Genomic DNA, 47,542 nt, shown 5'->3' with positions numbered 1-47,542 from the left:
GCTGCCCGGCGGCGGCGGCGCCCGGCGCCAGCAGCGGCGGCAGCAGCAGGGCGGCGGCCAGCGGCAGCGCCACCAGCGCCGCCAGGGCGGGGTCGATCGCGCCCAGCAGCAGCGCGATCGCCAGCACCGCCGCCGCCCCTGCCGCACCGGGCACCAGCGCGCCGAGATAGACGCGATCCAGCGCATCAATGTCGGAGACCAGCCGGCCCAGCAGGTCGCCGGCGCGGCGGAAGCCGAGGCCCGCCGGCAGGCGCTCCGCCAGGCGGCGGAAGAACCAGATGCGGGTATCGGCCAGGGCGCGGAAGGTGGCGGCATGCGTCACCAGCCGTTCCAGGTAGCGGAACACCGGCCGCAGCACGACCACGGGGCGCAGCCACAGCAGGGCCAGGCTGCCGGTGAAGAGGGTGGCGGCGGTGACGCCTTCCGCCACCGCGCGCCCCGCCAGGCCCAGCAGCGCCAGCCCGGCCAGCACCGCGGCCACCGCCATGGCGATGCCGGCCAGTAGCCAGGGCAGGCGGGACCGCCACAGGCCCAGCACGCGCAGCAGGTCCGTCCTCATTCCCCGGCCATCCGTGGGCCTGGCGCGCGCCCGGCCTCGATCGCCAGCACCCTTCCCAGGGCGCGCTGCGCGGCGCGGGAATGGCTGGCGACGATGGCCGTCCGCCCGGTGCAGAGGCGCCGCAGGCTGTCCAGCACCTCCGCCTCCGTTCCCGGGTCCAGATGCGCCGTGGGTTCGTCGAGCAGCACCAGCGGCGTGTCGCGCAGGAAGGCGCGGGCGATGGCCACCCGCTGTGCCTGGCCGCCCGAGAGCCCGTACCCGCCCTCCCCCACCAGGGTTTCCAGTCCCAGCGGCAGGCCCTTGGCGAAATCCGTCACCCGGGCGGCGGCGGCCGCGGCCTCCACCTGCGCGGCGGTGGCCTCGGGCCGGGCCAGGGCGATGTTCTCCCGGATCGTGGCGCGGAACAGATGCGCGCGCTGGCCGACATAGGCGGACAGGCGACGCAGCTCCGCCGGGGCCAGCTTCGTCGCATCCTGCCCGTTCAGCGAGATGCGCCCCGAATCCGGCCGCCGGAATCCCATCAGCAGCCGCAGGACGGAGGATTTGCCGGCGCCCGAAGGCCCGGCCAGCACCAGCGTCTCCCCCGGCAGGACACGGAAGGACAGGCCATCCAGCGCCGGCGGACGCGTCGGGTCGTAGGTCAGGCGCACATCCTGGAAGCTGACCACCAGGCGGCGCGGCATCTCCTCCAGCACCAGGCCGCCTTCCGCCGGCACCGCCAGCAGCGGCGCCAGTTCCGCCGCGGCGCCGCGCGCGCCCAGCCTTTCGTGATAGGCCTGGGAGAAGGCGCGCAGCGGGGTGAACAGGGCCGGCACCAGCAGCAGGCAGAACAGCGCGCCGGCCGGGTCCGGGTGGTTCTGGCCGAGGATGGCGGCGTGGCGGATGGCGAGGCAGGCGATGGCGCCGGCGGCCAGCGCCTCCATGGAGGCGGAGGACAGGAAGGCCACGCGCAGCACGCGCATGGTGCGCTGGCGCAATTCCTCCGCCGCACGGCCCAGCGCCTGGGCCTCCGCCTCCTGCCGCCGGAACAGCACCAGGGTGGGCAGGCCGCGCATGCGGTCGAGGAAGCGACCCGAAAGCAGGTCCAGCGCGGCGAATTGCCGGCGGCTGGCCTGGGCGGCGCCGATGCCGGTCAGCGCCATGGCCACCGGCACCAGCAGGGCGGCGACCAGCAGGATGGCGCCGCTGGTGGCATCCACCGCGAAGCCGGCCCCGGCCACCAGGATCGGCCCGGCAATGGCCAGCGCCGCGGCCGGCAGCCAGCGGGTGAGAAAGCCCTCCAGCGCCTCGATCCGGTCCACCACCAGCGCCGCGCGTTCCCCCACCGGCCGCGGGTCCGCGGCGCCGAGCGCCAGCAGACGGTCGAAGGCCTGGGCGCGGAGGCGGGCCTTCGCGGCCTCCCCGGCCGCCAGCAGCGCCCGTTCCTGCGCCACGCCGAGCCCGGCGGAGACCAGCGCCAGCGCCGCGGCGGCGCCCAGCGCCGGCCAGCCCGCGGCGCCATGGCCGAGCAGCCCGGCGATCAGCCCGGCGATGACCCAGGCCTGGGCGATGCCGAGGACAATCTGCGCCACGCCCAGCGCCAGCGGCAGGCCCAGCCGCCCACGCGCCGCCCGCGCCTCGCGCTGCAGCAGCGCGGACGCCGCATCCCCCCCCTGTTTCGACCGTGCCATGACCGCCGCAGGATAGGGCAGCGGGGCGCGGTGGTCATCACCCCCCCGTTAACGGCGGACGCGGTTAAGGCTTGCCCGGCGCCGGGAAATCCCCAAGCTCCCGCCCATTGCGCCGGAGGCCCGCCATGCTGCCCACCCATGGACGCTACGAATACGCCGCCTGGCGCGGCCGCACGCCCTATGCCTGGCCGGGCGGCGCGCTGCTGGCCGTGTATCTGGGCGTGAACCTGGAGCATTTCGCCTTCGGCGAGGGGCTGGGGGCGGAGCTGGCACCGGGCGGGCCGCAGCCGGACGTGCTGAACTACGCCTGGCGCGACTATGGCAACCGCGTTGGTGCCTGGCGGCTGCTGGACCTTCTCGAGTCGCTGGACCTGCCGGCGACGGTGCTGCTGAACAGCGCGCTTTATGAACACGCGCCGGAGCTGGTTGCCGCCCACCGCGCCCGCGGCGACGAGATTGCCGGCCATGGCCGCACCAATGCCGAGCGCCAGTCGGTGCTGACCGAGGCCGAGGAGGCGAAGCTGATCGCCGAGGCGACGGCGGCGATCCGCCGGCACGAGGGCAAGGCGCCCTGCGGCTGGCTCAGCCCGTGGATCGCGGAAAGCCGCGCGACGCCGGACCTGCTGGCGGAAGCCGGCTATGGCTACACGATGAACTGGTGCGCCGACGACGCGCCCTTCTGGATGACCACCCGCGCCGGGCGGCTGCTGGCCATGCCCTACCCGCAGGAGGTCAACGACATCCCCGCCATCGTCGCCCGCAAGGATGGCGCGGCGGCCTTCGCCGACATGATCCTGGACGATTTCCACGAGAGGCTGGCGCAGACGGCGGATGGGCTGCCGCAGGTGATGGGCATCGCGCTGCACCCCTATATCATCGGCCAGCCGCACCGGATGCGGCACCTGCGCCGCGCGCTGGCGGAGATCGCCTCCCACCGCGCTGCCGTCTGCATCACCACGGCCGGCGCGATCTGCGAGCATATCTCCGCCCTGCCGCCCGGCGTGGTGCCGGGTTCGGAGTGGGTGCGATGAGGCGCGCGCTGTTCCTGCTGCTGCTGCTGGGCGCCTGCGCCGGCGCGCCGCGGCAGCCGCCGGTGGAAACGGTGGCGCAGGTGGACCTGGCCCGCTATGCCGGCACCTGGTTCGAGATCGCGCGGTTTCCGAACAGCTTCCAGGACGGAAGCGGTCGCGTCTGCACCCACACCACGGCGACCTACACGCCAAAGCCGGACGGCACGATCGGCGTGACGAACCGCTGCCGCGGCGCCGACGGCGCGCCGCGCGTGGCGGAGGGCAGCGCCTATGCGGTGCCGGGCAGCGGCAATGCGAGGCTGCGGGTGAGCTTCTTCTGGCCCTTCTACGGCGATTACTGGGTGGTGGGGCTGGACCCGGCCTATCGCTGGGCGGTGGTGGGGGCGCCGGGGCGCGACTACTTGTGGGTGTTGTCCCGCACGCCGAGCCTGGCGCCGGGGGATTATGCGGAGGCGGTGATCACCGCGGCGCAGCAGGGGTTTGAAGTGACGCGGCTGGTGGCGACGCCGCAGGAGTAGGGGGGGGGTTGGGGCCGGGCTGCGGGGCACGGCTTGGTCGGCCATCCTTGTGCCTGTTGCGTGAAGCAGCGTGGTGCATGCTGGCTTGATCCGCCTGCTGGTCATTTTCCTGCCTGTACCCAATTACGGGCACATTTGTCGCGTGCAGCATCGGGCACACCGAATCCACAGGCCGAGCCAACGAGGAGGCGAGCGGAACGAGTGCGAGAGTGTTAGTCGCCCGCTATCGCCAACCCTTCGCCAACAACCTCAACGCATTATTTCCTTCTCATTCTGCAACGCACTCACCTAAGCTGTCGGGGTGGCGGCAGCTTTTGGCATAGCCCATGATCGAAGCTTGACCTTTTGGGGGGCGCGCATGAGCATATCTTTGCGAAAGATGTTCGTGCGCGATGTTGCTATCGCTGGGGTGCTACTCGGCGGCATGACTGGCGCACTAATCGGTCTGTCGGAGAGCCCTGTAGCCGGCGTTGCCGTGACCGCTACTTTAGCTTTGGCAGGCGCATTGGCAGGGAGCGCCGCCGCATCGAACCGTCTACTATTTATGCGGTGGCGGATTTTTGTGCTCTTTGTCACGCCCTTCGTGCTTGGACTTCTTCCATCAATGGCTGGGGGGCTGGTTTGGCGAAGCACGCAGCCGAGCCCTGGAGAGCAGTTGATCGCCAGCTTACGCGGCCTGGGAATGAACAACAGGGAGATAGCCGATCAACTCGGTAAGGCTGCTGCAGCAGGTGGTGGAGCAGCTGTTATTTTTCCGCCGTTGTCGCCTCTTCGCAGCGCTTCTGGTACGGCGGGAGCGGAAACGCCCTCTGCAACAGTCTCAATACCGCAATGCAGCAATTCGCTGCTTCGCCCCCCGGCCGGCCAAACTTTGCTGAGCGATCCCGTGTTCATCGAGCGGTTTGATCGTCAACCGGGGCGGTTTGCCGACATGGCAGCCTGGGTGCGCAGGCAACCATTGCCCCCAAATATGCAGGAAAGCACCTTCCGCCTTGCACTGCTCTCAGCGGCTCGGTTTGGGGCGTGCGGATCGTGAGTCGGCTCGTGATCTGGGCAGTAGTGGTCACGCTGCTGAGCTGGACAGCGGCCAAGGCCCAGCCACCGGCGTGGATCGAGCAGCATGCTCGATCAATCGTGCAGGTCACATTCCTGCCCTGCCACATCCGACCCTGCGAGGAAGGCAGGACGACTGGTACGCCACGCTTGGCCTCCGGCTTTCTGTTTCGACTTCCAAACGGTACCGTCGGCATTCTGACTGCGCTGCACGCCGTGTGTGGAGACGGCCTGAAGCGCTACCGGTTCGGCTCGATTTCTGGCGATGGGCTCGGGACCGCCCTCCAGGAAACTTCGGTGGAACTGGCGCATGCAGGTCACGACCTAGCACTCCTCCGCATTACAGCGACACTTCCGCCGGGGGTTGTGCCGCTCGAGGCGGAGTACCGCGCAGATCCGCGTGGACTCCAAGCCACCATCCTTGGGCACGCAGAGCGCGCGCCGAAGGTCTTGGATTCCAGAGCTGATATCCGCAGCCTTGCGCGCCAGTTAAACGCCATTCTGGCGGAGGACCTGCAGATCCGGCTGGCCCGGCTCGGCTTCCCTGATCTTTCGCAGGCGGTTATCGGGGTGCAGAATGCGATTGCACCTGGTGATTCTGGTGCCCCGCTCATCGCCCCATCCGGTCGGGTCGTCGGTGTCGCCAATGGCGGCGTGCCAGCCGCAGGTACTTATATTTCCTGGGCGATCCCGATCGACGCCGTGCATGCCCTGCGACCAGCTTCGGAGGTCTTGCCACAGGTTTCCTGCGCGGGTCTCGACTCAGCCCAACGCAGCGCGGAGGTCGACCAGATCTTCTACCTCGATCAGCTTATGGCGGGCGACCGACCTTTGCGCGGTGGCGTGTTGCAGGCGCATTTGGTCTTGCGCCTTGCAACAGCGGTCGGGCCGCTGCGCGCTTATGCCAACTGGCTGCGCGAGAAGGTTGGCTTCACCCTTCCACGGGAAAGTGGCGCAGCTTTTGGAGCCGCTCCAATCGCGTGGAACGCCCCACTGTCGCCGCGCAATCTGCCGAGCCCGGACGGCGCCGCATTACTCGACACTTTCGCCCGGCTTCGAGTTCGGCTTGCTTGTTTCGATGCTGCCAGCGCGCGGCGGGTGCAGGCGGCGACGCAGCCGACGACCGAGGGCGCGCTGCTCGTCGTGGAGATCCCGATTGGTCCGCTTGAGCCCGGGTTCAACCACGCTGGCGTTCTTCTTTCGCTCAGCGATCACTTCAACCGGCGCCTCGTCAATCTTCACCGCGCATCGTGGATCATGGTCGATCCCTATGTTCCTGGCACACGGCTGCAGCGGCGGTTTACCCGCGCTGCGGATCTGCTGGGCGGTTCCTGCCGCGTCGATCTTGACGACCAGCCAGGGCGTCTGTCCTGGCAGGAAGCAGCAATGCTCGACGGGATGCTGCGCCTTACGCTAATGGTGAGCGAGACGGTGACACTCACAATGCTGCATCCGGCACTCATACCAGCCGGCACACATGGCGAGCGTTGGGAGATCTGGGGCCAGCTACCCTTAAGGCCTGACCCGCTCGGAGTCGATCCAATGGCTTTCGCGATGTGGCGTTAACCATGCGAACATTCACAGTCTTCCTTGTACTGCTGAGCCTGGCGGCTGCGCCTTCTACAGCACAACCATCGTGTCGTGTAGAAAGACTCGATTACATTGACACATCGGCCAATCTGGCCGAGAAGATAGAGCGATGCGTTTTGATGCGCCGGGTTATCGAAGTGGATGAGCTTCGCGGCTTTGCGAGGAGTTTCGATCCGACTGGTGCGGCACTTTCCATTGGACAGGTGCTGGCCATACGGCCTCTTTCCGCCGGTGGTGATGTCGATCTGGCAGGCTTGGCTGTGCCGTGGTTCAGCCGAAGTGGCTTTCACGTCGTATGTGAGCGGCTCAATCGGGCCTTCAGCGCCCTCAACGAACGCTGCCCGCTTGCCGGGATTTTTAGCGTCGATATTGGAACGATCCTGAACACCATCTTCACATCCGACCCGAGGAGTCTTGGAGCAGCGCCAATGCTGTTGCATCCGCTGCGTATTGAGCGTGCGGCGTTCGTAGGCTCACACCTCCGTCTGGAAGGGCGAGCGACGTCGCCCATTGTGGTCCAGTCTCTTCGGATCGAAGACAGCCGGCTGGAATACCTTGCCTTGCGACATCTTGTGGTACTCGGGAATCTCGAAGTGGCGGGATCGTCAGCATCGGTCTCAATCGAGAATGTCATGGTGCTGGGCGACGTCGATTTTCGTGGCAGCAGGCTCGAAAGCCTTTTCGTCCGCGGTCTGCGTGGGGCAGGTACGCTGCGGCTCTCGGATTTTCCTGTTTCGCAATGGTCTGTGCGTGGCGCCGTGTTCCGGAGCGTCGTCGGCGATGTTGAGAAAGTGTGTGCCGGCAGTAGCGAACAGTGCCCAGATTGGCGGAGACAAGACATTGGGAGGTTTATCACGGAGGCAGTCAGCTATCATTGAATTGATCGAAATATTAAAAATGGAGTCTGGGGGCCTTTTATGAGCAGATGCGCCGCGATTGGGCCTGCGCTGATTGGGTTCAACTACTCGCCTTCGTGCTAATATCAGCGGCCAACCCCACGCCAGTTCGCCCCCTACCCCAACTCGAAACTCATCACCCCGAACAGCCGCTCCGCCCGAATCGCCGGCGCCGGCCCGGTGTACATGCGCGCCGTTTCGAATCCCGGCGCCAGCCCGAGGCGCTCGGCCAGCGCCACCGCGGCGCGGTGGGGTTCCGGCACGTCCAGGAACACCGGGCCATCCGGCACGCGGGCCAGCAGGGCGGCGGCCAGGGCCTCGGCCACCTCCGGCGTTTCCGCCACCAGCGGGCCGAATTTGTGCCCCTCCCGCGCCGGGCGGATCACGCCGAAGCCGGTGGCCGCGCCATCCTGCACCGCCGCCAGCGCCACATGGCCGGGCTGGTCGATCCAGGCGCGGAGGTAGGCGGCGCGCGCCGCCGGGAACACGCTGCGGTCCAGCGCCGCCAGCGCGGCGAAGGGCACCTCGGCGGCCGGCACGATGCCGCGCACGGGCACCGGCGGGCGCACCGGCACGCCGCCGAAGCGGATGTTGTTCCAGGCGAGGCTGAAACCGGATTTCCGGTAGTTGTCCTGCTGCGCCACCACGCCATCCAGCCCCACCAGCCGGCCTTCAAGCTGCGCCATGGCGCCGCGCCACACCGCCATGCCGTGCCCCTGCCCGCGCGCCTCCGGCCGCGCGATGTAGAAGCCGATGAAGCCGAAATCGGCGCCGTAGCGCGTGGCGGCGATCAGGCTGAGCAGTTGCGCGCCTTCCTCCATGGCCAGGAACAGCCCGGGATCCTGCGCCAGGAAGCAGGGCAGGTCCGCCAGGCCGGGGTTCCAGCCCTCGGCGGCGGCCCATTCGATGGCGGTCACGGCCTGCGCCGCGCTCAATGTCACCAGGCGTGCCATGTCAGTGCATGATGTCCCCGCCATTGGGCGACAGCGTCGCGCCCACGAAGAAATCCCCGCCGGGGGAGGAGGCCAGCAGCAGCGCCGCCGCCGCGATCTCCTCCGGCTGGCCGACGCGCCCGATGGGCAGCTTCGCCCCCGTGCGCTCGGCCCAGTCCGGGCCAAGCTGCGCCGTCAGGTCGGTGGCCACCGGCCCCGGCGCGATGGCGTTCACCAGGATGCCCAGCGGCGCGCCCTCGAAGGCCAAGGCGCGGGTGAAGCCGATCAGCGCCGCCTTGGCGGTGCAATAGGGCACGATGTTCGCCGCGCCCTTCAGGCCAAGCTGGCTCGCCGTGGTGATGATGCGCCCGCGGCCGCGCGCGGCCATGCCGTCCCACACCGCCTGGGCGGCGAAGAAGCTGGCCTTGACGTGCACATCCATCACCCGGTCGAACATGTCCTCCGTGATGGTGCCGATGGCCCCGCGCAGGTTGAGGCCGGCATTGTTCACCAGGATGTCGCAGGGGCCGAGTTGCGCCTGCGCCTGCGCGATGAAGCCGCGCAGCGCCGGCAGGTCCGCGACATCGACGGCGGCCGCGACCGCGCGGCGGCCCAGCGCCTCGATCTGCGCGACCACGGCCGCCGCGCCCTCGGCGTCGTCCAGGTGGCAGAAGGCGATGTCGGCACCCTCGCGCGCGAAAAGCAGCGCGATGGCGCGGCCGATGCCGCGGCTGCCGCCGGTGATGATCGCCACCTGCCCCGCCAATTGACCACTCATGCCAGAAGCCTCCGCATTGCCGCGCCGAATTCGTCCCGGATCGCCATGGCGTGGATGTGCCGCCCGGCCTCCACCACCACGCGGCCGCCCACCATCACGGTCTTCACCGGGTTGGACTGGCCGCTGAACAGCCAGGCATCCAGCAGCGCATCGCCTTCCCGCCCGATCAGCGTCGGGTGCTGCGCATCGAGTTCCACCAGGTCGGCGCGCAGCCCCGGCGCGAGGGCGCCGGTCGGCCGGCCGCTGGCCTGGGCGCCGCCGGCCAGCGCCGCGTCCAGCAGCGTGCGCCCGGGATGCGGGTTCTGGTCTGCCGTGGCGACGGATCGGGAATTGTCCCTCAGGCGCTGGCTGGTTTCCAGCTGGCGCAATTCGTCGCGCGGCGCGGTGCCCACATGGCTGTCCGTGCCGATGCCGAAGCGGCCGCCGGCGGCGAGATAGGCGGGCAGCGCGAAGATGCCATCGCCGAGCGAGGCCTCGGTCGTCGGACACAGCCCGGCGACGGCGCCGCAGCGCGCCAGGCCCTCGATCTCGCCGGCATCCATGTGCGTCGCGTGGATCAGCACCCAGCGCGCATCCAGCGGCGCATTGTCCAGCAGCCAGCGCACCGGGCGCGCGCCGGTGGCGGCCAGGCATTCCGCGACCTCCTTCGGCTGTTCGGCGGCGTGGATGTGGAGGGGGCCGGTGAAATCCTGGATGGCGCGCAGCATCTCGGGCGTCACGGCGCGCAGCGAATGCGGGGCAAGGCCGAGCGCCATCTGCGGATCGCCGCCGATGGCGGCCCGCATGGACTCCACGATGGTGAGGAAGCCGTCCAGGTCGTTCAGGAAGCGCCGCTGCCCCGCATGCGGCGCCACGCCAAAGATGCCGCCATGGCGGTACAGGCTGGGCAGCATGGTGAGCCCGATGCCGCTGCGCCGGGCGGCCGCGATGTTGCGCCGCGCCATCTCCGCCCGGTCGGCATAGGGCGTGCCGTCCGGCTGATGGTGCAGGTAGTGGAACTCGCAAAGACCCGTGAAACCGTGCTCCAGCAGCTCGACATGCAGCTGCGCGGCGACGGCCTCCGCATCCTCCGGCGCGAAGCGGCCGACGAAGCGGTACATCGTCTCCCGCCAGGTCCAGAAGCTGTCCTGCCCCTGCGGGCTGCGGCGTTCCGCGCCGCCGGCCATGGCGCGCTGGAAGGCGTGGGAGTGCAGGTTCGGCACGCCCGGCACCACGGCCCCGGCCAGGCGGCGCACGCCGCCCGGCGGCATGGCTTCGGGGGTGACGGCGCTGATGAAGCCGGCGGCGTCGGTCTCGATCAGCACCTCCCGCGCCCAGCCTTGCGGCAGCAGCGCGGTGGCGGCGAGAAGCTGGGTTGTCATGCCTTCCGCATGCCCGCTTGCGGCGCTTCGCGCAACCGGGTGGTGGCGGTGGCGCGGCTGGTCAACGCGTGGCGGTCCCCCGGATAGGTCAGGCGCACGGCGGTGATCGGCCTGCCCTGACAGCGGCTGATGCGGTCCAGCACCAGGCAGGGCGCGCCGGGCGCGATGCCGAGCAGCGCCGCCGCGGCGGCATCGGCAGCCAACGCCTGGATGCGATGCTCGGCCTCGGTCCAGGGTACGCGGTCCAGCAGCCAGGAGCCGGGCGGCACCGCGCCGAAGGCTTCCGCCGCGGCTTCCGGCACCGCGTCCAGGTTGATCAGCCGGTCCTCCAGCGCGTGCGGCGTGGCGCCGGCCATGTGGCGCACCTGCAGCGCCAGCACCCGGGCACCGCGCGGCAGCGGGCCCAGCCGCGCCCGATCCGCCGCGCCGGCCGCCCGCAGCGTGCGCTTCAGCACCGCATGGGAACGGCCGGGGCCGATGGTGGCGCGCATGTCGGGGATGCCGAACAGCGCCTCCTCCGCCCGCGGCATGGCGACGAAGCTGCCTGCCTTGCGGCGGCGCACCACCAGCCCGGCCGCCACCAGATCCGCCAGCGCGCGGCTTGCCGTCATGCGGGAGACGCCATGCGCCGCGACCAGTTCCGCCTCCGACGGCAGCCGGTCCCCGGGGCGCAGCGCACCGGACAGGATGCGGCCTTCGATCTCGGCGCGGATGGCGGCGTGGCGCGGCTTGGGCATGCGATTATGTCTAGACATAATGCATGGCCGCCAGCAATGCTTGCCGTTGTCGGAACGGAGTTCTCCCCATGCCCCGCCTCACCCGCCGCCTGCTGCTCGGATCCGCCCTGGCGCTGGGCGCCGCACCCGCCCTGGCGCAGGGCTTCACGGCCCAGCGCCCGGTGCGGATCATCGTGCCCTTCGCGGCCGGCGCCTCCATGGACGGGTCCGCCCGCATCCTCGGGCGGGGGCTGGAGCCGCGTTGGGGCCAACCGGTGGTGGTGGAAAACCGCACCGGCGCGGGCGGCAATATCGGCGCGGGGCTGGTGGCCGCGGCGGCGCCGGATGGCCACACGCTGCTGGTGGCGGCGGCCGGCATGATGACGGTCAGCCCGCATCTCTACCGCGACCTGTCCTTCGACCTGGTGCGCGACCTGGCGCCGGTGGCGATGATCGGCACGGTGCCGAACGTGATGGTGGTGCCGGCTGCCTCCCCGGCCCGCACGGCGCAGGACTTCGTGGCGCTGATGCGCGCCGCCGGCCGGCCGGTGAACTACGGCTCTCCCGGCAGCGGGTCCTACATCCATGTCACCGGCGCGCTGTTCGCGCGGGAGACGGGGCTGGCGGCGGAACACGTCGCCTATCGCGGCAGCGCGCCGGCGCTGATCGACCTGGCGGCGGGCCGCGTGGACGTGATGTTCGAGAACATGCCGGGTGCCCTGCCCTTCATCCGCGATGGCCGCCTGCGGGCGCTGGCCGTCACCTCGCCGGCGCGCAACCCGGCGCTGCCGGAGGTGCCGACCACGGTGGAGGCCGGGCTGCCGGGCGTGCAGGCGGTGGCCTGGTTCGCCGTCTACGCGCCGGGCGCCACCCCCGCCGCGCTGCGCGCCAGCATCGCGGCCGATGTCGCCGCCGTGCAGAGCTCCGCCGAGGGCGCTCGCGCCCTGCAGGCGCTGGGGCTGACGGTGGAAGTGATCGGGCCCGAGGCCCTCGCCGCTTCCGTCGAGGCGCAGCGCCGGACCTTTGGCGAGATCGTGCGCGCCGCCAACATCACCCTGAACTGATCGGACCGCAGCCCATGCCCGGCGAGCACCCGCCCGTCTACGTCGATTTCCTCAACGGTCCCGACATCGCCGAGCTGGCGATGACGAATGACGAGATCCTGGCCGCAATCGAGGGCCAGCTGGCCGCGCAGGGCCGTGGCAACACGGTGGTGGATGCGCGGATGCACCACATGCCGGGCCTGGCCAACGGCCATTTCAATGTGCTGCGCGGCACGATCAAGGAGGCGATGAACGTCTCCGGCGTCAAGGTGGTCGGCGACTTCGTCGACAACTACAAGGAGAACCTGCCGAGCGAGCTGGCCACGCTGCTGCTGATGGACCCGACCAACGGCAAGCCGCGCGCGATCCTGGACGCCTCGCACATCACGGATATGCGCACCGGCGCCGTCACCGCGATCGGCGCCAAATACCTGGCGCGCCAGGACAGCAAGGTGCTGGGCCATATCGGCGCGCGCGGCTCCTCCTACTGGAATGTCCGGCTGCTCGACCACCTCTTCGACTTCGAGGAGATCCGCGTGCATTCCCGCCGCAAGGAATCGCGCGACGCCTTCGGCGTCAAGCTGTCGCGCGACCTCGGCAAGAAGGTGATCGTGACGGAGGATTGGGAATCCTGCCTGAAGGGCGCCGACATCATGGTGGAGGCCTCCCGGCTTTCCGCGCCGGAGCCGCTGTTCAGGACGGAATGGATCAAGCCCGGCGCCTTCGTCTGCCCCTATGGCACGATGAGCGCGCTGGAACTCTCCATCACCAGCGTGATGGACAAGATGCTGATGGATGACTGGGGCCAGGCGCGGTCCGGCAAGCTGGGCGCCATGCGCCAGCATGTCGATGCCGGGCTGCTGTCGGAGGCGACGCTGCATGCGGAACTCGGGCAGGTGGTGGCCGGGCTGAAGCCGGGGCGCGAAAGCCCCGGGGAGACGATCCTGCTGTGGCATCGCGGGCTGTCCATCTCCGACATCGCGCTGGGCCATGCCATGCTGGAAAAGGCGCGGCGCACCGGCATCGGCCAGCGGCTGCGCTGGTTCTGAAAGGCCCGTTCCATGAACCCCCGCCTGCGCAACGCCCCCGCCATCCGCAGCCCCCGCGGGCTGGCGCTGAGCTGCCGCCACTGGACCACGGAAGCGGCGATGCGGATGCTGATGAACAACCTTGATGACGAGGTGGCGGAGAAGCCCGGCGAACTCGTCGTCTATGGCGGCATCGGCCGCGCCGCGCGCGACTGGGACAGCTACGAGCGCATCGTCGCCGCGCTGCGGCGGCTGGAGGAGGACCAGACATTGCTGGTCCAGTCGGGAAAACCCGTCGGCGTGTTCCGCACCCATGCCGATGCGCCGCGCGTGCTGATCGCCAATTCCAACCTGGTGCCGCGCTGGGCAAGCTGGGAGCATTTCTCCGAACTCGATCGCAAGGGGCTGATGATGTACGGCCAGATGACGGCCGGGTCCTGGATCTACATCGGCAGCCAGGGAATCGTGCAGGGCACCTACGAGACTTTTGCGGAGGCCGGGCGCCAGCATTTCGGTGGGGACCTGGCGGGGCGCTGGATTCTCACGGGCGGGCTCGGTGGCATGGGCGGGGCGCAGCCGCTGGCGGGCGTCTTTGCGGGCGCCTGCGTGCTGGCGGTGGAATGCCAGCCCTCCTCCATCGAGAAGCGGCTGGAGACGAAGTACCTCGACCACAAGGCCGATGACCTGGACAGCGCGCTCGCGATGATCCGGGAGGCCTGCGCGGCGCGGCGCGCCATCAGCGTCGGCCTGCTGGGCAATGCGGCGGAGGTGTTTCCGGAACTGGTGCGGCGCGGCGTGGTGCCGGATATCGTCACCGACCAGACCAGCGCGCATGACCCGGCCAATGGCTACCTGCCCGCCGGCTGGTCCCTGGCGCAGTGGCAGGCGATGCGGGAAAGCGATCCGGCCGCTGTCGCCGCCGCCGCGAAACGCTCCATGGTGGCCCATGTCCAGGCGATGCTGGACTTCAAGGCACGCGGCGCCGTGGTGATGGATTACGGCAACAACATCCGGCAGATGGCGAAGGAGGAGGGCCTGGCCAATGCCTTCGATTTTCCCGGCTTCGTCCCCGCCTATATCCGCCCGCTGTTCTGCCGCGGCGTCGGCCCCTTCCGCTGGGCGGCGCTGTCCGGCGACCCGGAGGATATTCGCCGCACGGATGCGAAGGTGAAGGAGCTGATCCCGGACGATCGCCACCTGCACAATTGGCTCGACATGGCACAGAGGAGAATCGCGTTTCAGGGGCTGCCGGCGCGCATCTGCTGGGTCGGGCTCGGCCAGCGGGACCGGCTGGGCCTGGCGTTCAACGCGATGGTGGCGCGCGGCGAGATCGGGCCCATCGTCATCGGCCGCGACCACCTGGATTCCGGCAGCGTCGCGTCGCCGAACCGGGAGACGGAGGCGATGCGCGATGGATCGGATGCTGTCTCCGACTGGCCCCTTCTCAATGCGCTGCTGAACACGGCCTCCGGCGCCACCTGGGTTTCGCTGCATCATGGCGGCGGCGTCGGCATGGGGTTTTCCCAGCATGCCGGCATGGTGATCGTGGCCGATGGCACGGAAGCCGCGGCGCGGCGCCTCGCCCGCGTGCTGTGGAACGACCCGGCGACGGGCGTGATGCGCCACGCCGATGCGGGCTACGAGATCGCGCTGGATTGCGCGCGGGAGAAGGGGCTGGACCTGCCCTTCCTGTGATCGGCGCGTATCGACGGAGGCTGATCCGATGACCCACGACACCCACGCCCTGATCCCCGGCCAGGCCAGCCTGGCACAGCTGCGCGCCCTCGCCGGCGGTGCCGCGCTGGGCTTCGCGCCGGGCTGGCAGGAGCCGGTGATGCAGTCCGTCACGGCGCTCCGCGCCCGGCTGGCGGGGGGCGAGGCGCTGTATGGCGTCAACACCGGCTTCGGCAAGCTGGCCGGCACGCGCATCGACCCGGCGCGGCTGGCGCAGTTGCAGCTCAACCTGCTGCGCAGCCACGCCGCCGGCACCGGCGCCTATCTGCCGGAGCCGGTGGTGCGGCTGGTGCTGGCGCTGAAGGCGAATTCCCTGGCGCGCGGCGCCTCCGCCATCCGGACGGAGGCGATCGAGGCGCTGCTCGCCCTGCTGAACCATGGCGTGATGCCGGCCATCCCGGCCAAGGGCTCGGTCGGCGCCTCGGGCGATCTGGCGCCGCTGGCGCATCTGGCGCTGGTGCTGATCGGCGAGGGCGAGGCCTTCCAAGGCGACCAGGTGCTGGACGGCACCCAGGCCCTGGCGCTGGCCGGCCTGGCGCCGCTGGTGCTGGGGCCGAAGGAGGGGCTGGCACTGCTGAACGGCACGCAGGTCTCCACCGCGCTGGCGCTGGCGGGCCTGTTCGCTGCGCAGGACCTGCTGCGCACGGCGCTTGTCGCCGGTGCGCTGTCCACCGATGCGGCGCGCGGCTCCGACACCCCCTTCGATGCGCGCATCCATGCGCTGCGCGGCCAGCCCGGGCAGATCCGCTGCGCCGCCGCGCTGCGCGGGCTGATGGCCGGCAGCGCCATCCGCGAGAGCCACCGCCAGGGCGATGCGCGGGTGCAGGACCCCTATTCGCTGCGCTGCCAGCCGCAGGTGGCCGGCGCCTGCCTGGACCTGCTGGACCACGCGGCGGCGGTGCTGGTGCGGGAGGCGAATGCCGTCACCGACAACCCGCTGGTCACGGCGGAGGGCGAGATCCTATCGGGCGGCAATTTCCATGCGGAGCCGGTGGCCTTCGCCGCCGACACCATCGCCCTCGCCCTGGCGGAGATCGGCGCCATCAGCGAACGCCGCATTGCCCTGCTGGTGGACCCGGTGCTGTCGGGCCTGCCGGCCTTCCTGGTGGCGGAAGGCGGGCTGCATTCCGGCTTCATGATCGCGCAGGTGACGGCCGCCGCCCTGGTGGCGGAGAACCGGGCGCTGGCCACGCCGCGCAGCGTCGACAGCCTGCCCACCAGCGCCAACCAGGAAGACCATGTCAGCATGGCCACCGGGGCGGCGCTGCGGCTGGCGGAGATGGCGGCGAACCTCTCCGCCATCCTGTCCGTCGAGCTGCTCTGCGCCGCGCAGGGGCTGGAATTCCATCGCCCGCTGGCCACCTCCCCGCCGCTGGAGGCCGCGCGCGCCCTGGTGCGCGGCGTGGCGGCGCCCTGGGATGCGGACCGCTTCATGGCGCCCGACATGGAAGCGGTGCGCCGCCTGGTGCAGGATGGCGCCTTCGCCGCCCTGCTGGAGCTGCCCGCATGACCTTCGATCGCGTCTGGCTGGACGCCAACCTCTGCACCATGGTGGCGCGGGAGGGCGATCCGCTCGGCGTGATCGAGGATGGCGCCATCGCGGCCAGGGATGGCCACATCGCCTGGGTCGGCCGGCGCGCGGATCTGCCCGCCGATGCCACCACCACCACCCAGTGCGACGGCGCCTGGATCCTGCCCGGGCTGATCGATTGCCACACCCACCTGGTCTACGCCGGCGACCGCGCCCGGGAATTCGAGATGCGGCTGGAAGGTGCCAGCTACGAGGCCATCGCGCGGGCCGGCGGCGGCATCCTCTCCACCGTCCGCGCCACGCGCGCGGCGGATGAGGCGGCGCTGGTGGCGGCCGCCCTGCCCCGGCTGGACCTGCTGCTGGCGGAGGGTGTCACCACCATCGAGGTGAAGTCCGGCTACGGGCTGGAGCTGGAGACCGAGCGGCGGATGCTGCGCGCCGCCCGCCGGCTGGCGGGGCTGCGGCCGGTCTCGCTGCAGACCAGCCTGCTGGCCGCCCACGCCGTGCCGCCGGAATTCGCCGGCGATGCCGATGGCTATGCGCGCCACGTGGCGGAGGACATCCTGCCGGCCATCGCCGCCGAAGGCCTGGCCGATGCGGTGGACGGCTTCACCGACAGCGTCATCGGCTTCGACCTGGCGCAGACCAGGCTGGTGTTCGAGGCCGCGCGCCGCGCCGGCCTGCCGGTGAAGCTGCACGCCGACCAGCTGCGCGACGATGCCGGCGCGGCGCTGGCGGCGCGGCATGGCGCGCTGTCGGCCGACCACATCGAATACGCCAATGCCGCCGGCATCGCCGCCATGGCCCATGCCGGGACGGTGGGCGTGCTGCTGCCCGGCGCCTTCTACTTCATCCGGGAGACGCATCTGCCGGACATCGCGGCGATGCGCGCCGCCGGGCTGCGGCTGGCGCTGGCCACCGACCTCAACCCCGGCTCCTGCCCCGCGCCCTCCCTGCTGCTGATGCTGAACATGGGCTGCACCCTGTTCCGCCTGACGGTGGCGGAGGCGCTGGCGGGCGTCACGCGCCACGCCGCGGCAGCGCTGGGGCTATCGGACCGCGGGATGCTGGCGCCCGGGCTGCGCTGCGACCTGGCGCTGTACGGCATCTCCCGCCCCGCGGAGCTCTGCTACTGGATCGGCCGCAACCCCTGCCTCGGGCGCGTGGTGGCCGGCGCATGAACCTCGCCGCGATGCAGACCCGGGTGCACGAGGGCGTGCCGCTGGCCGGCGCCTGGGGGGTGGAGGTGCTGGCCTTCGACGCCGGCACCGCCCGGCTTCGCCTGCCCTTCCGCGACGCGTTGCTGCGGCCGGGCGGCACCATCTCCGGCCCCGCGCTGATGGGGCTCGTCGATGTGGCGATGTGGGTGGCGCTGCTGTCGCTGACCGAGGGGCGGGATGAGAGCCGCACGGTGAACCTGGCCATCACCTTCCTGCGCGCCGTGCCGCCGGGGGCGGTGCTGGCGGAAGCCCGGGTGATCCGCCGCGGCCGCCGGCTCTGCTATGGCGAGGTGACGCTGTTTGCCGAGGGTGCCACCGAGCCCTGCGCGCATGCCACGACGAATTGGGCAGTCATCCAGTCTTCTGACGCGGTTTCGTCTTGAAATCGTCAGAAATCAGGGCCAGCATCCAGTCTTGAGGCCCGGGCCCCTCTGGCGGCGCTCCCCGGTACCGCGATGTCGGGCCTCCCACACACCGCCGCGCCCCCGCGCAGCGACGGTCGAGCGGAGGCATCATGGCAGGGGTGGATGCGTCGGGTGGGGTGCTGAAGGTCCGGCTGGTCGAGAAGCTGTCGGACCTGGAGCGGCGGATCGCCGCGGAGCGCGCCCGCCAGACGCCGGATGAGGCGCTGATCCGCCGGCTGACCCGCGAGAAGTCACTCGCCCGGGACCGCATGGCGGCGCTGGCCGGCTACGGCATGCCGGCCTGGGCGCGGGACGCGCTGCCGGGATAGGGCCGCGAGACGCGCTGCCGGGACAGGGCCGCGGAAGGCACGGGCGAAAGGATCAGGTGCGGCGGCCGGTGAACAGCACCGCCACCAGCATGGCGCCAACGGCCAGCACCACGCCGGCCAGCTTGGCGAAGCCCAGCGGCTCCCCCAGGATGACCACCGAAAGCAGCACCGCGGCCACCGGCACCATGGTGGTCAGGCAGGCGGTGCGCGTCGCGCCCATCAACTCCCCGGCGCGGGCATAGAGCGTGGTGGCGATGGCGGAGGACAGCACGCCCTGCCCCACCGCCTGCACCAGGCTGGATTGCCAGGGCATCTCCGGCACCACGCCGCCGCCCAGCAGCAGCCAGGGCGGCAGCAGAACCAGGGCCGAGAGCACGCACATCGCCGCATTGCCGGCCAGCGCCGGGATCTGCCAGCGCCGCAACAGCACGGTGAAGGCGCCCCAGACGGTGCCGGCGCCCACCAGGATGATGTCGCCGCGCCAGGCGCCGGGGTGGCTGCCGCCGATGCCGTCCCAGCCGATCAGCAGCACGCCGGCGGCGATGAAGCCCAGCGCGATGGCCCGCCCGCGGCTCGGCATCTCGCCCAGCAGCGGCACGGCGATGACGGCGCCCATGACGGCGGCGGTGATGGGCGCGACGGTGCCGCCATGGCTGGCCGGCGCATGCACCAGGCCCCAGCCGAACAGCAGCGCATTCACCGCGCCGCCGGTCGCGACCAGCCCCATCAGCCGCGGCAGCCCGATCTGCGCCAGGCGCCGCCGCGCCCGCCAGGCGAAGGGCAGCAGCACCAGGGCGGCGGCGCAGTAGCGCAGCACCGCGAGGTCGAGCGGCGAATAGCCCGCCACGGTGCCGCTGCGCGCCACCACGGCCTGCGCCCCCCAGGTGAGCGCCGCGGCAAGGCCGAAGCTGAGGCCGAGCAGGATGTTGCGCCGGGCCGGGTTCACGCGGCGGGGGGTATGGGATGCACCGCCGCAACCTACCCCCGCGGCGCGGCGCTTCCCAGGGGGGCGTTCAGGCGGCGTGGATCTCGTTCACATCCTGGCCGAAGCGGTCGAAGGCGACGCCGTAGCAGTGGATGGAGACCGCGGTGCGGCAGGACAGGTTGGCCAGGCGATGGATCAGGTCCGGGTCCGCCGCGCCATGGCTGCCCTCCCCCGGGCGCAGCAGGCGGGTGGCGCGCGGCTGCGGCAGGTCGCCCTGCTGCGGCGCGTAGAGGGTTTCCGTCAGCGTTCCCTGGTGCACGCCCAGCGCGCACCAGGTGCGGTGGGCATGCACCGGCGACATCTGGCCGGGCCGCCAGACCAGCGCCACCACGGCATAGCCGCCCGCGGGATCGCTGTGCAGCAGGTGGCGGATGTAGCGGTCCGGGCAGCAGGGACAGTCCAGCCCCTCCAGCAGCGCCGGGTCGGCGGCGAAGGCGCGGATGGCATCGGCCACGGCGGCGGGGCGGTCCGCTTCCGGCCGCCGCGCGGCGGCGGCGATGCCGGCCAGCATGGTGTCGCGCACGGGGCGGGTGCGGATGTAGGTCATCGGCGAGCCTGTCCTTCGGTGAAGGCAGGATACACAGGTAATTTTCTCCTCCGCAATCGGGAAGGAGATGGAACACACCCATTTCAGCGTGGTGGGAGCCAATGCGCCTCCCCTCGCCTGCCCCCTGGCCGATGCGGCGCAGCCGGTTATGCTGGTGGGATGCAAGCCCGGAAACCCCCCATGCGCCGCCGTTCGCTGCTTGGCCTCGCCGCCACCCTGCCGCTGCCCGCCCTCGCCCAGGGCAACCGCCCGCTGCGCCTGGTGGTGCCCTTCCCGCCCGGCGGCACCGCCGACCTGCTCGGAAGGCTCGCCGCGCAGCAGATCGAGGCGCGGCTCGGCGCGCCGGTGGTGGTGGAAAACCGCGCCGGCGCCGGCGGCGCCATCGGCTCCGACATGGTCGCGCGCGGCCCGGCGGATGGCAGCACCATCCTGCTGTCCAACATCGCCTCCCAGGCCATCGGCCCGGCGGTGAACCCCAGCGTGCCCTACAACCCGGTGACGGATTTCCGGCACATCGCCCTGGTCGCCGCCGTCCCCTCCGCCATCGCGGTCTCCGCCACCGGGCCGATCCGCACCATGGCGGAGCTGATCGCGCGGGCGAAGGCGGGCGCCGGCGCGGTGCGCTTCGGCTCCACCGGCATCGGCACCTCCTCCCACGTCAAGCTGGAGCTGCTGAAGCGCGCGGCGGGCGTGGACATCACGCATGTACCCTATCGCGGCAGCGCGCCGGCCACGGCGGATGTCATCGGCGGGCAGGTGGAAGGGCTGATCGCGGCGGTGCCGGATATCGGCCGCAACGACCGGCTGCGCCTGCTGGCCATCACGCTGCCGGAGCGCGCGACCCGCTGGCCGGATGTGCCGACGGTGGCGGAGGCCGGCTTCCCCGCCCTGGTCGCCACCAACTGGTTCGGCCTGTCCGGCCCCGCCGGCATGCCGGCGGCGATCGCGCAGCAGATCAACGCCGCGGTGGTGGAGGGGCTGAACACCCCCGCCCTGGTGGACCGGCTGGCGACCCTCGGCGCGCCGGCCAACCGGATGAGCCCGGCCGACTACACGGCGATGGTGGCCAGCGAGGTCTCGCGCTGGGCCGATGTGGTGAAGACCGCCGGCATCACCGCCGCATGAGCGGGGAGACGATCGCCGAGCTGGAGGCGCGCCTGGCCGCGGTGCGGGCCAAGCGCGGCTACCTGCTGCCGCATCACGGGCTGATGGCGCTGGCCTTCCCGAAGCTGCTGGAAGGCTACGACGCCGCCTATACGGCGCTGGCCCTGGATGACCGGGTGCTCAGCCGGCACGACCGGGAGTTCGTCTGGCTGGCGGTACTGGCCGCGACGGACGAGGCGCTGGCGACGCACCACATCGCCAAATTCCGCGAGGCCGGCGGCGACGATGCGATGATCGGCGCCGCCTTCGCCGCCGCGGCGCTGGCGATCGGCGCGGAGGCCTTCGACTTCGCGGCGCGCGACTGGGGAAGGCAGCTGGCGCCCTTCGACCCGCGCGCCAGCTACCTGGACACGCTGCGCCGCGTGGCGCCGGCGGCGCCGATCCGGCTGGTGCACCTGGCGGGGCTGGCCGTGCAGGTCTGCCGCGCCCGCTGGCGCCCCTTCGCCTGGCACCTCGCCGCCGCCTATGCGGATGGGGTGGAGGAGGAGGCGATGGCGGAGGCGATCAGCCTGGCGATGTTCCCCGGCAGCGTGCCGCGCTTCGTGGAGGCCTGTGGCCATTGGCGCCGCCTGATCGCCGAGGGTGCCCTGCCCGCCAGCCCGCGCTTTCGCGCCTGGGCCTCGCTGACCGGCCAGGGCGGGCATGACGAGGCAACCGGCCTCGCGCCCGGCTGAACCGGAACCGGGACAGGCGCGCGAGGCTCATGCAGTATTCATCGATTCATGGCGCCTGAAGGATGGCCACCAATGCTGTTGAAGGATCGCGTGGCGGTGGTGACCGGCCCCGCCAAGGGGATGGGTGCCGCCTGCACGCGGCTGCTGGCGGAACACGGCGCGGATCTGGCGCTGGTCGGCCGCGACACCGCCGCCATTGAGCCGGTCGCCGCGGAGGCGCGCGCCAGCGGCCGCCGCGCCGAGATCTTCGGATGCGACCTGATGGATGCGGCCAGCGTGGACGCCATGGCCAAGGCCGTGCTCGACCGCTTCGGCCGCTGCGACGCCCTGATCAACATCGCCGGCGGCCGCGGCCCCCTGGGAAAGACCTTCTGGGAGACGACGCCGGCGGAATTCGACGACATCCTCCGCCTGAACGTCACCGGCTGCTTCCTCACCATGCGCGCCTTCGCGCCGACCATGATCGCGGCGGGCTCGGGCAAGATCGTCAATGTCGGTGGCACCTTCGGCATGCGCGGCCGCGCCGGGCGCAGCGCCTATTCCGCCAGCAAATGGGGCCTGCGCGGGCTGACGAAGTCGGCGGCCCTGGAACTCGGCCCGCACAACATCAACGTCAACATCGTCGCCCCCGGCATGGTGGAGGGCGACCGCTTCGAGAATGTGCTGGCCACCATGGCGCGCAAGGAGGGCATCGGCCTGGAGGAAGCGCGCGTGAAGCATGCCAGCGAATATGCGCTGCGGCGCATCAGCACGGATGTGGATGTGGCGAATGCCGTGCTGTTCTTCGCCTCCGACCTGTCGCGCCAGACGACGGGGCAGGACTTCACCGTCGATGGCGGCTGGGTGATCTGACCATGGTCGAGCTCTACGCGGATCTGCTCATCACCGGCGGCATCGTGGTGAACGAGACCGGGCGCTTCGCGGCGGATGTCGCGGTGAAGGACGGGCTGGTGGCCTTCGTCGGCCACCCTGGCTTCGCACCCCGCGCCCGGCGCACCCTGGAAGCCACCGGCAAATTCGTCATCCCCGGCGCCATCGACGTGCACACGCATATCCGCGAGCCGGGGATGACGCAGAAGGAGGACTGGACCACCGGCACCCGCGCCGCGGCGGCCGGCGGCGTCACCACCGTCTTCGACATGCCGAACACGGACCCGCCGGTGTGGTCGCTGGACGCGCTGGCGATGAAACAGGAAGCCGCCGCCCGCCAGGCGCATGTGAATTACGGCCTGTACGGCCTGCTGGACGAACGCTCGCTGGAGGCGCTGCCCGCCCTGGCGGAAGCCGGGGTCATCGGCTTCAAGCTGTTCTACGGCAACACCACGGGCAACCTGCCGGCACCGAATGACGGCGCGGTGCTGGAAGGCTTCGAGATCCTGGCCGAGCTCGGCCTGCGCTGCGCCATCCATGCCGAGAACTCGCCCATGCTGTTCTGGCGCGAGAACCGCATGAAGGCCGCAGGCCGCGACGATGCCTACGCGCATCTGGCGGCGCGGGCGGATATCGTGGCGCTGGAAAGCCTCAACCGCTCCATCACCCTGTCCGAATGGACCGGCGCGCGCATCCATATCGTGCATGAAAGCTGCATGCGGTCGCTGCCCATCATCCGCGCGGCCAAGGCACGCGGCGTGCCGATGACGGTGGAGACCGGACCGCAGTATTTCCTGCTCGCCGCCGAGGACCTGACGGGCGACAGCGCCCGCATCGCCCGCCTGAACCCGCCGATCCGCGAAAGGGCACAGCAGGAACCGATCCTGTCCGCGCTGCTGGACGGCACCATCGACATGCTGGGCACCGACCACGCGCCGCACGCGATGGCGGAGAAGCAGCATGCCAGCTTCTGGGACAATGCCTGCGGCTTCCCCGGGGTGGAGACCTCCATGCGGCTGATGCTCACCCTGGTGCATCAGGGGCGCACGAGCATGGAGCAGTATGTGCGCATGGCCTGCGCCGCGCCGGCCAGGGCCTTCGGGCTCTATCCCCGCAAGGGCGTCATCCAGCCCGGCGCGGATGCCGACATCGCGGTGGTCGACCCGGCGAAGGAAGGCGTGATCCGCGGCGCGGCGCTGCACAGCACCCGCAGCCTGTTCACCCCCTTCGAGGGGATGCAGACGGTGGGCGCGCCGGTGGCCACCATCGTGCGCGGCCGAATCGTCATGGAAGGCGGCAGCGTGCTGGACGCCCCCGGCTGGGGCCGGCAGGAACGGCCGCAGATGCCCAGGCCGGCGCCGCGCAACCTGGCAACCACCACCAAGGCGATCCTGCGGCCCGGCGCGCAATCCTGGTGAGGCGCCGCCGCCTGGTCCTCGATGCAACGGGATGAAATAGACCGAAGATTGACAGCATCGACCGGCCGGCCATCCTGCCGCCAATGCAACAAGGGCGGCTCGCATGGCAAACCTGGTCACCGGTCTCGGCGGTTCCGCCGGCTTCGGCGAAAATTCGCTCAATGCCGGGGATCGGTGGAGCCTGGTCCCGATCGACCTCTCCGCCTTCTACAATGCCAATGGCGGGCTGAAATTCCTCGGCAATGACTACCAGGCGCTGTGGGTGAACCAGGATGGCTTCATCCAGTTCCGCCCGGCGGATGGCGGACGTGCCGAACTGCCCGCCATCCCCTTCGCCGGCCCCGGCGCCGGCGGGCTGGATGCAAGCTTCGGCGACACCATCGCCCCGATCCTGGCCCCCTTCTGGAGCCCGGTGGACACCGATGCCACCGCCCTGCCGGCCAGCGCGGGCGGCAGTTCCACCGGCAGCAACCAGGTCTGGTATGACCTGGACGCGGTGACCGGCATCGTCACCGTCACCTGGGACGACGTGCTGCCGCAATCCGGCGGCGGCGCGGAGATCAGCGAGGCATCGGGCCGCAACGCCTTCCAATTGCAGATCGCCCCCGCCACCAACCCCGGCGCCACCTCGATCGATTTCGACGTGACCTTCCGCTACGAATCGCTGGAGTGGCCCTCCTTCAACTTCCGCGACAACCTGTTCTTCACGACCAATGCCGGCCGCGCGGTGATGACGGATTTCAGCACCGTCATCGATGGCGACGTGGTCATCACCGAATTGCCGCCGAGCCTCGACGCCGCAACCAACCCGGATGCGGCCACCGCGCTGGTGACCACGGGCAACATCATCGGCCAGCCCGGCCTCTGGCACTACGCCTACCGCCAGGGCTGGGTGACGGCGGAGATCAGCGCCGAGGATACCGTGGTGGTGGAGGGCACCGGCGCCGGCGCCACCTTCGCCGCCGTGGAGGTGCGCCTGGTGGCCGGCGTGCAGCACAGCGTCACGGTCGATTGGCAGGCGGTGAACCAGGCCACCGGACTCGGCTTCGCCAATGTGGACTCCGACCTGCTGGAGACCTCCGGCAGCATCACCTTCGCGCCCGGGGAGACGCAGAAATCCCTCTTCATTCCCATCAACCGGGACGCGATCGACGAGGCGCTGCCGGGCCTCGGCTTCACGGCGGAGACCTTCCGGCTGGAGCTTTCGACCGCGCCGGTCGCCTTCCTGAGCCCGGGCGGCAGCATCCTGCTGAATGACAGCGTGGTGGTGACCATCACGGATGACGACACGCCGGTCGCGGGCGGCTTCGCGGTGGAGGATGCCAGCGCGGCAGAATCCTCCGGCGAGCTGGTCTTCACCGTCACCCGCGGCGATGCCACCGCATCCGGCAGCGTCGATTTCAGCCTCGCCGCGGGCACCGCGGTGGCCGGCCTGGACTTCACGGCCGGCACCGGCACGCTGGATTTCGCGCCGGGCGAGGCCAGCCAGACCCTGCGCGTGGCGCTGCTGGATGACGGGTTGGTGGAGGCGGATGAGACGCTGACGCTGACCCTGTCCAACCCCGTCGGCCAGCCGATTCTGGCGGCCAGCGCCACCGGCACCATCCTTGACGATGACAGCGCCCTGCTGATCACGCCCGAGCCCGCCTTCGCCCTGGAAGGGCAGGCGGACACGCCCATCGCCTTCCGCTTCACCCGCAGCGGCGCCGATGTGGCGGTGGCGCGCACGCTGGGCTGGGTGTTCGAGACATCCGGCCTCTCCGCCGCGGATTTCCCGGCCGGCAGCCTCTCCGGCACCGTCGCCTTCGCGGCCGGGGAGACGGAGCAGGTGGTGACCCTGTTCCTGCTGGCCGACGACGTGACGGAAACGACGCCGGAATCCGGCCGCATGGCGCTGATCCCGGCCGACCAGGCGGTCTATGCCAGCGTCAACAGCGGCGACTTCCTGACCCAGGACGCGCCGGACCCGGCCATCGCCGATTGGCGCCGCGGCGGCGAGGGGGCCGACACGCTGTCCGGCCTGGCCGGCGACGACACGCTGCTGGGCCTGGGCGGCGAGGATCTGCTGCAGGGTGGGCGGGGCGATGACCGGCTGGTGGGCGGCGATGGCAACGACGCGCTGGAAGGCGGCTTCGGTCGGGACCGGCTGCTCGGCGAGGCGGGCGATGACGGCCTGGCCGGCGGCGCGGGCAACGACCTGCTCTCCGGCGGCCTCGGCGCCGACACGCTGCGTGGGGAGGAGGGCAACGACACGCTGCTGGGCGGTGCGGAGGCCGATGTGCTGGAAGGCGGCGCCGACCGCGATCGGCTGATGGGCGATGCCGGCGATGACAGCCTGGATGGCGGCGCGGCCGATGACCGGCTGTTCGGCGGCACCGGCGCCGATTTCCTCGCCGGCGGCGAGGGCGCCGACTACCTGCTGGGCGAGGCCGGCGCGGATTGGCTGCTGGGCGGCGCCGGCAACGACGTGCTGCTGGGCGGGGCGGAGGCCGATACGCTGGAAGGCGGGCTGGGCGCCGACCGGCTGCGCGGCGATGCCGGGCCGGACGTGTTCCGCTGGACCGCGCTGGAGGAAAGCAGCCTGGCCCTGCGCGACCGCGTGCTGGACTTCGTGGTGGGCGAGGACCGGCTGGACTTTGCCGCCATCGATGGCGACCTGGCGGCACCGGGCGTGCAGGGCTTCACCTTCCTCGGCGGCGGCGCCTTCACCGCGGGCGTGGCGGGGGTGCGCTTCGTGCAGGCCTTCGGCAACACGGTGGTGCAGTTGGACAGTGCCGACGCGGACACGTCGCCAGAGATGTATGTGGTGCTTTCCGGCCTGCACGCGCTGACGGCGGCCGAGTTCATCCTGTAGCGGAAAGGGGGGCGCCGTGGCGCCCCCTCCCCGGTTCAGTCCACGCTGGCGCGGGCGGCGCGCACCACCTCGCCCCAGCGGGCGATGTCCTGCTCATGCACCTGGCGGAATTCCTCCGTCGTGCGCACGGTGGACGGCGCGATGCCCTGGCTGTTCACCAGCCAGTCGCGGAACTCCGGCGCCTCGATGATCTTGCGGATCTCGGCGTTCAGCCGCTGCTGGATCGCCGCCGGCATGCCGGGAGGGCCGAAGACCCCGTACCAGGTGGTGCTCTCGAAGCCCGGCAGGTTGCAGGCCTCGGCAATGGTCGGCACGTCCGGCAGCACGGACAGGCGCTGCGGCGTGGTGACGCCCAGCGCCCGCACCGCGCCCTGCTGCACCAGGCCGAGCGCCGGGCCCACCTGGTTGAAGAACAGATCCGTCTGCCCACCGAGCAGCGAGGTCACGGCGCCGCCCTGCCCGGTGAAGGGCACATGCACCATCTCGATGTTGGAGGCGACGGCGAAGCGCGCGCCCGCCAGGTGGGTGGAGGCGCCATTGCCCGTGCTGGCATAGTTCAGTGCGCCCGGGCGTGCCCGGGCATCGGCCAGCACCGCCTGGCAGGCGGTGTATTGCGGCCGGTGCTGGATGGAGGTGATCAGCACGTTCGGCACATCGCCCAGATGCGCGATGTGGGTGACGTCGCGCATCGGGTTGAAGGGCAGGTTCCGATACAGCGTGGCATTGATTGCATGGGTGCCGGCGGTGCCGAACAGGATCAGGTATCCATCCGGCCGCGCCTTGGCGACGTAGGCGGAGGCGATGTTGCCGCCGGCGCCGACGCGGTTGTTCACCACCACCGGCACGCCCAGCGCCTGGGAAAGCGGCGCCGCCAGCTTGCGGGCATAGATGTCGACGCCCGAGCCATTGGGGAAGCCGCCGAGGAATTCGATCGGCCGCGAGGGCCAGTTGTCCTGCGCCAGGGCCGGGGCGGCCGCGCCCATCAGGGCGAGCAGGGGCAGGAGGAGGCGGTGTCTCAGCTTCATGTCGGGGCCCGTTCCGGTTATTGCCAGGCAGCAGAAGAACCGAGGCAGCACCCGCCACGCAACCCCTTGCCATCACCGGCTGGACAGAAAGCAGGCTTGGCCTAGGCTCATCCGATGCACAGCAGCAATCATGCTCCGCGCCTCGCGCGGGGCGGCAAATCCATCTACGGCGCCCCGCTCGGAATCCTGATGTTGGAGGCGCGCTTCCCGCGCATTCCCGGCGACATGGGCAATGGCGAGACCTGGCCCTTCCCGGTGCTGTTCCGCGTGGTGCGCGGCGCCAGCCCGGAGAGGGTGGTGCTGCAGGGCGCGCCCGGCCTGCTGCCCGCCTTCATCGAGGCGGCGCGGGATCTGGTGGATCTGGGGGCGGAGGCCATCACCACCAATTGTGGTTTCCTGTCGCTGTTCCAGGCGGAGCTGGCGGCGGCGGTGAAGGTGCCGGTGGCGACGTCGTCCCTGATGCAGGTGCCCTGGGTGCAGGCGCTGCTGCCACCCGGGCAGCGGGTCGGGGTGGTCACCGTCAGCCGCGGATCGCTGACGCCGGCGCATCTGCAGGCGGCGGGCGTACCGCTGGACATTCCCGTACAGGGCACGGAGGACGGGAAGGAATTCTTCCGCGTCCTGATCAAGGGCGAGAAGCAGGACATGGATGTGGCGCTGGCCGAGCAGGATATCCTGCAGGCCGGGCGCGCCTTGGTGGCGCGGCATCCCGAGGTCGGCGCCATCGTGCTGGAATGCACCAACATGCCGCCCTATGCGGCCGCGCTTCAGGCCGAGCTCGGCCTGCCGGTCTATGACATCTACACGCTGGTCAGCTGGTTCCATGGCGGGCTGCGGCCGCGCCGGTTCTGATCCTTCAGCTGCCCGACTGGCGGCGCATCAGCGCAGTCAGCCGCTCCGCCTCCCCCAGGTCCACATCCTCGATGGCCGGCGGTTCGGGCAGCCCGGATTCGCGCGGGTCCTGGCCGCTATCCTCGGCCCCCAGCAGCGCCCTTTCCACCGCATCGCGCAGCGCGGCGAAATCGCCGGCGGCGCGGGCGCGGGAAGCGGCCAGCTGCACGATTCCCGCCACCGCCTGCGCCAACTCGGCGGTCCCCTCCGGCTGCGAGCGCGGCGGGGTGTCGAGCCAGGAGATGCCGAGCCGGAGCACGGGATCGTAGAACAACCGACCCTCCCCGCCCGGCGGACGGAAGGAAGCGAGCGGCGGATCGAGATGCTGCATGCTGGTCATTGGCGTCTTCCCTTCGGGCTTTTCCCGTCCGGCGAGCCGCTTGCGGTGTCTCGGAAGAGTCGAGGCGGCCGTAACGGTCTGCTCACACTCGCCCGCAACATCTGAACAACTGGTTAAGATGTTACGGGAAAATGATCGCCGCCAAAATAACCCGATCATCGTCCGGCTGGACCATGCAGCCGACCGGCCGGGCGCCAGCCAGGGCATTCGGACATGGTCATGGGAGGCCCGGAACCCTCGCCCGGGGCCGCTGCGCCACCAGGGTCAGCACGCGAAAAACCCCGGCCACTTGCGTGACCGGGGCGGAATAGGGCCGAAGCGCCGAAGCGGGGCGGGCTATTCCTTCATGTTGACAGCCTGGCGGCCGCGCTGGCCGTCGCGCACGTCCAGCGCCACCTTCTCACCCTGCTGCACATCGGCGCGGCCGGCGCGCTGCAGGACCGAGGAATGCAGGAACACGTCCTGCCCGCCATCTTCCGGGGTGACGAAGCCGAAGCCGCGCACCTGGTCGAACCACTTCACCGTGCCGTTCACGGCATAGGTCGGGCCGCCTTCTTCCGCGCGGTCGCGGCGCGGCGGCGGGCGGTCACCGAAATTGCCCCGCGGCGCGCCGAAGCCGCCACCGGCCCCGCCGCCGAAATCGCGGCGCGGCGGGCGATCGCCGAAGCCGCCGCCACCACCGAAGCCGCCACCGGCCGGGGCGCCGAAGTCGCGGCGCGGCGGACGGTCCCCGAAGCCACCGCCGGCGCCGAAGTCGCGGCGCGGCGGACGATCGCCGAAGCCACCGCCGGCGCCGAAGTCACGGCGCGGCGGACGGTCGCCGAAGCCGCCCGGTCGCGGACCGCGGTCACCGCCACCCGGGCCCTTGATGACCGAGTAGATGCGCGTGACGAGGCGACGGCCCTGGCGGTCGGTCCCGATCTCGCAGTTCAGCTTGTCGCCGGTATCCGGCGGCTCGATGCCGGCCTCGGTCAGGGCCGAGGCGTGGAAGAAGACGTCCTGCCCATCCGGGCCCAGAACGAAACCGAACCCCTTCCGGGCATTGTACCACTTCACTTCGGCTTCGACGGACCCGGCGCCGCCCTGCTCGTTGTCGGGAAACACGATCTTATGCAATCCGTACTTGTGGACGCGACCCGACACGATGCAGGGCCGCCACCATGCAAGATTGCACCAGGAAGCAAGAAAAACCAGCGAAAAGGGTGCTCAGGCGAAGCGCGTGGGACGAAATGGCTGCAGATCAAGCGCCGGAGTCCTTCCCGCGAGCAGATCCACAACCGCGTGCGCCGTGCGCGGCGCCGCCACCAGCCCGACATGGCCATGCCCGAAGGCCAGCAGCACATCCGGCGAGGCCGCGGAAGGGCCGAGGCAGGGCAGGCCGTCGGGCATGGAGGGGCGATGGCCCATCCAGACCTTCACCCGGCTGGCCGGCAGGTCGCGCGGCAGGGCGGGGAAGCAGCGCAGCAGATGGTCGCGCAGGATCTCGGCCCGCTTCCAGTTTGGCGCCGCCTCCAGCCCCGCGATCTCCACCTGGCCGGCGCAGCGCAGGCCGCGGTCGGTCCAGGTGATCGACATCTTGCCGTCATAGGGCATCATCGGCGTGCGTGGCCCGACTTCGGCCCCCACCACCATGGCGTGGTAGCCGCGCTCGGTCTCCAGCGGCACGCGCGAACCGGCGGCGGCGGCCAGGGGGCGGGATCGGGCACCGGCACAGATCACCGCGCGGTCCGCCGCCACCTCCCCTTCCGAGGTCAGCACCGCCTGCAGCCGCCCGCCTTCGATGCGGAAGCCGGTGGCGGCCTCCCGGCGCAGCTCCGCGCCTTCAGCCCGCGCATGGTCCACCAGGGCGGCGACGTAGGCGCCGGGGTCGCGGCAATGGCCGCCTTCCTCCACCAGCGCCCCGAAGGTGTAGCGGCGGTCCAGCTCGGGCTCCCGCTGCCGCATCTCATCCGCGCCGAGTTCCAGCCATTCGATGCCGACCTTGCGGCGGATGCGCCAGGCCATCGCCTCCGCCTCGAACTGGCCGCGGTTCTCATAGATGTAGACCAGGCCGCGCTGCTCGATCAGCCGGCCGACGCCGGCCTCCTCCGCCAGCGCCTTGTGCAGCGCCGGGGCGCCGACCAGCAGCGGGCGCAGCGCGCGGGCCGCGGCCTCCACCTTGGCTTCCGTCCAGCCGGCCCAGAGGTAGCGCGCCAGCCAGGGCAGCACCCGCGGCAGGTAGGACCAGCGGATCGCCAGCGGCCCCAGCGGATCCGCCAGGAAGCCCGGCACCTTGCGCCACAGGCCGGGGCCGGCGGGCGGGATCACCGACATGGGGCTGAGCCAGCAGCCATTGCCGTAGCTCGCCGCCTGTTCGCCCCCCGGCTCCCCGGGATCCATGAGGGTCACCCGGAAGCCTTCGCGCAGCGCCCCCAGCGCGGTGGCGGCACCGACGATGCCGGCGCCGATCACCACCACATGCGGCGCCGCATCCTGGCGCATGGTCAAGGCGGCGCTCACCGTGCCTCTCCCATCACCCGGCCCGGATCGCCGCCCGCCAGCAGCGAGACATGCGCCGAGACCACGCGCCAGCCCTGCCCCGGGATGCGCGCCATGATCTTGGTCTCCCGCCCCACCAGGCCGGTGCCGATTCGCTCATACTCCAGGTGGGTGGCCGCCACGTCCGCCCCGAAGGCGGTGATGCGCACCTGGCGCTGGGTGCGCTGCGCATAGGCGGTGACGGAGGCGCGGAAGGCCCGGATCGCGTCATGGCCATACAGGATCTCGGCGATGCCGAAGCGTACGGTGCGCGGGTCGGCCCAGAAGATCGCGTCCAACTCCGCCGTGCGGTTCGCCATCAGCGCCGCCTCGTAGCGGTCGAACACCGCGCGCACTTCCGCCATCACCTCGGGGTCGTCGATCCGCACCGTCACGCTCCTGCTGCCGGGCGCAGACTGCCGGCTGGGTCGGGGCTTGGGAAGGGCGGGTCAGGCGGCGACGACGGCGGCGGGCCGGCGTGGCACCTGGGCCAGCGCCTTGCGCTGCGCCAGCGTGGTCTCCACCAGTTGGCGGAAATGCGGGAAGTCGCGGATCAGATAGGCATGCGCCTCCTCCGCCGCCTGTTCCAGGTTCAACGCCATGCCCGGCGCGGTCAGCCAGAAGCCGAACAGGCGGCGCATCGCGTCGAGATCCATCGCATGCCGGCTGTGCAGCACGGTCAGCACGGCCTGGCGCGGACCGGGCGGCAGTTCGTCCAGGTTCACGCGGTGCGGAATGCGCAGGATATTGGCGCGCAGGTCGGCCCAGGCATGCGCCGCCGCCGAATCAAGGTTCACCTGGGGGTTCGAGACGACGCAGCTCGCGCCCAGCTCGATCGCCCAGCGCAGCGCCGCATAGCCGCCCATGGAGGAGCCGAAGAGCAGGATCTTCGCCGGATCATAGCCCTGCACCAATGCGCGCAGCAGCGCGCCGAAACGGGCGCCGCCATCCTGGTACAGGTAGTAGCCGTTGGAAGGGTCGCGGAAGGCCAGGATATCCATCGGCAGCCGACGGTGGATCGCCTCCAGCGAGGCATAGCGCGCGCCATTGTTGTGCGTGGCGAAGGTGACGATCAGCCGGCCATCGCTGTTGGCCGGATTGCGCAGGTGAAGATGCAGGATGTCGTCGGTGGCGCGTTCATGGCGCGCCACCAGTTCATCATGGGACGGAGCCTCAGCCGGCATCCACCACCGCGCGCTTGGCCATCACCGTCACCAGATGCGCGCGGTATTCGGCGCTGCCATGGATGTCGCCGTTCAGCAGGGACGGGTCCACCTTGATGCCGGCCACCGCATCCGCCGACCAGTTGGCGGCCAGCGCGGCTTCCATCGCCTTCTCCCGGAACACGCCATTGGCGCCGGCGCCATTCACCGCCACGCGCACGCCGGCGGCCGTCTTCGCCACGAAAACGCCGGCCATGGCGTAGCGGCTGGCCGGGTTGCGCATCTTGGCGTAGCCGGCCTTTTCCGGGATGGGGATGTGGATCGCCGTCACCAGCTCCCCCACCTCCAGCGCCGTGGTGAACATGCCGTTGAAGAATTCATCCGCCGGCAGCTGGCGCTTATCCGTCTCGATGGTGGCGCCCAGCGCCAGCAGCGCCGCCGGGTAGTCGGCGGAAGGGTCGTTGTTGGCGACGGAGCCGCCCATGGTGCCGCGGTTGCGCACCTGGGTGTCGCCGATGGTGTGTGCCATGGCGGCCAGCGCCGGGATCGCGGCCTTCACCTCGGCCGAGGTCGCGACCTCGTAGTGCTTCGTCAGGGCGCCGATCACCAGCGTGTCGCCCTTCCGGGTCACGCCGCGCAGCTCGGCGATGCCGGAGAGGTCGACCACGGCGGAGGGCCGGTTCAGCCGCAGCTTCAGCGCCGGCAGCAGCGTCATGCCGCCGGAGATCGGCCGCGCCTCGGGGTCCGCGGCCAGGATCTTGACGGCATCCGCGACCGAGGCGGGCTTGTGGTAGGCGAAATCATACATGGTCCGATCCCCTCAGCTATTCGGCCGCGATCCGATGGGCGTTGACGATGCCCCAGATCTTCTGCGGCGTCGCCGGCATTTCAACATGGCGCACGCCATAGTCGCGCAGCGCGTCCACCACCGCATTCATCACCGCGGGCGGGGAGCCGATGGCCCCCACCTCGCCGCAGCCCTTCACCCCCAGCGGGTTGTGGGTGCAGAGCGTGGTGTGGGTGGCCACCCCCACATCCGGCAGGTCGCCGGCCCGCGGCATGGTATAATCCATGAAGGAGCCGGAGAGCAGCTGCCCGGAGGCATCATAGACCGCCGCCTCCAGCAGCGCCTGGCCGATGCCCTGGGCGATGCCGCCCTGCACCTGGCCTTCCACGATCATCGGGTTGATCACCCGGCCGACATCGTCCACGGCGGTGAAATTCACCACCGTGGTGCGGCCGGTATCCGGGTCGATCTCCACCTCGCAGATATGGCAGCCGCCCGGATAGGTGAAGTTCTTCGGGTCGTAGAAGGCGGTTTCCTCCAGCCCCGGCTCGATCTCGTCGATCGGGTAGTTGTGCGGGACATAGGCCGCCAGGCTGATGTCCGTGAGGCTCTTGGTGCGATCCGTGCCGGCCACCCGAAAAGTGCCGCGCTCGAACTCCACATCCTCGACGCTCGCTTCCATCAGATGGGCGGCGATGCGCTTGCCCTTGGCGATGATCTTGTCCATCGCCTTGTCCATGGCGGAGCCGCCGACCGCGAGCGAGCGGCTGCCATAGGTGCCCATGCCGAAGGGCACCTTGGCTGTGTCGCCATGCACGATGTCCACATTGGCCGTCGGCACGCCGAGCTTGTCCGCGACCAGCTGGGCGAAGGTGGTCTCATGCCCCTGGCCGTGGCTGTGCGCGCCGGTCAGCACGGTGACGCTGCCGGTGGGGTGCACGCGGATGGTGCCCACCTCATACAGCCCGGCCCGGGCGCCGAGGCTGCCCACCACGGCGGAAGGCGCGATGCCGCAGGCTTCCACATAGGTGGAGATGCCGATGCCGCGCAGCCTGCCCTGCGCCTTGGCCGCGGCGCGACGGCCCTCGAAGCCGGCCCAGTCCGCCGCCTCCAGCGCCATGGCCAGCGTCGCGTGGTAGTCGCCGCTGTCATATTGCAGGGCGACCGGCGTCTGGTAGGGGAACTGGTCCGGGCGGATGAAGTTGCGGCGGCGGAATTCCACCTTGTCCAGCCCCGCCTCCGCGGCGGCCACATCCATCAGCCGTTCCAGCAGATAGGTCGCCTCCGGCCGCCCGGCACCGCGGTACGCATCCACCGGCACGGTGTTGGTGAAGACGGCCTTCACCTCGGCATAGATCACCGGCGTGGCGTACACGCCGGACAGCAGCGTGGCGTAGAGATAGGTGGGCACGCAGGGCGCGAAGGTGGACAGATAGGCGCCCATATTGGCCAGCGTGTGCACCTTCAGCCCAAGGATCTTCCCCTCGGCATCCAGGGCCAGCTCCGCGGTGCTGACATGGTCGCGGCCATGCGCGTCGGACATGAAGGATTCGGACCGCTCGCAGGTCCATTTGATCGGCCGCTTCACCTTGCCGGCGGCCCAGGTGACGATCGCCTCCTCGGCATAGTGGTAGATCTTGGAGCCGAAGCCGCCGCCGACATCGGGGGCCACCACGCGCAGCTTGCTCTCCGGGATGTGCAGCACGAAGGCGCCCATCAGCAGCCGGATCACATGCGGGTTCTGGCTGGTGGTGTAGAGCGTGTAGTCGCCCGAGAAGGCGTCGAAATCACCGATCGCCGCGCGCGGCTCCATGGCGTTGGGCACCAGGCGGTTGTTCGTGGTCTCGAACTTCACCACCCGCGCGGCGCGGGCGAAGGCCGCTTCCTGCGCCGCCTTGTCGCCGATGTGCCAATCGTAGCAGAGATTGCCGGCCGCCGCCTCATGCACCTGCGGCGCGCCGGGCTTCAGCGCGGCTTCCGTGCCGGAGACGGCGGGCAGCGGCGTGTAGGCCACCAGGATGGCTTCCGCCGCGTCCCGCGCCTGGGCCTTGGTTTCCGCGATCACCACCGCCACCGGGTCGCCCACATGGCGCACCTTGCCCAGCGCCAGCGCGGGGTGCATCGGCTCCGCCATCGGCGAGCCGTCCTTGTTGTGGATCTGCCAGCCGCAGGGGATGCCGCCGATCGCCTCGGCCGCCATGTCCTCGCCCACGAAGATGGCCTTCACCCCCGGCATGGCGCGGGCAGCGGCGGTGTCGATGCGGTCGATGGTCGCATGGGCGTGCGGGCTGCGCAGCATCACCGCATGGGTCTGGCCCGGGCGGTTGATGTCATCCACATACTGGCCGCGGCCCTGCAGGAAGCGGAAATCCTCCTTGCGGCGCAGGCTGGCGCCGATGCCCTCGAAGGGCGTCACCACGTTCATTTCTCAGATCCTCCCCGTCGCGTTGCAACAGGCTGGCCCGCCGCGGTGCCCCCTCTGCCGGGGGGCCTGCCGCGGAGTACCCAACCGGTGACCCGGTGCTATTCGGCGGCGGCGCGCGCCAGTTCGGAAACGCGGCCGTGCATCACGTCCTGCGCCGCGGCGATCGCCTTGACGATATTGTGGTAGCCGGTGCAGCGGCAGAGGTTGCCCTCCAGACCCTCGCGGATCTGCTGTTCCGTCATGCCATCCGGGTGCTTGTTCACCAGGTCGATGGCGGACATCACCATGCCGGGGGTGCAGAAGCCGCATTGCAGCGCATGGTATTCGCGGAAGGCTTCCTGCATCGGGTGCAGCGTGCCGTCGGCGGCCGCCAGGCCCTCGATGGTGGTGATGTCGCTGCCCTCGCACTGCACGGCCAGGATGGTGCAGGACTTCACACTGTCGCCACCCATGTGGACCACGCAGGCGCCGCACTGGCTGGTGTCGCAGCCGACATGGGTACCGGTGAGGCGCAGCGTCTCCCGCAATGCCTCGACCAGCAGGGTGCGGGCCTCGACCTCCACCGTGTGTTTCGTGCCGTTGACCGTCAGCGTGACCTGCGGCATCGCGCCTCTCCCCCAGAATTGGCCTCACGGCCCGGATTGCGGGCCGCCATGGCCCCGGAGAGTCGTCCCGGGGCCGCGCCACGTCAAGCGTGGCGCGCCCCCGCCCCGGGTCGCGGAAGCACTATTCCGGTGCGCGATCCAGCCAGAGACTCTTCGCCGTCTTCAGCAGGCCCTTGCGGTCCGACAATCCATTGTCCCCGCCATTGATGCGCTTGGTAATGGTCACGATGTCATCGACATCCGCCAAGGCATCCAGGTTCCGGCTTTTCCAGAAACAGACGGCGATACGGAGGGCATTCAGGGGCTCCTCCGCCAGTTCAGGCTGCGCGACGAGGGGAAGCTGGATGTCGGGGTGGTTTCCCATCTTTTCGTAGTTCGCCTTGCCCGTCAGATGAACCAGGCCGCGCCCGCGGTATTTCAGTCCCTCGCCCTTGACCGTGTGGTTGAATTCCTTGGCCTTGGTCGGATTGCCCAGGCCATAGACCCGTTCGGCCAGCGCAGCCGCGTTGTTCACCAGATCCTTGGCTTCTTCCAGCGTCACCTTGGCCGAATGCCCGGGGCCGAAAACCTCGACGATCCGCTCCGGCGTGCTGTAGCCGAGCAATTCGCGCAGCTGCGAGAACCGGGTGGATTCATGCGCCATCTGCGCCAGGAAGTGGCAGAGCCGAAGGGACGACCGGTTGAGGTTGTGGAACCAGAGGAGCCCGGAGGTGTCGTCGCACAGGATGCGCGCGACCTCGCGATTCGGCGTGTACTTGCCGGTGAAGATCTTGAACTCCGCCGCGGTGATCCGGACCACCTTCACGCCCTCCGCTGTCCTGGCGAGGGTCGCCGGGCCGGTGGGCTGCTGGCCCGCGGTGCTGAACACCGCCGGCGTGAAGGCGAATGGCGGGGCGGACCAGGCGCTGCCCGACAGGTTCGCCCCCGTCCCAGCCGGCGTGGACATGGCGGTGCGGCCCATGTCGAAGTGACCGAAATAGCGGTCCAGGCCCGTCTGCAACAGCGAGGTTGCCGACCCGCTCAGCCGGTCCCCACCGAAGGGGCCGGCCTTGCAGAGCAGGGGATCATCGGCCATCCGTCCCGCCCCGCCACCTTTCAGCCAACCGCCAGCAGCGCCGCGCCCTTGGCGCCGGCCAGCGGATTGTCCGCGGCCGGGCGGTCGTGCAGGTGGCAGGCGGCGACATGCCCCTCCCCCAGCGCATCCGCCACCGGGCGCAGCGCCGGCTCCTCCGTCCGGCAGCGGTCGAAGGCGTAGGGGCAGCGGGTGTGGAAGCGGCAGCCCTTGGGCGGGTTGATCGGGCTCGGCACATCGCCCTTCAGGATGATGCGCTGGCGCTGGATGCCCGGCGTCGGCTGCGGCACGGCGGACAGAAGGGCTTCCGTGTAGGGGTGCTTCGGCGCGCCGAACAGGCTGCGCCGCGGCGCCACCTCCACGATCTTGCCGAGATACATCACCGCCACCCGGTGCGTCATGTGCTCCACGATCGCCAGGTCGTGGCTGATGAACAGCATCGCCAGGCCAAGCTCCGCCTGCAAATCCTGCAGCAGGTTGACGATCTGCGCCTTTACCGAGACGTCCAGCGCCGAGACCGCCTCGTCGCAGATGATCAGGTCCGGCTCGCCGGCCAGGGCGCGGGCGATGCCGATGCGCTGGCGCTGGCCGCCGGAGAATTCATGCGGCCAGCGGTTCACCGCATCACGCGGCAGGCGCACCTTGTCCATCAGCGCCGAAAGCCGCGCCTCCAGGTCGGCCGAGCTTTTGGACAGGCCGAAATTGCGGATCGGCTCGGCCAGGATGTCGCGCACCCGCATGCGCGGGTTCAGGCTGCTGAAGGGGTCCTGGAACACCACCTGCATGCGGCGCCGCAGCGGCCGCAGCGTGCCGCCGGGCATGTCGTCGATGCGGGTGCCGTCCAGGATCACCTGGCCATCGGTCAGCGGGAACAGCCGCAGCAGCGCCTTGCCGACGGTGGATTTGCCGCAGCCGGATTCGCCCACCAGCGACAGCGTCTCCCCCTTCGCGATGTCGAAGGAGATGCCGTCCACCGCATAGACCTTGGCGGTGACGCCGCCGAAGAACCCGCCATGGATCGGGAAGTGCTTCTTCAGGTCGTTGACCTGCAACAGGGGGGCGGTGCTCATGCGGCGAGGGCCCCTTCACGCAAGGCATAGTGGCAGGCGGCGACATGCCCCAGTGCCTTCTCCTCCAGCGCCGGCGCCACGGCCGTGCAGAGCTCGGTGGCATGCGGACAGCGGGAGGCGAAGACGCAGCCCGGGATCTTCTGCTTCAGGCTGGGCACCAGGCCGGGAATCTCCGCCAGCCGCGTCGCCTCCCCGGTCAGGGAGGAGCCGAGCTTGGGGACGGAGCCGAGCAGGCCCTGGGTGTAGGGGTGGCGCGGGCTGTTGAACAGCGCGTGCACCGGCGCCTCCTCCACCTTCTTGCCGGCATACATCACCACCACCCGCTCCGCCACTTCGGCCACCACGCCGAGATCGTGGGTGATCAGCACGATGGCCGCGCCGACTCGGTGCTTCAGGTCGCGCATCAAATCCAGGATCTGCGCCTGGATGGTGACGTCGAGCGCCGTCGTCGGCTCATCCGCGATCAGCAGCTTCGGGTTGCAGGCCAGCGCGATGGCGATCATCACGCGCTGGCGCATGCCGCCCGAAAGCTGATGCGGGTATTCGCGCACGCGCCGCTTGGCTTCGGGAATGCCGACCAGGTTCAGCATCTCCACCGCCCGGTCTTCCGCCGCCTGGGCGGAAAGCCCCTGGTGCAGGCGCAGCGTCTCGCCGATCTGCCGGCCCACGGTCAGCACCGGGTTCAGGCTGGTCATCGGCTCCTGGAAGATCATGCTGATCTCGTTGCCGCGGATCGCCCGCATTTCCTTGTCGGAGGCTTCCAGCAGGTTGCGGCCGTTGAAGCGGATGGCGCCGGCGATCTTGCCGGGCGGCTCCGGGATCAGGCGCAGGATGGACATGGCGGTGACGGACTTGCCGCAGCCGGATTCGCCCACGATGGCCAGCGTCTCCCCCGCATTGACGTGGAAGGAGACGCCGTCCACGGCGCGGTTGATGCCATCCGGCGTGCGGAAATGCGTCTGCAACGCCTCGATTTCGAGCAGTGCCATGGTGTCTACAGCCTCTTCGCCATGCGCGGATCGAGCGCATCGCGCAGCCCGTCACCCAGCAGGTTCACCGCGAGCACGGTGATGGACAGGAAAATGGCGGGGAAAAAGACGATGTACGGCTTCACCTGCCACAGCGCCCGGCCCTCCGCCATGATGTTGCCCCAGGAGGGGATGATGGGCGGCGTCCCGGCCCCGATGAAGGACAGGATCGCCTCCGTGATCATGGCGCTGGCGCAGATATAGGTGGCCTGCACGGTCAGCGGCGCCAGCGTGTTCGGCAGGATGTGGCGGATGATGATCATCGGCGTCCGCGTGCCGGAGGCCACGGCGGCATCCACATAGGGCTGTTCGCGCAGCGACAGCACCACGCCGCGCACCAGGCGCGACACGCGCGGGATCTCCGCCACCGTGATGGCCAGCACCACATTGCCCACGCTGCCGCGGGTCAGCGCCATCAGCGCGATCGCCAGCAGGATGGAGGGGATGGACATCATGCCGTCCATGATCCGCATGATGATGCTGTCCGCCACCCGGATGAAGCCGGAGACCAGGCCGATGAACAGCCCGATGGCGGAAGCGCAGATCGCCACCGCGAAGCCGACGGTGAGCGAGACGCGCGCGCCGTACAGCACGCGGGAGTAGATGTCGCGGCCCAGCATGTCGCTGCCGAACCAGAAGCGCGCGGAAGGCTCGCGCGTGCGCAGCGCCGGCGCCAGCGCGGTCGGGTCCTTGGTGAACAGGAAGGGCGCGAAGATGGCGATGCACACCATCAGCAGCACCAGGAAGCCGCCGATCGCGATCGTCGGGTTGCGGCGCAGGAAGCCGATCACGCCCTTCTTCGGCTTCACCGGCGGCATGATGTCCTGCATCGGCACGGCGGCATTGACGCCGGGCGGAAGACTGGCGGCGGAACCGCCGCCCATCACGATGGAGCTCAATACCGGATCCTCGGGTCGAACAGGGTATAGGCGAGGTCGATGGCCAGGTTCACCAGCACATAGACGAAGCTGAACAGCAGCACGACGCCCTGGATCACCGGGTAGTCGCGCCGCAGGATGGCATCCACCGTCAGCCGGCCGAGGCCGGGGATGGCGAAGACGCTTTCCGTCACCACCGCGCCGCCGATCAGCAGCGCGATGCCGATGCCGATGACGGTGATGATCGGCACCGCGGCATTCTTCAGCGCATGCAGGAACAGGATGCCGCCCTGGTTCAGGCCCTTGGCGCGCGCCGTGCGGATGTAGTCCTGCTGCAGCACCTCCAGCATCGTCGCGCGGGTGATGCGGGCGATCAGCGCGATGTAGACGCTGCCCAGCGCGATGGCCGGCAGGATCAGGTTCTCGAGCCAGGGCCAGAAGCCGCGGGCGAAGGGCGTGTAGCCCTGCACCGGCAGCAGGTCCCACTCCAGCGCGAAGAAATAGGCCAGCACATAGCCGACGACGAAGACCGGCACGGAAAAGCCCAGCACGGCGAAGGCCATCACCGCGCGGTCGATCCAGGTGCCCTGGCGCCAGGCCGCCACCACGCCCATCGGCACGGCGATGGACACGGCCAGGATCAGCGTCACCACCATCAGCGACAGCGTCGGCTCGATGCGCTGCCGGATCATGGTGCTGACCGGCAGGTTGGTGAAGATCGACACGCCGAGGTCGCCACGCATGATGTCCCACACCCAGGCGCCGAAGCGCACCAGGTAGGGGCGGTCGAGGCCCAGGCTCGCGCGGATGCGCTCCACATCGTCCGGTGTCGCCTGGTCGCCCGCGATCACCGCCGCCGGGTCGCCCGGCGCGATGTAGAGCAGGGAAAAGACGAACAGCGCCACGATCGCCATGACGGGGATGGTGGCGAGGACTCTTCGGACTACGTAAGCAAACATCCGCGCTTCAGACCTTTCAGATCAGCTTTTCGGCCGGACCGGCCAGGCGGCCGGTCCGGCGAAGTGGGGTCAGGCCTTCCCGACGCCCCAGAAGAAGGGCAGCGGGCCCTTGGCGATGCCGCTGACGTTGCGGCGCCAGGCGGTGTAGCTCAGGAAGAAGCCGGTCGGCGCATAGACCACGTCGTCGATCGCGGCGGCATTGATCTTGTCCATCGCCGCCTTCTCCGCCGCCACGTTCGGCGCCGAGAACCATTCGGTGACGCCGTCCTCGACGCCCTTCGATTCCGGCCAGCCGAACCAGGCCTGCTGCCCGGTGCCGCGCAGCGCGTTGTAGGCCGCCGGGTTCACGCAGTCCGCGCCGGCGTGCCAGGTGTGGAACATGCCCCAGCCGCCGGATTCCGGCGCGTTCTTCATGGCGCGGCGCTGGCCCGTGGTGCCCCAGTCCGTCGCCACGAAATCGACGTTCATGCCCATGCGCTTCAGCAGGTCCGCCGTGATGTCGCCCTGGGCCTTGGTGATGGGCTGGTCCTGCGCGACGATGCAGATCACCGGCTCGTTGTTGTAGCCGCCTTCGGCGAGCAGGCGCTTGGCGCGATCCATGTTGCGATCACCCTTCAGGATGTCGCCGCCGGCTTCCGTGTAGAGCGGGGTGCCCGGGGTGAAGAAGCCGGGCAGCGCCTTCCACAGCGCATCGTCCGTGCCGACGATGGCGCGCATGTAGTCTTCCTGGCTCATCGCGGCCAGCACCGCCTGGCGGACCTTCTTGGAATTGAAGGGCTTGTGCAGGTGGTTCATGCGGAAGCTGCCGATATTGCCCAGCGGGTCCGCGATATCGACGGCGATGTTCCGGTTGCGGCGCATCAGCGGCACCAGGTCGCTGATCGGATTCTCCCACCAATCCACCTCGCCGTTCTGCAGCGCGGCGGCGGCGGTCGCCGGGTCCGGCATCACCACCCATTCGACGCGGTCCACCAGCATCCGCTTGCCGCCGGCCAGCCAGCTCGCCGGCTCGCTGCGCGGCACATACTGGTCGAACTTCTGGAACACGGCGGACGCGCCGGGCACCCAGGCTTCCTTCACGAACTTCATCGGGCCGGAGCCGACATATTCCGTGATCTGCGTGAAGCTGTCGAACTTCGTGGCGATCCGCTCCGGCATGATGAAGCAGATCGGCGTGTTGGTCTTGCCCAGCGCATACTTCAGCTTGGGGTAAGGGCTGCCGAGCACCCAGCGGAAGGTGGTGTCGTCCACCGCCACCAGTTCCTTCTGGATCGCCTTGACCATCTGGCCCATCGGGTCGCGCGGCATCCAGCGCGTGATGGAGGCGACAACGTCCTTGGCGCGCACCGGCTCGCCGTCATGGAAGCGCAGGCCGGCGCGCAGCTTGAAGGTCCAGGTCAGGCCGTCGGCGGAGACCGTCTCGCCTTCCACCATCTGCGGCTGCGGCACCAGCTGGTCGTTCACGCCGTACAGCGTGTCCCACACCATGGCGGAGGCGTTGCGCACGACATACTGCGTGCCCCAGATCGGGTCGAAATTCGCCAGGTTCGATTGCGGCACGAAGCGCAGCGTGCGCGCATTGCCCTGCGAGAAGGCCGGCGCCGCGATGCCGCCCGAAGCGGCGACGGTGCCGGCGGCGAGGCCGGCCTTGAGAAGTGACCTGCGATCCATTCTGAAACCCCTTGTCCCCAGCCGCCCTTATTCCGGGCAGACTGCCTTATCCCTGAGCGGCGCGCCAGCATCCCCCACCGGGCATCGGCGGGTTGCGCGCCCGGGACGGTTGCGGTGCACACGCCGTGCCAGACGTGGCGCGCCAGCTGGCGGCGGGCGGCGAGACCCCCTGCCCCGCCGCCCTGCGCGGGGTTCAGCCCTTGCCGATGTTCCAGAATACGGTGGCCGGCGCGCGGAACACGCCGGTGACATTGCGGCGCCAGGCGCTGGGCTGCCAGTAGAAGCCGAGCGGGATGTAGTACATCGATTCCAGCGCCTTGGCGTTCAGCTGCTCGGCGATGCGCCGGCTTTCCGCCGGGTCCCCGGTTTGCACCCATTCGCGCCGCAGCTGCTCGATCGCCGGCTCGTCCGGCCAGCCGAACCAGGCACTCGCCGCATTGGCGCGCAGGAACAGATGGTAGACCGGCAGCGACAGCGCCTGGCCGGAGGAGGTGGTGTGGAACACGCTCCACCCGCCGCGCTCCACCGGCTCCTTGCTCGCGCGGCGCTGGATCAGCGTGCCCCAGTCGGTGGAGACGAATTCCACATTCATGCCGATGCGCTGCAGCAGGTCCGCCGTCACCAGCGACAGCGCGTTGATCTGCGGGTAGTCGCCGGGCGCGATCAGCACCACCTTCTCGCCCTTGTAGCCGGCCGCCACCAGCGCCTGCTTCGCGCGCTCGATGCTGCGGGTCTTCAGGATCTCGCTGCCGGATTCATTGGCCAGCGCCGTGCCACAGGTGAAGACGCCCTCGCAGACGCCCCAGCCCGCCGGGTCCTCGCCGGCGACGGCGCGCAGGTAGTCGCGCTGGTCGACCGCCATCGCGACGGCGCGGCGGATCGCCGGGTTGTTGAAGGGCGGCTGCAGCGTGTTGAAGCGGCAGACGCCGTAGGTGCCATCCAGCAGCCGCTGCTGCACCACCACCTCGCGGTTCCGGCGCAGCAGCGGCAGCAGGTCGTGCAGCGGGTATTCCCAGTAATCCTGCTCGCCCTGGCTCATCGCATTGGCGCTGGTCGCGGGGTCGGTGATGATGGTCCATTCGATCCGGTCGATCTTCGGCACGCGGCCACCGGCCAGCCCGTCCACCGCGCCCTGGCGCGGCACGTAGCGCTCGTTCTTCGCCCAGACCGCGCGCTGGCCCGGGTTCCACTCCCCGGCGATGAAGCGGAACGGCCCGCTGCCCACGGTTTCGCGGATCTGCGTGAAGGCGTCCGTGCTGGCGATGCGTTCCGGCATGACGAAGCAGGGGAACTGCGTCTGCCCCAGCGCCATGCTCAGCAGCGGCACCGGGCGATGCAGGCGGAAGCGGAAGCGGCGGTCGTCCAGCGCCTCCACCTCCGCCACATTGCCGATCAGCACCTGCATGAAGGGGTCGCGCCGCGCCCAGCGCTTGATGGACGCGACGGCGTCCTTGGCCAGCACGCGTTCGCCGTCATGGAAGGCCAGGCCCTCGCGCAGCGTGAAGGTCCAGGAAAGCTGGTCATCCGCGATGGTCCAGCCTTCGGCCATCTGCGGCTGGATCTCGCCCTTGCTGTCCTGCGCGCAGATCTGGTCGTAGATCATGAAGGCGTGGTTGCGGGTCACCACGGCGGTGGTCCAGACCGGGTCCACCGAGGTGAGGTTGGCCTGCGGGATCACCCGCAGCGTGCGCTCCACGCCGCCCTGCGCCGAGACCACGCTGGGTGCGACCATCGCGGCGGCCGAAGCCGCCAATACGCCACGCCGACCGATCATGCCGAAGGTTCCTTGCTCTCAATAATGCCGGATCTGCGCCGCCCCCCGGCGCCGCAGGAAGGAAGGCGGCCCGCCCGGCGAACCGGGCGGGCCGGTGCGTCAGCTCCGTCGGATGCCCCAGAACAGCGCGAGGCCGGAGACGCGGTCCACCAGGTTGCTGCGCAGCGCGGTCAGCGACTTGTAGGCGCCGACCGGCACATAAGGCAGCTCGTCCATCGCCACGGTCTGCATCTCCCGCGCCAGGCGCTGCTCGGTGGCGAGGTCCGGAGCCTCGAACCAGGCGTCGCGCAGCTCCTCCAGCTTCGGGATGCTGGGCCAGCCGAACCAGGCGCTGGTGCCGTTGCCGCGCAGCGGGTAGTGCGCCGCGGGGGTGGCGAAGTCGAAGGAGGAGAAGGCGGTGAAGAGCATGCTCCAGCCGCCCTTGTCCAACGGCTCGCGCGAGGTGCGGCGCTGCACCACCGTGCCCCAGTCGGCCAGGGCGATGTCGGCATTGAAGCCCAGCCGGCGCACCAGGTCGGCGCCCACCTGCGTCATGGCGGAGGGTGCCAGGATGTCGGTCGGCCCGATCAGGCGCATCGGCTGGTTGGTGTAGCCGGCCTCCCGCATCAGCGCCTTGGCGCGGTCCAGGCTGCGCGGCCCGGTCAGCGGGCCCATCCCCGCGTCATTGGCCAGCGGCGTGCCGGGCGTGAAGAAGCCGACGCCGGTCTGGTAGTTCGCCGGGTCGGTGCCGACCACGGCCTGCATGAAGTCCTCCTGCGCCAGCGCCGGCAGGATCGCCTGGCGCATCTTCTTGTCGTTGAAGGGCGCGTGCAGGTGGTTGAAGCGCAGGATGCCGGTCAGCGGCAGCGGGTCGATCGCCTCGATCTTCACGTTGCGGTCGCGGCGCAGCAGCTGCTGGATCTCCGGCGGCGGCTGCTCGTACCAGTCGATCTCGCCGGTCTGGATGGCGGCGGCAGAGGTCGCGGCATCGGTGATGATGTGCCACTCGACGCGGTCGAAATGCACCACCTTGGGCCCGGCCGTCAGGCTGGGCGTGCCGGAGGAGACCGGCACGTAATCCGCATTGCGCTCATACACCGCCAGGCTGCCGGAGTTGTATTCATCCGGCTTGAAGCGGAACGGGCCGCTGCCCACCGCCTCCCGCACCTGGGTGAAGGCATCCGTCATCGCCAGCCGTTCCGGCATGACGAAGGGCGGGCTGTTGGAGACCTGCGCCAGCGCCGCGAACATCGCCGGGAAGGGCCGCTTCAGGCGGAACACGACCTTCTTGTCGCCATCGGCCGAAAGCTCGTCCGTCACCGTCGCCAGCTTCTGGCCGAAGGGGTTGCGGCGCATCCAGCGCTTGACGCTGGCCACCACATCCTTCGCCAGCACCGGGCTGCCGTCGTGGAACCTCAGCCCGTCGCGCAGCGTGATGACGACACGCTTGCCGCCATCCTCGGCCACATGCCCCGCCGCCATCTGCGGCTGCGGCCGGAACTGCGCGTCCAGGCCATAGAGCGTGTCGTAGATCATGTGGCCGTGGTTGCGGGTGATGTTCGCCGTGGTCCAGACCGGGTCCAGGCTGGTCAGGTTGGCCTGCGGCACCATCTTCAACACGCGTGCCGGCTGCGCGACCGAGACGCGCGGCAACGCCGCGGCGCCGCCCATGGCCGCGCCTGTCTTCAGCAGGGTCCTGCGAAGCATTCCATTCTCCCGTTCATGCCGTCCCGAGTGGATCAGACCAGCCTATGCCCATCCCCGCAAGCCGGAACCGCGGTGCAGCATCACCCGGACGCATCCTCGCCGGGCCCCTCGGCGGGCCCCTTGGCCGGCGCTGCGCCCGGCGCCGGCCGCAACGCGGCGACACAGCCGAACCAGGCGCGGCCGGAGACGCCGGAATCCGGCACGCCGAGCGCCAGCGCCTGCGAATCCTGCCGCGACAGGCCCAGCCGCCCGCCCGCCAGCAGTGCGCGCAGCCGCTCTGCCATCGCGGCATCGAGGCGCCGCTCGGTGGCCGGGGCATCCCGCAGCACCAGGCTCCACGCGCCAGCCTCGCCCCGGAAGCGGAGCCGGGTGACCCGCGCCGCGCCCTCCGCCACGCCGCGCGCAGCCAGGCGGAGCATCGGTGCCGGGCCGGCGGCGAATTCCACCACCGCATCCGGATGCCGCAGCGTGGCGGTGCAGGTGCCGCTGACGACACGGAATTCCCATGCCGCCTCAACCGGCGGCGCGGCCGGCGGGGGCCGCGGCAGGGTGGCACGGCGCGGCGACGCCGGCGGCGGCACGGCCGGGGGCGGCGCGGCGCAGCCTGCCAGGCCTGCCGCCAGCAGCCAGAGCACGGGGAGGCGCGCGCGGCCGGGGCCCTTCCTCATTCGCCGGCAGCCAGCAGGCTGAAGCGGGACCAGGGCCCGGCGGCGTGGCGCGGCCCCGCCGCGGCAACGCCCAGCACG

43 protein-coding genes and 1 pseudogene are annotated in these 47,542 nt (G+C 70.4%); 18 read left to right on the top strand and 26 right to left on the bottom strand.

The genetic code is table 11. The features are described from left to right. Together HEQ75_RS20945 and cydD are read right to left on the bottom strand one after the other, a co-directional pair. Positions 1-559: pseudogene (locus tag HEQ75_RS20945) on the bottom strand (thiol reductant ABC exporter subunit CydC); the annotation flags it as partial. Further along, positions 556-2,229, bottom strand: a complete 1,674-nt coding sequence (cydD, locus tag HEQ75_RS20940) for a thiol reductant ABC exporter subunit CydD (protein ID WP_168034066.1) — start codon at positions 2,227-2,229, stop codon at positions 556-558. The gene cydD and the pseudogene HEQ75_RS20945, both read right to left, overlap by 4 nt. Positions 2,230-2,354: 125 nt before the next feature. Between cydD and HEQ75_RS20935 the strand changes: the two genes are divergently transcribed. The 5 genes from HEQ75_RS20935 (at position 2,355) to HEQ75_RS20915 (ending at position 7,299) form a co-directional block, all read left to right on the top strand. Further along, complete coding sequence (locus tag HEQ75_RS20935) at positions 2,355-3,260, top strand: polysaccharide deacetylase family protein (RefSeq protein ID WP_168034065.1); 906 nt, start codon at positions 2,355-2,357, stop codon at positions 3,258-3,260. Beyond that, positions 3,257-3,778 (top strand): lipocalin family protein, encoded by a 522-nt coding sequence (locus tag HEQ75_RS20930; RefSeq protein ID WP_168034064.1) that lies wholly within the window; start codon positions 3,257-3,259, stop codon positions 3,776-3,778. The genes HEQ75_RS20935 and HEQ75_RS20930 overlap by 4 nt, the downstream gene beginning before the upstream one ends. Positions 3,779-4,136: 358 nt before the next feature. Beyond that, the gene (locus HEQ75_RS20925; RefSeq protein ID WP_209318690.1) at positions 4,137-4,814 is read left to right on the top strand and encodes a hypothetical protein; all 678 of its coding nucleotides are present in this window, start codon (positions 4,137-4,139) and stop codon (positions 4,812-4,814) included. Then, entirely contained in the window at positions 4,811-6,397 is a 1,587-nt protein-coding gene (locus HEQ75_RS20920; protein ID WP_168034062.1) for a S1 family peptidase, read from the top strand. Before HEQ75_RS20925 ends, HEQ75_RS20920 begins: the two co-directional genes overlap by 4 nt. 2 nt (positions 6,398-6,399) lie before the next feature. Continuing rightward, complete coding sequence (locus HEQ75_RS20915) at positions 6,400-7,299, top strand: hypothetical protein (protein WP_168034061.1); 900 nt, start codon at positions 6,400-6,402, stop codon at positions 7,297-7,299. 134 nt (positions 7,300-7,433) lie between these two features. Here HEQ75_RS20915 and HEQ75_RS20910 read toward each other — a convergent pair whose 3' ends face one another. The 4 genes from HEQ75_RS20910 to HEQ75_RS20895 are packed head-to-tail and all read right to left on the bottom strand — an operon-like array spanning position 7,434 to position 11,125. Continuing rightward, positions 7,434-8,270, bottom strand: a complete 837-nt coding sequence (locus tag HEQ75_RS20910) for a GNAT family N-acetyltransferase (protein ID WP_168034060.1) — start codon at positions 8,268-8,270, stop codon at positions 7,434-7,436. Between the two features lies 1 nt (position 8,271). After that, on the bottom strand, positions 8,272-9,027 hold the full coding sequence (locus HEQ75_RS20905; RefSeq protein ID WP_168034059.1) for an SDR family NAD(P)-dependent oxidoreductase: 756 nt from the start codon (positions 9,025-9,027) through the stop codon (positions 8,272-8,274). After that, a complete protein-coding gene (locus HEQ75_RS20900) occupies positions 9,024-10,388 on the bottom strand; it encodes a formimidoylglutamate deiminase (RefSeq protein ID WP_168034058.1) in 1,365 nt (454 codons plus the stop codon). The genes HEQ75_RS20905 and HEQ75_RS20900 overlap by 4 nt, the downstream gene beginning before the upstream one ends. Further along, positions 10,385-11,125: a UTRA domain-containing protein gene (locus tag HEQ75_RS20895; RefSeq protein ID WP_209318689.1), complete on the bottom strand. Its 741-nt coding sequence runs from the start codon at positions 11,123-11,125 to the stop codon at positions 10,385-10,387. The genes HEQ75_RS20900 and HEQ75_RS20895 overlap by 4 nt, the downstream gene beginning before the upstream one ends. A gap of 68 nt (positions 11,126-11,193) precedes the next feature. On the opposite strand from HEQ75_RS20895, the gene HEQ75_RS20890 reads away from it, so the two are divergent. From HEQ75_RS20890 to HEQ75_RS20860, 7 genes are all read left to right on the top strand, one after another. Continuing rightward, the gene (locus HEQ75_RS20890; protein WP_168034056.1) at positions 11,194-12,168 is read left to right on the top strand and encodes a Bug family tripartite tricarboxylate transporter substrate binding protein; all 975 of its coding nucleotides are present in this window, start codon (positions 11,194-11,196) and stop codon (positions 12,166-12,168) included. A gap of 14 nt (positions 12,169-12,182) precedes the next feature. After that, positions 12,183-13,196, top strand: coding sequence for an ornithine cyclodeaminase family protein (locus HEQ75_RS20885; protein WP_168034055.1), 1,014 nt, complete (start codon positions 12,183-12,185; stop codon positions 13,194-13,196). Between the two features lie 12 nt (positions 13,197-13,208). Then, positions 13,209-14,870: a urocanate hydratase gene (gene hutU / locus HEQ75_RS20880; RefSeq protein WP_168034054.1), complete on the top strand. Its 1,662-nt coding sequence runs from the start codon at positions 13,209-13,211 to the stop codon at positions 14,868-14,870. Between the two features lie 28 nt (positions 14,871-14,898). Next, entirely contained in the window at positions 14,899-16,419 is a 1,521-nt protein-coding gene (hutH, locus tag HEQ75_RS20875; protein ID WP_168034053.1) for a histidine ammonia-lyase, read from the top strand. Then, entirely contained in the window at positions 16,416-17,621 is a 1,206-nt protein-coding gene (hutI, locus tag HEQ75_RS20870) for an imidazolonepropionase (protein ID WP_168034052.1), read from the top strand. Before hutH ends, hutI begins: the two co-directional genes overlap by 4 nt. After that, a complete protein-coding gene (locus HEQ75_RS20865; RefSeq protein ID WP_168034051.1) occupies positions 17,618-18,043 on the top strand; it encodes a PaaI family thioesterase in 426 nt (141 codons plus the stop codon). Before hutI ends, HEQ75_RS20865 begins: the two co-directional genes overlap by 4 nt. Positions 18,044-18,174: 131 nt before the next feature. Further along, the gene (locus tag HEQ75_RS20860) at positions 18,175-18,393 is read left to right on the top strand and encodes a YdcH family protein (protein WP_168034050.1); all 219 of its coding nucleotides are present in this window, start codon (positions 18,175-18,177) and stop codon (positions 18,391-18,393) included. 52 nt (positions 18,394-18,445) lie between these two features. On the opposite strand, the gene HEQ75_RS20855 is transcribed toward HEQ75_RS20860, so the two are convergent. Both HEQ75_RS20855 and HEQ75_RS20850 read right to left on the bottom strand, forming a co-directional pair. Further along, positions 18,446-19,339: a DMT family transporter gene (locus HEQ75_RS20855; RefSeq protein WP_168034049.1), complete on the bottom strand. Its 894-nt coding sequence runs from the start codon at positions 19,337-19,339 to the stop codon at positions 18,446-18,448. A gap of 67 nt (positions 19,340-19,406) precedes the next feature. Beyond that, the gene (locus tag HEQ75_RS20850; protein ID WP_168034048.1) at positions 19,407-19,925 is read right to left on the bottom strand and encodes a cysteine dioxygenase family protein; all 519 of its coding nucleotides are present in this window, start codon (positions 19,923-19,925) and stop codon (positions 19,407-19,409) included. Between the two features lie 180 nt (positions 19,926-20,105). Between HEQ75_RS20850 and HEQ75_RS20845 the strand changes: the two genes are divergently transcribed. The 5 genes from HEQ75_RS20845 to HEQ75_RS20825 all read left to right on the top strand — a co-directional run bounded on the left by HEQ75_RS20845 (position 20,106) and on the right by HEQ75_RS20825 (position 26,905). Then, a complete protein-coding gene (locus tag HEQ75_RS20845; RefSeq protein WP_168034047.1) occupies positions 20,106-21,050 on the top strand; it encodes a Bug family tripartite tricarboxylate transporter substrate binding protein in 945 nt (314 codons plus the stop codon). Then, a complete protein-coding gene (locus tag HEQ75_RS20840) occupies positions 21,047-21,763 on the top strand; it encodes a carboxymuconolactone decarboxylase family protein (protein WP_168034046.1) in 717 nt (238 codons plus the stop codon). Before HEQ75_RS20845 ends, HEQ75_RS20840 begins: the two co-directional genes overlap by 4 nt. A gap of 72 nt (positions 21,764-21,835) precedes the next feature. Next, a complete protein-coding gene (locus tag HEQ75_RS20835; protein WP_168034045.1) occupies positions 21,836-22,615 on the top strand; it encodes an SDR family NAD(P)-dependent oxidoreductase in 780 nt (259 codons plus the stop codon). 2 nt (positions 22,616-22,617) lie between these two features. After that, the gene (locus HEQ75_RS20830) at positions 22,618-24,051 is read left to right on the top strand and encodes a dihydroorotase (RefSeq protein ID WP_168034044.1); all 1,434 of its coding nucleotides are present in this window, start codon (positions 22,618-22,620) and stop codon (positions 24,049-24,051) included. A 103-nt stretch (positions 24,052-24,154) separates the two neighbouring features. Beyond that, positions 24,155-26,905, top strand: a complete 2,751-nt coding sequence (locus HEQ75_RS20825; RefSeq protein WP_168034043.1) for a Calx-beta domain-containing protein — start codon at positions 24,155-24,157, stop codon at positions 26,903-26,905. A gap of 35 nt (positions 26,906-26,940) precedes the next feature. Here the strand turns inward: HEQ75_RS20825 and HEQ75_RS20820 are convergent, their stop codons facing one another. Beyond that, on the bottom strand, positions 26,941-27,930 hold the full coding sequence (locus HEQ75_RS20820; protein WP_168034042.1) for a Bug family tripartite tricarboxylate transporter substrate binding protein: 990 nt from the start codon (positions 27,928-27,930) through the stop codon (positions 26,941-26,943). Between the two features lie 114 nt (positions 27,931-28,044). Between HEQ75_RS20820 and HEQ75_RS20815 the strand changes: the two genes are divergently transcribed. Further along, positions 28,045-28,782, top strand: coding sequence for an aspartate/glutamate racemase family protein (locus HEQ75_RS20815; protein WP_168034041.1), 738 nt, complete (start codon positions 28,045-28,047; stop codon positions 28,780-28,782). A 4-nt stretch (positions 28,783-28,786) separates the two neighbouring features. Here the strand turns inward: HEQ75_RS20815 and HEQ75_RS20810 are convergent, their stop codons facing one another. The 17 genes from HEQ75_RS20810 to HEQ75_RS20730 all read right to left on the bottom strand — a co-directional run bounded on the left by HEQ75_RS20810 (position 28,787) and on the right by HEQ75_RS20730 (position 47,464). Then, positions 28,787-29,161 (bottom strand): hypothetical protein, encoded by a 375-nt coding sequence (locus HEQ75_RS20810; RefSeq protein ID WP_168034040.1) that lies wholly within the window; start codon positions 29,159-29,161, stop codon positions 28,787-28,789. A 336-nt stretch (positions 29,162-29,497) separates the two neighbouring features. Further along, the gene (locus HEQ75_RS27930) at positions 29,498-30,265 is read right to left on the bottom strand and encodes a cold-shock protein (protein WP_328734543.1); all 768 of its coding nucleotides are present in this window, start codon (positions 30,263-30,265) and stop codon (positions 29,498-29,500) included. 102 nt (positions 30,266-30,367) lie between these two features. Next, positions 30,368-31,660, bottom strand: coding sequence for an NAD(P)/FAD-dependent oxidoreductase (locus HEQ75_RS20800; protein ID WP_328734541.1), 1,293 nt, complete (start codon positions 31,658-31,660; stop codon positions 30,368-30,370). Then, positions 31,657-32,067 carry an AtzH-like domain-containing protein gene (locus HEQ75_RS20795; protein ID WP_168034039.1) on the bottom strand — a complete coding sequence of 137 codons (411 nt, stop codon included), beginning with the start codon at positions 32,065-32,067 and terminating at the stop codon, positions 31,657-31,659. Before HEQ75_RS20795 ends, HEQ75_RS20800 begins: the two co-directional genes overlap by 4 nt. 60 nt (positions 32,068-32,127) lie before the next feature. After that, on the bottom strand, positions 32,128-32,829 hold the full coding sequence (locus HEQ75_RS28400) for a YqiA/YcfP family alpha/beta fold hydrolase (RefSeq protein WP_168034038.1): 702 nt from the start codon (positions 32,827-32,829) through the stop codon (positions 32,128-32,130). A 22-nt stretch (positions 32,830-32,851) separates the two neighbouring features. Beyond that, a complete protein-coding gene (locus HEQ75_RS20785; RefSeq protein WP_168034037.1) occupies positions 32,852-33,649 on the bottom strand; it encodes an FAD binding domain-containing protein in 798 nt (265 codons plus the stop codon). A gap of 16 nt (positions 33,650-33,665) precedes the next feature. Next, positions 33,666-36,053, bottom strand: coding sequence for a xanthine dehydrogenase family protein molybdopterin-binding subunit (locus HEQ75_RS20780; RefSeq protein ID WP_168034036.1), 2,388 nt, complete (start codon positions 36,051-36,053; stop codon positions 33,666-33,668). 98 nt (positions 36,054-36,151) lie between these two features. Continuing rightward, on the bottom strand, positions 36,152-36,658 hold the full coding sequence (locus HEQ75_RS20775; protein ID WP_168034035.1) for a (2Fe-2S)-binding protein: 507 nt from the start codon (positions 36,656-36,658) through the stop codon (positions 36,152-36,154). 121 nt (positions 36,659-36,779) lie between these two features. Next, the gene (locus HEQ75_RS20770) at positions 36,780-37,733 is read right to left on the bottom strand and encodes a glycoside hydrolase family 19 protein (protein ID WP_168034034.1); all 954 of its coding nucleotides are present in this window, start codon (positions 37,731-37,733) and stop codon (positions 36,780-36,782) included. Positions 37,734-37,753: 20 nt separating this feature from the next. Then, positions 37,754-38,800 carry an ABC transporter ATP-binding protein gene (locus HEQ75_RS20765; protein WP_168034033.1) on the bottom strand — a complete coding sequence of 349 codons (1,047 nt, stop codon included), beginning with the start codon at positions 38,798-38,800 and terminating at the stop codon, positions 37,754-37,756. Beyond that, the gene (locus HEQ75_RS20760) at positions 38,797-39,789 is read right to left on the bottom strand and encodes an ABC transporter ATP-binding protein (RefSeq protein WP_168034032.1); all 993 of its coding nucleotides are present in this window, start codon (positions 39,787-39,789) and stop codon (positions 38,797-38,799) included. The genes HEQ75_RS20765 and HEQ75_RS20760 overlap by 4 nt, the downstream gene beginning before the upstream one ends. A 5-nt stretch (positions 39,790-39,794) precedes the next feature. Then, positions 39,795-40,727: an ABC transporter permease gene (locus HEQ75_RS20755; RefSeq protein WP_456237394.1), complete on the bottom strand. Its 933-nt coding sequence runs from the start codon at positions 40,725-40,727 to the stop codon at positions 39,795-39,797. Then, positions 40,724-41,665, bottom strand: coding sequence for an ABC transporter permease (locus HEQ75_RS20750; RefSeq protein WP_168034031.1), 942 nt, complete (start codon positions 41,663-41,665; stop codon positions 40,724-40,726). Before HEQ75_RS20750 ends, HEQ75_RS20755 begins: the two co-directional genes overlap by 4 nt. Before the next feature lie 69 nt (positions 41,666-41,734). Then, on the bottom strand, positions 41,735-43,336 hold the full coding sequence (locus HEQ75_RS20745) for an ABC transporter substrate-binding protein (protein WP_168034030.1): 1,602 nt from the start codon (positions 43,334-43,336) through the stop codon (positions 41,735-41,737). A 193-nt stretch (positions 43,337-43,529) separates the two neighbouring features. Then, positions 43,530-45,110 carry an ABC transporter substrate-binding protein gene (locus HEQ75_RS20740; protein ID WP_168034029.1) on the bottom strand — a complete coding sequence of 527 codons (1,581 nt, stop codon included), beginning with the start codon at positions 45,108-45,110 and terminating at the stop codon, positions 43,530-43,532. Between the two features lie 99 nt (positions 45,111-45,209). Beyond that, positions 45,210-46,796, bottom strand: coding sequence for an ABC transporter substrate-binding protein (locus HEQ75_RS20735; protein ID WP_168034028.1), 1,587 nt, complete (start codon positions 46,794-46,796; stop codon positions 45,210-45,212). Between the two features lie 80 nt (positions 46,797-46,876). Then, positions 46,877-47,464, bottom strand: a complete 588-nt coding sequence (locus tag HEQ75_RS20730) for a hypothetical protein (protein WP_168034027.1) — start codon at positions 47,462-47,464, stop codon at positions 46,877-46,879. Positions 47,465-47,542 lie beyond the last annotated feature (78 nt).

The sequence above is a fragment of the Falsiroseomonas selenitidurans genome (assembly GCF_012103215.1).
Lineage (GTDB): Bacteria > Pseudomonadota > Alphaproteobacteria > Acetobacterales > Acetobacteraceae > Falsiroseomonas > Falsiroseomonas selenitidurans.
The sequence above is the reverse complement of the archived record's forward strand: the minus strand, read 5'-3'. Positions and strand labels throughout refer to the sequence as shown.

Excerpts from the sequence above, each read along its gene's own strand:
- cydD (WP_168034066.1), bottom strand. The coding sequence starts at position 2,229 with ATGGCACGGTCGAAACAGGGGGGGGATGCGGCGTCCGCGCTGCTGCAG.
- HEQ75_RS20935 (WP_168034065.1), top strand. The coding sequence starts at position 2,355 with ATGCTGCCCACCCATGGACGCTACGAATACGCCGCCTGGCGCGGCCGC.
- HEQ75_RS20930 (WP_168034064.1), top strand. The coding sequence starts at position 3,257 with ATGAGGCGCGCGCTGTTCCTGCTGCTGCTGCTGGGCGCCTGCGCCGGC.
- HEQ75_RS20925 (WP_209318690.1), top strand. The coding sequence starts at position 4,137 with ATGAGCATATCTTTGCGAAAGATGTTCGTGCGCGATGTTGCTATCGCT.
- HEQ75_RS20915 (WP_168034061.1), top strand. The coding sequence starts at position 6,400 with ATGCGAACATTCACAGTCTTCCTTGTACTGCTGAGCCTGGCGGCTGCG.
- HEQ75_RS20910 (WP_168034060.1), bottom strand. The coding sequence starts at position 8,270 with ATGGCACGCCTGGTGACATTGAGCGCGGCGCAGGCCGTGACCGCCATC.
- HEQ75_RS20905 (WP_168034059.1), bottom strand. The coding sequence starts at position 9,027 with ATGAGTGGTCAATTGGCGGGGCAGGTGGCGATCATCACCGGCGGCAGC.
- HEQ75_RS20900 (WP_168034058.1), bottom strand. The coding sequence starts at position 10,388 with ATGACAACCCAGCTTCTCGCCGCCACCGCGCTGCTGCCGCAAGGCTGG.
- HEQ75_RS20895 (WP_209318689.1), bottom strand. The coding sequence starts at position 11,125 with ATGCCCAAGCCGCGCCACGCCGCCATCCGCGCCGAGATCGAAGGCCGC.
- HEQ75_RS20890 (WP_168034056.1), top strand. The coding sequence starts at position 11,194 with ATGCCCCGCCTCACCCGCCGCCTGCTGCTCGGATCCGCCCTGGCGCTG.
- HEQ75_RS20885 (WP_168034055.1), top strand. The coding sequence starts at position 12,183 with ATGCCCGGCGAGCACCCGCCCGTCTACGTCGATTTCCTCAACGGTCCC.
- hutU (WP_168034054.1), top strand. The coding sequence starts at position 13,209 with ATGAACCCCCGCCTGCGCAACGCCCCCGCCATCCGCAGCCCCCGCGGG.
- hutH (WP_168034053.1), top strand. The coding sequence starts at position 14,899 with ATGACCCACGACACCCACGCCCTGATCCCCGGCCAGGCCAGCCTGGCA.
- hutI (WP_168034052.1), top strand. The coding sequence starts at position 16,416 with ATGACCTTCGATCGCGTCTGGCTGGACGCCAACCTCTGCACCATGGTG.
- HEQ75_RS20865 (WP_168034051.1), top strand. The coding sequence starts at position 17,618 with ATGAACCTCGCCGCGATGCAGACCCGGGTGCACGAGGGCGTGCCGCTG.
- HEQ75_RS20860 (WP_168034050.1), top strand. The coding sequence starts at position 18,175 with ATGGCAGGGGTGGATGCGTCGGGTGGGGTGCTGAAGGTCCGGCTGGTC.
- HEQ75_RS20850 (WP_168034048.1), bottom strand. The coding sequence starts at position 19,925 with ATGACCTACATCCGCACCCGCCCCGTGCGCGACACCATGCTGGCCGGC.
- HEQ75_RS20845 (WP_168034047.1), top strand. The coding sequence starts at position 20,106 with ATGCGCCGCCGTTCGCTGCTTGGCCTCGCCGCCACCCTGCCGCTGCCC.
- HEQ75_RS20840 (WP_168034046.1), top strand. The coding sequence starts at position 21,047 with ATGAGCGGGGAGACGATCGCCGAGCTGGAGGCGCGCCTGGCCGCGGTG.
- HEQ75_RS20835 (WP_168034045.1), top strand. The coding sequence starts at position 21,836 with ATGCTGTTGAAGGATCGCGTGGCGGTGGTGACCGGCCCCGCCAAGGGG.
- HEQ75_RS20830 (WP_168034044.1), top strand. The coding sequence starts at position 22,618 with ATGGTCGAGCTCTACGCGGATCTGCTCATCACCGGCGGCATCGTGGTG.
- HEQ75_RS20825 (WP_168034043.1), top strand. The coding sequence starts at position 24,155 with ATGGCAAACCTGGTCACCGGTCTCGGCGGTTCCGCCGGCTTCGGCGAA.
- HEQ75_RS20820 (WP_168034042.1), bottom strand. The coding sequence starts at position 27,930 with ATGAAGCTGAGACACCGCCTCCTCCTGCCCCTGCTCGCCCTGATGGGC.
- HEQ75_RS20815 (WP_168034041.1), top strand. The coding sequence starts at position 28,045 with ATGCACAGCAGCAATCATGCTCCGCGCCTCGCGCGGGGCGGCAAATCC.
- HEQ75_RS20810 (WP_168034040.1), bottom strand. The coding sequence starts at position 29,161 with ATGACCAGCATGCAGCATCTCGATCCGCCGCTCGCTTCCTTCCGTCCG.
- HEQ75_RS20785 (WP_168034037.1), bottom strand. The coding sequence starts at position 33,649 with ATGTATGATTTCGCCTACCACAAGCCCGCCTCGGTCGCGGATGCCGTC.
- HEQ75_RS20780 (WP_168034036.1), bottom strand. The coding sequence starts at position 36,053 with ATGAACGTGGTGACGCCCTTCGAGGGCATCGGCGCCAGCCTGCGCCGC.
- HEQ75_RS20775 (WP_168034035.1), bottom strand. The coding sequence starts at position 36,658 with ATGCCGCAGGTCACGCTGACGGTCAACGGCACGAAACACACGGTGGAG.
- HEQ75_RS20770 (WP_168034034.1), bottom strand. The coding sequence starts at position 37,733 with ATGGCCGATGATCCCCTGCTCTGCAAGGCCGGCCCCTTCGGTGGGGAC.
- HEQ75_RS20765 (WP_168034033.1), bottom strand. The coding sequence starts at position 38,800 with ATGAGCACCGCCCCCCTGTTGCAGGTCAACGACCTGAAGAAGCACTTC.
- HEQ75_RS20760 (WP_168034032.1), bottom strand. The coding sequence starts at position 39,789 with ATGGCACTGCTCGAAATCGAGGCGTTGCAGACGCATTTCCGCACGCCG.
- HEQ75_RS20750 (WP_168034031.1), bottom strand. The coding sequence starts at position 41,665 with ATGTTTGCTTACGTAGTCCGAAGAGTCCTCGCCACCATCCCCGTCATG.
- HEQ75_RS20745 (WP_168034030.1), bottom strand. The coding sequence starts at position 43,336 with ATGGATCGCAGGTCACTTCTCAAGGCCGGCCTCGCCGCCGGCACCGTC.
- HEQ75_RS20740 (WP_168034029.1), bottom strand. The coding sequence starts at position 45,110 with ATGATCGGTCGGCGTGGCGTATTGGCGGCTTCGGCCGCCGCGATGGTC.
- HEQ75_RS20735 (WP_168034028.1), bottom strand. The coding sequence starts at position 46,796 with ATGCTTCGCAGGACCCTGCTGAAGACAGGCGCGGCCATGGGCGGCGCC.
- HEQ75_RS20730 (WP_168034027.1), bottom strand. The coding sequence starts at position 47,464 with ATGAGGAAGGGCCCCGGCCGCGCGCGCCTCCCCGTGCTCTGGCTGCTG.